This window comes from Photobacterium minamisatsumaniensis, assembly GCF_050336695.1.
GTDB lineage: Bacteria > Pseudomonadota > Gammaproteobacteria > Enterobacterales > Vibrionaceae > Photobacterium > Photobacterium minamisatsumaniensis.
This window is the reverse complement of sequence record NZ_JAKJSI010000014.1, coordinates 1-57,671: the sequence shown is the minus strand read 5'-3', so window position 1 is coordinate 57,671 and position 57,671 is coordinate 1. Positions and strand designations below refer to the sequence as shown.

The window sequence follows — 57,671 nt, the reverse complement described above, 5'->3', positions numbered from 1 at the left end:
CCGCCGTCGTACCAGATGTGAGCCAAAACTCACCGGCAGCCCAACCCATTTGTACAATCACGGCAATATACAAAGCGACAGGTAACATCATCGCCCCAAGGGACGGAAGCAACAGAAGAAAAACAATCACCCCTGCAGCCGCAAGCATAGCTGGTAGCCACCAAACCATACCTCCATCAAGCTGACTCCAGAAGCCAATAGAATAGGCAATGTGGGCAAATAGAAAACTCATAAGCCCCGGAATAAAACGATCTTTAGGCAGCATTAGCAAAATATCACCAACCAGTGACAATACAAGGCCGACGATTAGTGCATTATGGTATAAGCCTTCAAATTCAGCACGCCATGCCACAATGAGTAACAACAACATCGTGAAAGGTTTAAATAAATAAAATTGCCACTTAGGCCCATAATAAGAAGCCGTAATATGTACAAGAGCAGACAGAGAGATGGCTAACCAAACCCACATAGTTTCACCGTTATTGTTATAAACACCAAACTGAGCAACCCTTTGTCATCCAGAGGAAAGCATAGTTTAGAAAGTCATTACCGATTGTCTAGCAAGTGACATCAATAACTGGCTCCCAATCATATTAATTTTATCCTTCCTTTTATCCTCGTCTCCTGAGGGGCAATCACGAACATCTTCTTTATTATGATAAAAACAAAAAGCAATCGTTTGGCATGTTGTTGGCTAGTGAATAATTCAATTCATCATCAAAATAACATAAAAAACACCAATACAGCCCACCATTCAAGCATTAAATAAAAACAAAAAAGTGACTGAAAACAGGTGATTACACCAGAAAAATCAGCATTACCAATCACAAAAGAGATCCAGTAGATAAAAACACCAAATCACTATCATCAGCCCCTATTGCCTAAACAAAATAGAATTTTATGCATTTAGTCTATGGGCTACAGGGATACACGCATTACCGTAAAATTTCCAGAGCTTCTTTTATAGACCTAACACCGCCACACACCCTCTAAGCTAGATTTTTATAACTATCTACACTTAAGCTAAAGTAAAGTTTAAAATCACTATTCTAAGTTAATAAAAAAAACCATAAAAAACAATGGTATAAATACATGTAATTGACCAAAAATTACTTAAGAACAAAAAAACAACAACCCAATAAAACACAGTTTAAAATGGCAAAACGCACCATTACAGCCCTCCATAAATTATTTTTATGACAAGAATATGACAATTCAACTTGATTAACTGGTTAAAATAATGCTATTCTTATTGACATCATCTTTCTAGCAGCTTAATTAGGAGCCTCACTATGTTCACCACCTCACAAAAACAGGGACTTATGATGATCGCAGTAGTTGTCGGCTTAATGACGCTGCCAGTGATTTATTAAGTAAAAAAAATTCATAAAAAAAAGGTGCCTATGGCACCTTTTTTTTATGTCATTCTATCTCGTTCCCTCATTGACTAAGGGGTGAGATTTATCCGGTGCCAATGCTCAGAATAAAACCAAATCGCCAATGCTGTGACACCAATGACTAATACCGCCGCAGCCGTCCAAACAAAGCGACCGCTTCTTGGCGTCAATTCTTGTTCGCAAGCCTTGCAAGCGGCAATAAAGCCTTTCTTGTCATCTAACTTATAGCCTTCTTCATGCACCGTTTTATTACGTATTGACGCAACAAAGCGTAACGTCGGAATGATTTCATGCGGCAAGCGCTCTTCACAACTGGTGATCAGCTGGTGCAAACCTTTGCCTTCAGCGTGATAATGTTCTCGCAGTAAGTGTTCAATACGCCTTGAGCGCGTTACCACTAACTCAATGTTTGCCATAAATAACGATTCCTTTTTTACCTTTCTTTAACTTACCGCGAGTTGGCAATAAAACAAAGCAAAGAGACAGTGTTTTACATTTCCTCACTGAATTGATATCGCCAAAAGGCATCTGGGTAATCTACCTGGACATACTTGTTCATCAATTCCCAGCCAAGATCACGGTTTATCAGCACAGTAGTATTCTATCTTGCTTTCATCTTGAATAATGGCGTTTACACGATTTTCAAGTATCAAGGAGGACGCCAATGCCAACATGGATTGTCTTGGCTATTTTCGCTTTATTGGTTGCCGCTATTCTTTATTATGTACGTTTCTATCGTCACCATGTACTCGGTGAGAATGCACCAGAGAAAAAAATAGAGGTACAGATCCTCGACAAACAAAGTGTCGCAGTCATTGGTACCAAACCCGGTGAAGACGATGAAGAGTACTGGGTTTACGTTCAGCCAACAAAAGGCGGCCCTAAACGCGAATTTATGGTTGGGGTCCACTACTATCACGCACTCAACCCAGGCGATAGTGGGGTCATGACCTACAAAGGGGTGACTTTCTTACACTTTGCTCTTCAGCGAAATTAACATCAAAGAAATCTCACCAGTCCCCACTACGGTACCAGCCATGCCGTTTTGGGGTTCTTCGCCAATAGCCAACTCGCCCCGAGTGCCAAGCCGGTGATCACCACGGTCCAAAACGGGATCATGATAATAGGATGAAAGAAGTACCAGTCAAAGGCCCGAACTGGCCATAAAAAGATTGGATGTAATAAGTAAATACCTAAGCTATAGCGGCTCATAAAGGCTAATCGTTCAAGCCATTTTTCATTGATTTTATCCGCAACATAACGTCCAAGAGAAAAAATCATTGCCGCAATGAGGGCAGTATTGAGCGTTTTATACGACATCCAACGGCCAACGGTATATTCATCAAATGCAAATGTCTGGCTAATGACCATGTAATCTGTCAACAATAGTCCAATAGCTCCGAGTGGCAATAACCACTTCAACGTGGGCCATTTTAGCTGGTATAAGCTATAGCCAAAGACTAGGTAACCGCTATATAAAATAAATTCATAGCTCCAAGGCCCATCAATATGAAATAAAAATAACGTCGTCATCACTAGCCAGACAGATGTTAGGGCAATAACCGCAGTGCGATCATAACGCTGAACAAAATAGCGGAAGAAAGGGATGACAAAATAAAGAGGGATAAAGTAATAAAAGAAACCAAGGTGATAGTAGGTTTCATGAACAGGTAATGCCTTCAGAGTCTCCCAAGCCACATCCATTGAATACCCTGTCGGTAGCAACCCTGACAATACCGCATAAAAAATTGACCAGACAATAAATGGAAGCAGGACTTTACCCAATCGCCTTTGGATGTAATATTTCAGTTCAAACGGACGCTTATCCGTCAGCATCAATGCCCCGGTTATCATAATAAAGATGGGAACGGCCCAACGGCTAAAGCTATTAAAGGTCGTTGCGGTTATCCAGCTACTACTTGAAATGTCACCAAATAACTCTCGGTATGGGCCAAGTACATGAATAACGACAACGGCAACAGCCGCCACACAGCGTAGCACATCAAAAAAAACAACCTTCTCTCGCACACATCCCCCTAAACGATAACCACGTTTTGAGTTCAATATAGCAATAGCCACTGTCACCATAAAAGGAAGACAGCGGCTTTATCTCATAAGGAACAATAAAATAGATTATTGTATTTAATGATCTTTATGTGGCAGAGTAAATATCTGCCTATGGTTGCTGGCGAGTCGCAGCCAGAACAATCTCACGGATACACAGGTGCTGTGGCTGCTGATAAGCATAATTAATCGCGTTAGCAATATCTTGAGGTGCAATCACCCCACCCATGCCTTCTTTCCACTCTTCATAACCCGCTTTAATATCGTCACTTGATGTATGGCTTAACAGTTCTGTGTCAACCGCACCCGGCGCGATGGTAATAAAGCGAACATTGTCATCAGCAACTTCTTCTCGAAGGTTTTCAGTAATCGCATGTACTGCAAATTTAGTCCCGCAATAAGCGGCATGATTAGGAAATGTTTTACGCCCCGCAACAGAGCTGATATTAATCACTGTACCACCCTTACGTGCTTTCATTTTTGCTAATACGGCATGAATACCATTAAGCAGGCCTAAGACATTCACATCGAACATGGTCTTCCATTCCGCAGGATCTTGTTCGTGCGCTAAACCCAACAACATCATACCTGCATTGTTAACAAGGCAATCAACAGGGCCAAATTGCGCTTCCGCTTCTTCAATTGCTGCAGAAACCGCGTCACCATCAGTGACATCTACCTGACGGCACATAGCATTAGGTAGACCTAATGCAGTCAGACGATCAATACGACGCGCCAATAATAATAGAGGATGACCTTGTGCAGATAGCGTACGAGCAGTCGCTTCACCAATACCAGAACTCGCACCTGTGATTACAACCAAAGACTTAGACATAGTTTCACCTTTTATAGACTGAGAACAGAAGCCATTGGACTTTGCCAATAACCGAACCCACCAGCGGCCGTCTGATGATGTTGGGCACTATATAGCCCCTACCCATCAATGAAAAATATCAATTTATTTTGCTTACCATAAATTTTAGCTATGGATAAACACTCATGAGGTAGGAAAACAGCACTCGCGCCCATAAAAAAGTTATCAATTAGCTATCAAATCGTTATCAAATATAAATTATTAGAAAGCAAAGGTTCAATTTTGTGAATTAAAGCACAATTATCTTGTGCTTCATTTTCTAATCGCCTGATATGCGGTGCTATGAACTCGGTTAACAGCTGAGCAATAACCAACCACACACATAACAAATAGGGATAAGTTGATTGTCAAACATCACAAAAACAAAACTAAACATCAAAGAATTAACCAAAAATAGACAAAAAACCATCAAATGACATATTTAGACACAATTATATCTTGTTTCTGACATTAACAATGACGTAACCTTCTCCAAATAATAGACGTACCCATTGATGGGATTAAAACGATAAATGGAGGTCGTGATGCAATCACCTGCTTCACAGCAAACACAACAACAACCAAAGAAAACAGTTTTCACCCGTTTTCTAGATACTGTCGAGTGGCTAGGTAACCTACTACCACACCCAATTACCCTTTTTGCTCTATTCTGTTTAGCGGTTTTAGTCGCTTCAGGTGTGGCCGGTTACTTTGGCGTATCAGTTATTGACCCTCGCCCAGAAGGTGCTGCAGGCCGAGCTGCTGATGGCATGATCCATGTCGTTAGCTTATTCAACGCTGAAGGCCTACAGAAAATTGTAGCTAACCTAGTTACGAACTTCACAGGCTTTGCACCACTTGGTACCGTATTGGTTGCCATGCTTGGTGTTGCGATTGCTGAACACTCGGGCATGCTATCTTCAGCGATGCGTGGAATGGTAATGGGTGCATCGACGCGAATGGTGACACTGGTTGTCGTCTTCGCCGGTATTATCTCTAACACAGCATCTGAGCTTGGTTATGTGGTTCTAGTACCGCTTGCTGCGATGCTATTCCACTCTCTAGGCCGACACCCTCTTGCAGGTCTAGCAGCAGCCTTTGCTGGTGTATCTGGCGGCTACAGTGCAAACCTACTACTGGGTACTGTTGACCCACTGCTATCGGGTATTACCCAAACGGCAGCGCACATTATTGATCCGAACTACTCGGTTGGCCCTGAAGCTAACTGGTACTTCATGTTCGCATCAACATTTGCGATCACTATCATGGGTGCATTCGTTACCGAGAAAATCGTTGAGCCAAAACTGGGTAAATACAACCCTGAAGAAGCAAGCGAAGATCTTGGTAAGGATAAACTAGGTAAGATCACCGATCTTGAGAAGAAGGGCTTGAAAATGGCCGGCCTAGCAGCACTCGTTGTTGCAGCGCTACTTGCTCTTACGATCGTGCCGGAAAATGGCATCCTACGTCACCCAGACACTGGTCTTGTGGCAGGCTCACCATTCCTGAAAGGCATCGTGGCATTCATCTTTGTTTTCTTCGCTATCCCTGGTTTTGTCTACGGTAAAGTCGTTGGCACCATGAAGAACGACCGCGATGTGATTGATGCAATGTCAAAGTCAATGTCTTCAATGGGCATGTACATTGTACTGGTCTTCTTTGCTGCACAGTTTGTTGCTTTCTTTAGCTGGACAAACTTCGGCCAAGTCTTTGCAGTTGGTGGTGCTGACTTCCTACAGTCTATCGGCCTAACGGGTCCTGCACTGTTCTTTGCATTCATCCTAATGTGTGGCTTCATCAACCTGATGCTGGGTTCGGCGTCTGCACAATGGGCGGTAACTGCACCGATCTTTGTACCAATGCTAATGCTGGTTGGCTATGCGCCTGAAACCATTCAAGCGGCTTACCGTATTGGTGATTCGGTGACTAACATCATCACACCTATGATGAGCTACTTCGGTATGATTTTGGCTGTTGCGACCCGCTACAAGAAGAATCTTGGTTTGGGTACACTGATTTCAACCATGCTGCCATACTCGATTGTATTCACTGTAGGTTGGAGCGTGATGTTCTACCTATGGGTATTCGTATTCGGTATCCCAGTAGGTCCTGGCTCAGCAACCTTCTACAACATTGCTGGCTAAGACACACCGCTATATCGTGCGATATGCTTAAAATCAAAACGCCGGGCCTTGCCCGGCGTTTTATTTTGCATTTCACCATTGTGATACCCCCACAAGGCTTTATCATCATTGCATGCCTTTTTATGCGGGTTACCACTATGGACTTACGCTTACTCCGTTTTTTTGTCGCCGTTTACGAAGAAAAAAATATCACGCTCGCTGCCGAGCGCTGTTTTGTTTCCCAGCCCTCAATTTCAAACGCCATTAAACAATTGGAAGCTGAGCTGAACACACCACTGTTCGAACGTCATAAAAAAGGCGTGAACCTGAGCGATGAAGCGCATTATCTATACCCGCTAGCAGTCAGGCTATTGGCTGATGTGAATCGCCTTCCAAGCCTATTCCAGCAACGTACTGAGTGCTTATCACTTAAATTAGGTAACTTTCCAGACTTAAGTCAATCCGAGCTGGCCGGTGTCATGGCAAAGCTAAACGCAGATGTGCCGAATCTACTGCTCGAACTTGTCGATCATGATGCTCCCGCTGATGGCAGGATAACGCTGGATATATTTAAAGGAGATGATGAGATCTTTCTGCCATTATGGGATGAGGATTATGTGCTATGCATGCTGCCAGACCACCCATTAGCCCAGCACCAGCTTGTTCGCCCAGATCAGCTCCACCAGCATGATTTTATCGAGTGCCCCCCTTGCGAGGCACATCAGCAAACCATTGGTTTACTTGCCTGTGATGGATTAGCCGTTAACTTGGTTGCCAAGGGCGAGCATAAGACCCAAGTAATGCACTTAGTGCAAGCAGGGCTCGGGATTTCTTTTTTGCCAACCGGGGTGCTGGAAACGGCAAAGCGATTGGTAACAGTACCACTCGATGGCCCACGGATGTTTCGTCGGTTAGGGCTATGTTACCCAGCCAACAAGACACTAAATCCTGCATTGGCTGCGGCAGTAAAAGCGCTAAGCCAATATCAAAAATAGCACTCTCTTACCTTAGGCACTTACAGACCGGGGCGTTGCCTGTAAGTAAGATGATGACCACTTGAGTGCCGACTGGTAACTCCGAACTACCCGCTCTTCACTAATCGCTAGCTGCTCACAGCATGAGCTAACTCGCTCCCAGTCCGCCTGTTCATAAGCATCGAGTAGAGTCAGTATCTGCCCTAACACGCCTTCCCGCTTTAGGAGTGCATTGCACATATCAGGCTCAAGCGGGAGTAAGGGGATGAGCTCCTCTAATGGGCTATCTAACAGCGCGTCGATCAAAGAAAAGAGCCCGGTTAAAAAGGCTTTTTCTCCTGCGATGGATAAACCGCTGCTTTCGGCGAGTACTTCACACATCCGGCCCCGCTGGAGAGACATTGCATACAGCTCACGCGGCTTATCTATTGAAGCCTGTGCCGTCGCCACCGCGCTGACAAACATCTTCAGCTTGTCTTCTCCAAGGTAGACAAGGGCTTGGCGGAAGGTACTGATCGGCACCAAGGTACGACTCGCTGCAGTATTCACATAACGCAACAACAAATATGACAATGAGACATCTGCAATGATAATTTTTTCGATGCGATCAAAATTAACTTCTTCACGGCATACTTCTTGAAGTAACCGCAAAGTTGAAAGCCGTTCTGGCTCGATCAATCGATTTTTCACTAATTCTGGCTTGCTAAAATAGTAGCCTTGGAAAAAATGAAAACCCGCATTGAATGTCACCATAAAGTCTTCATGTGTTTCGACTTTTTCGGCCAAAAACATCAATTTACGGTGGCGGTTCTGAGCAACATACTCACACGCAACAGTAAGACCAATGGTCATCAAATCAAGTTTAATGATGTGCACATAAGGTAAGAATCGTTGCCAACGTTTGTCCATATCAAAATCGTCTAACGCAATAAGATACCCAAGCTTATTAAGTCGGCGAATCGCAAGAAACAACTCATCGTCTGGCTCGCAACTTTCCAGTACCTCGATCACAACCTGCTTTTTCGGCAGCAACATGGGTAATAACCGGATCAGGCTTTGATATGGAAAATTTATGAAGTTGCGTTTTCCTCTGGTCGCTGGGTTTTCACCTACCGCCATAAAGTTTTCAACCAGCAAGCGACAGGTTGCCTTATTTTCCTCGATGTCAGGAAAAGCATTATTCTCGCCATCACGAAACAACAGTTCATATCCAGCAGTTCGCTGCTGACGATTAAAAATGGGCTGACGTGCGACATAGGAATACATGGTTGAGCTACAAACCCCGAGCATCAAAGCTATAAACAAGAACAAAGCCGAGGTCAGTATATCACTGTCCTATCTGTCATTAGACGACGATTATGCTTTTGCTGTCGCCAGCAATGCACCGCAGCCAATAAACATCGAACCAAAAACACGATTCAGCCCAGCCATTATACGCTGTGAACGAATATAACTTGCAAGGCGTGACGCTAGTGCAACGTATGCCAGCATCACCAACGTATCAACAGCGACAGTCGTCACACCTAAGATCAATAATTGTTCAGCCTGAGGCAATGTCGGGGTCAAAAATTGCGGAAATAACGCGACTAAAAAGACCACTGTTTTGGGGTTGGTCAAATTCACCAGTACGGCTTGTCGGCATAATTGATAACCTGAGATATCGTCCGTTGGTATACTGACCGACAACGTGGTCTGTTCACGCCATTTCTGAACGCCAAGCCAAATGAGATAAGCAACACCCACCCACTTGATCAATGTAAATGCTTCGGCTGACTGAGCAATCACCGCACCAAGCCCTACACCGACCAACCCAATATGAATCGCGAGGCCAATCTGTAACCCCAAGATTGAAGCCAACGATTTTCGCCAGCCGTAGACCATGCCATTGCTGATCGAATTCACCGTACCAGACCCCGGCGCAAGGCTAAATACAATGGCCGTCACGAGATAAGCCAGCCATACATCAATATTCACAATATTCCTCTCTTGCTAAGTAATTCGTCATTTATGACTACTTACCACCAATAATAACGATATTTAACATCAAAACACCTAAAATCGCGACACGTTAACAGTAGTTCATGATTAAAGGCAACACGATCATGTACTTCCTTCCACCTCTGTAGGTTATACTTGCCAATGTTGCTGATAATCAGGAAGCCAAATGACCATCCAACCTCCCCACTATTTTAATTTTACCCAAGAATCCCATTACCTCAAAACAATGGCGGGGCCAATCACCGAGCTTTGGCAGCAACGTAAGGAAGGTGCTTTCAGCGGTGTCGACCAACTCTCGATTCATTGGGCATCATTCTCTGCTAAACCTTCAGAAAAAATGATCCTACTGGTTAACGGACGGGTCGAAAGCTACTGGAAATACCAAGAGTTGATCTATGACTTAGTGCAACAAGGTTATGACGTCTATGCCATTGATCATCGCGGACAAGGTATGTCAGGCCGTCTCACTAACGATAGCGAGTTGGGTCATGTTGAAGAGTTCTCCGACTATGTCACCGATTTAGAAACTTTTTTCATGACTGAAATAGCGCCGAAAAATTACCAACAGCATTTCATGCTCGCGCATTCGATGGGCGGGACGGTTGGTAGTTTATTTCTAGCGCGCAATCCTGCTCTCATCGACAGTGCCGTACTCAGCGCGCCAATGCACGGTATTAACATAAAGAATTGGATGCGGCCTATCGCCTCTCCACTTGCGCGGGTCGTTGAACAGCTTCAACGCCAACCTGACTATGCCCCAGGTCAAGTACCCTACTACCCGAAACCCTTCATTGATAATCCTTTATGCCAAAGTGAAGTACGCTATCAATGGTTCCGCGATCTCTATAATAACAAGCCCGAGCTTAAAATCGGTGGGCCGAGTGCCCGTTGGGTATGGCAAGGCATTGCAGCCGCAAAACAGTGCATTGAGCTGGCCTCGAAGATCACCACTCCCGTGCTGTTACTGCAAGCCAGTAACGACACCATCATTGATAATCAAGCTCATCATCGTTTCTGTCAAGCGATGCAAAGTGCCGAAAGACAATGCCAGCTCCAAGTCATTAACGGGGCTCGCCACGAGTTGTTATTTGAGAGCGATACGTACCGTCAGCCGGTACTCACGGCGACCATCAATCACTTTCGGAAAGCGGAAATAGCAAAACTGTAAATTAACCTCCTTATTATTGAGTGTTCTGGTTTACTATTCATGCTGCTTTCCCCAAAGTGCCTTCTGTCGGGATAGGCGACCTTCTTGGTTGCCAACCTTTGATGTTGTGATATCACTTTGGGCCTCTGTTCCTTTAGCGAGAGGTTTCATGTACCAAATTATTGCATCCGATCTAGATGGCACTTTGCTGACCCCTGAGCATAAGCTTGCCCCTTATACCAAAAACGTGCTGAACCAACTGCACCAACAAGGCAAAGACTTTATCTTCGCAACAGGTCGCCACCATATTGATGTCGCAGGCATGCGAGAGGAATTGGGAATTCCGGCTTATATGATCACCTCTAATGGTGCTCGCGTGCATAACTGCAAAGGTGAGGTGGTTTTCAAACAAGATCTACCCGCTTCGATCGTTAGTGGTCTAGTAGCACTCACCAAAAATGACCCAGAGCTAAAAATTCATATTTACCGCAATGATGATTGGCTGCTAAATGCAGAAGACCCAGCCTTGCGTGATTTCCACGAGACTTTCTGCTATCAGCTATTTGATGTCGACAATCCACCGCAAGATGGGGTCGCAAAAATATTCTTTACCCGCGATGATCGTGACCATGACAAGTTGGTTGAATGGGAAGAGCGTTTCAATGAGCACTTTGGCGATCGCGCCAACATTGCCTTTTCAACACCTTGGTGCTTAGAGGTTATGGATGCGGGCGTTTCAAAAGGCCATGCATTAGAAGCCGTCGCAAAAGAAAAAGGCTGCACCCTTGCCGACTGTATTGCCTTTGGCGACGGAATGAACGATGTCGAGATGCTCAGCATGGCGGGGAAAGGGCTGGTCATGGACACCTCTCACGAAAAAGTGAAAAAAGCGCTGCCTGAAAATGAAATTATCGGCTCTTGCCAAGACGAGGCCGTTGCTCACTACCTGACTGATTTGTTCTTAAAGTAAAGCCGAATTACGTTACCAATATAATGCTGAAACAAAAGCTGCCAAATAGGCAGCTTTTTCATTATTGCTGATAGGCTAACAACTAGAACTGCCCAGTCATTTGCAATATTTCCTGCCATTGCTCAGCCGTTACCGGCATGATACTTAAACGGTTACCCCGCTTCACCAATGGCATCGCTTCCAGTAATGGATTCGCCTTAATCCGCTTGAGTGGCACCAGTCGCAAGTGACGCTGGTATTCAATATCAACCATGATCCAGCGCGGGTTATCAGGGGCTGATTTCGGGTCAAAATAAGGCCCTTCCGGATCAAATTGGAAATGATCGGGATAAGCCTCTTTCACCACCTTGGCAATCCCCACAACACCAACATCTTTACAAGAAGAGTGGTAGACAAACACTTCATCACCCAGCTTGATGTCATCCCGCATCATATTACGTGCTTGATAGTTCCTGACGCCTTCCCAACAAGAAACTTTTTGCTGCTTTAAGGTGTCTATGGAAAAAGTATCTGGCTCTGTCTTAAATAACCAATACGCCATCCTAGTACTCTTCTTTTTTATCTGATATCACTGACTTTAGCTCCAACCTACCACAATAAGGGAACCTGATGACACTCCAACGAACAGCCTTCGCCACCTCAGTGGCAGTGCTCACCTTACTTGCGGGGTGTGCCAGTAACCCAACACCACAGCCAGATACCGCCAGCCCGACCACACAGTCACCCGCAGAAGACGGGAAAGTACAAGCCTTCATGCTTCGCGGCAATGTGGTTATTGGCCATGAAAACCGCAGTATCCAACCCTGCGGCAGCAGCCAGCAGTACTGGCTCCAGCTCCCTTCCAGTACACAGCAAGATATTAATACCATCACACGTCCAGGCTACGAGCCAATGTACGGCGAATTCATCGGTTTTCTGGAGCCTGCGCCTGAAGATGGCTTTGCGGCTGGCTATGATGCACGTTTTACCGTCAAACAAATCAACTTACTATCGAGTGAGATGCGCCAAGGCTGCCAGCAGCCTCCCCGTACAACTCGTGCTTTTGGTAATGAACCGGGGTGGAGTATTGAAATAGAGGACGGTCAAGCAACCCTACTCCGTATTGGCCAAGCCGAAGCACAGCAAAACATCACCACGCAGCATATTCAAAGCGGGCAACAACAATACTCAGGCAAAGACTTCTCTTTGGTCATGACCAAAAATACGTGTAGCGACACCATGAGTGATTCGTTATTTGGCTGGCAGGCCAAATTAAACTGGCAGGGAAAACAATATCAGGGCTGTGCAACTGTTGGGGCCACAGATGTAACCAAAGGATGGGTCGGGCAATATCAAGGCACCAGTATGATGGGCGAAACCCCCACTCTTACCACAACCATTGAACTCAAGCCTGATCATTCCGCGGTAACTCGCTACGACTACCCATCAGGTGAGCCAAGCCTCAAAGAAAGTGGCTTTTGGCAACAAGTCAGCCCAACCCAAGTCAAAGTCACGATGGTGAGCCTGCAGGGGCGCCGATTGATCAGCGAACGCTTGTTCACGTTTGACAATAGCGCGCTAACAACCCAGGAAGAAACGATCAACGGGCAAACCTTCCCGCTTAGCGGCAATGGACTTGAGCTTGAACGGCAACCACACACTCAACCCTAGTTAACGTCATGCATTGCTAGTTGTGTTCAGGGTATGCCACACTCTGTGGTATGCCCTACTTAGCCTAATATTATCACCATGAGTAACCAACAAACCTGCCCTCGCTGCGGGTTCCACCACAACTGTATCTGCGATGCTGAACCTGATCTCCATTGCGAGATCCCATTTATCTTACTGACTCACCCTAAAGAGCTCGGCAAAGACACCAATACAGGGGCCTTAATGGCACGCAGTTTACCCCACTGCGAGCGCCAAATATGGGATCGCGTCAACCCACCTCAAGCATTGCTCAAGATGCTCGCCAGCCCACAATATCAGCCATGGTTACTGTTCCCGGGGGATGAGGCAATCCCAGCAACCCCATACCGTAAACCCACTGGCAAAACCCCGTTGGTGATCATACTTGATGCAACGTGGCAAGAAGCGCGCAAAATGGTGCGCCGTAGCCCGTGGCTAGCCAGTTTACCTCGGCTTGAACTCTCACCGGCCTCGCGCTCTGCATATCAACTCAGGCGTAACCAACAGCCGGGGAATTTATGCACTTGCGAGGCTGGCATTGTCGTACTTGAGCAGCTCGGCTACCCCCTTGACGCTCAACACCTCCAGTATTACTTCAATGCTTTTATCGAGGTTTTTCAAGCCGACAAGAGCGGGCACAAGAAAAACGGCTGAGAGCTTGGTTAAGCTGAACAATGCCTGAGTGTTTCTAATTATTTCGCTAACTCCGCTTGATCAATGGCTAAAATATCACCTACACTAAAACCGACTGACTAGTCGGTTTTAGTGTCGATATACGCAACCACGGAGAGTAAGCCAATGACGGTAGTGGAAAAAATCAATGTCACACCTAGCCTTTGCCAGCAAATGGACAGTACGCTGGCGGCACAAAAAGCCGCTTATCAAGCCGCTCCCATGCCATCATTAGAACAACGAAAAGCGCAGTTGATGGCTCTGAAAAATGCGGTTAAAAAACACAAGCTTGAACTCTGCCAAGCGCTTGAAAAGGACTATGGCCAACGTAGTCATCAAGACAGCTTAGTGGCTGATATCATGCCAAGCATCACCAATATCAACTACAGCTTACGTCACTTAAAACAGTGGATGAAACCCTCGCGACGCCATGCTGGGCTGGCCCTCGCGCCAGCAAAAGTCCGTGTTCACTATCAGCCCGTAGGGGTTGTTGGGATTATCGTGCCATGGAACTTTCCCGTGATGTTGAGCCTTGGCCCACTGATCACCGCCATCGCAGCGGGTAACCGCGCGATGCTCAAACTCAGTGAGTTTACGCCAGCCACTAATAGAGTACTGAAATCGTTATTAGCTGACACGTTTGATAGTCATTACGTCTCAACATTTGAAGGTGAAGCCGATGCTGCTGCGTATTTCAGTCAGCTCCCGTTTGATCACCTGATTTTTACTGGTTCGACGGCCGTTGGTCATCATGTCATGCGTGCCGCTGCCGATAACTTAACCCCTGTCACTTTAGAGTTGGGAGGGAAATCTCCCGTATTGATCGCCGATGACATCCCTATGAACCTCGCGGTTGAACGGATGATTTTTGGTAAATGCATGAACGCAGGACAAATTTGCGTCGCCCCCGACTATGTTTTAGTACCAGAAGGACGAGAAAAAGAATTTGTCGATGAGTTTAAGCGCCAATTTAATTGCCTTTATCCCAACGGCGCGGCCAATCGCGATTTTTCATCGGTGATTAGCCCCCGCCAATATCAGCGCTTAATTAGCTGGCTTGACGAAGCACAATCGCTGGGTGCCACTGTTCACCCATGCCATGATAACGCCCGCGATAATGAACAGCACCGGATGATCCCGCACCTTCTTACTGATGTCGCACCTGAAGCAACCTTAATGCAGCAAGAAATCTTTGGCCCTCTTCTGCCTGTTATCGGCTATCAAAGCCTAGAACAAGCGATCAACTATATCCAAGAGCGGCCCCGCCCATTAGCCTTGTACCTAATGAGCCTTAATATTGAAACACAAGAGCGGGTCAAGCTGGCTACTCACTCCGGCGGAATGGGTATCAATGAAACGGTACTGCATGTCGCAGCAGATGACGCCCCGTTTGGCGGTATTGGTCCTTCAGGTATGGGTCACTATCACGGCAAAGAAGGATTCTTAACCCTCTCACATGCCAAAACTGTGTTATCACGTGGTACCTTCACCACAGCAAAGCTAATCACCCCACCCTATGGCCGGTGGTGGCAAAAACTAATGTTAGCGTTCTTTATGCGATAGGAGAAAATGGTGAGTAAGCAACAACAGATCCTGCAAACCGCCCTCACACTATTTGCCCAGCAGGGCATTAGCACAACCACGACCGCGAGCATTGCCAAGCAAGCGGGCGTGGCAACGGGCACCTTGTTCCATCATTTCCCGACCAAACAAGCGCTCATTCGGGCGCTGCATCTACAGACAAAAACCAAATTAGCGTCCGCCATGACCTCCCAGCCGCCAGAAGGAACGCTGCGCCAGCAAGTACAGCATTACTGGGAACAAGCACTGCACTGGGCACTGTCACACCCGGATGACGTACAGTTCATGCTGCTGTTCAATCACGATCCTGATTACCCCCTGAGTGAACACCACGACTATATGGCGGCCACGATGGGATTTCTGCCAGCGCTCATTAGCCAAGCACAACAGCAGCACCTACTGGCTCCCCTGCCGCAGACATTGATTTTAAATTTTTGCCATCACCACTTTTTATCCACTGCTCGATTGTTTGCCGAGCAACCGGATCTGGCCACGCAGCTGGCATATCAAGATGGCGCATTCCACATACTGTGGCAGGCTCTGCAGCCAACCGACCACGCGTAAAGTTGACAAGATCATGAGACAAAAACAAAAAACGGGAGCCTAGGCTCCCGTTTATGCGCTGATAGCAAGTAACCGATTATGCTTGGTTATTCGCGTACTGGCTTAGCTCTTCAACGCTAACCGCAGTAATGAATTCACCATCTAGGTAGAAATTCACATCATCGCCCGCTTTCTCGCCACGCAATACCGCGCTCTCGCCGCCTTGATAAACGACGTTCATTTCCAATGTTTTCTCATCTAACTGACGGAAGCTTGCAGCTTCAATATCACTGTTTTGAACGCTTGCTAGAGGTACTGTCGTCATCGACGGATCGAGTTTGTCATTTACTTTGAAAATGGCATCGACTGGCGTATCCGCTACTGCTGGTGATTTGCCAGTAATTGGGTTCTTACCCGTCCAAAATTCAACCGAGTTAAAGATGAACAAATCAGCCGTTGCTGCAATACCATATACTGGGCTAAGCAAAACAAATAGGCCAGCACGGCCATAGCGGTTATCAACAGCGCTTAGGTTTGCTTTGGTCACTAATTGAGATGTGCCCATCTGGCCAATACAGCCTGTTAGTGATGTAGCAAGAATGGTCATCGCGACAGCTTTCATTGCGATCTTTTTCATCAAGGTTAACTCCCAAAGTTTTTATAATTAAAATAAAGCGGGCGGATTATAGGCTTTTTTACTCATCTCGCTAGTGAAATCGACAAGAATTTGACAGAAACTGACAGACGTAGAAACAATGCGTAAAAAATGTAGCCAAGGTGTAATGGCGTGGTGTTCACCAATCACCTCAACCAATCAATTCCATCTCACCAATAAAAAACGGCGCATTGCGCCGTTTTCTTCATTCGCCGTAATGAAAATCAGGCATATTGCCCGGCGACGAAGCCTGAGCTCCATGCCCACTGGAAGTTGTAGCCTCCCAACCAACCACTGACATCCATTACTTCACCAGCAAAGTACAAGCCCGGCACTTTCTTCGCTTCCATGGTTTTTGATGACAATTCATCGGTATCAACACCGCCCAGCGTGACTTCCGCGGTTCGGTAACCTTCGGTTCCATTTGGCGCGATATGCCATTGATGGAAATAGGCCGCCATTGCGGTGATTTCTTTCGGGTTAAACTGTTTCAATGGCTTATCGGTTAAATCACCACGAGCGATCAACACTTCAATCAAACGTTTTGGCAGTAAACGAGCAAGTGAATTCTTCAAGCTTTGATTTGGGTTCTGCTCACGCATGGCCGTCAACGTTTCGTCCAAATCGAGAGTAGGCAACAAATCAATCGTCACTTTTTGTCCTGGCGTCCAATAAGATGAAATTTGTAGTACCACAGGCCCCGATAAGCCACGGTGAGTAAACAGCAAATTCTCTTTAAATGTGGTGCCGTCTTCTGCCTCAATCACCGCTGGTATCGCAATGCCTGATAACTCAGCAAAGGCTTCTTTTTCTTCTTTATGCAGGGTGAAAGGCACTAAGCCTGCCGTTGTTGGGATCATCTTCAGGCCAAATTGCTCGGCAACTTGGTAACCAAACGGTGTGGCGCCAAGCTTGGGCATCGACAAGCCACCAGTCGCAATCACCAGCGACTCGCACTCCACTAAATCCGTATTCAGCTTAAGACTGAAGCCATTTTCTGTTTTATCAATAGCATGAACATCAACACGGTAACGCTGTTGAACGGTAGGCAAGTCACATTCCGCCAGCAGCATTTTCACGATATCTTTGGCTGAGTCTTCGCAAAATAGCTGGCCATGATCGCGCTCTTCATAGGCAATATCGTGCTTGGCAATCATCGAGATGAAATCCCATTGGGTATATTGCGACAAGGCCGATTTAGCAAAGTGCGGATTACGACAAACAAAGTTACTCGCCGCCACATCGTAGTTGGTAAAGTTACAACGGCCACCGCCAGAGATCAGAATTTTACGTCCCGGCTTCTTACCATGATCGACCACCAGCACAGAGCGACCACGCTTGCCCGCTTCTGCTGCACACATCAGGCCCGCTGCACCGGCACCAATTATTACTACATCGAACTTTTCTGCCATATCTCTACCGTTAACGACCGTTGCTAAACAAATAAAAAAAGGGATGCGGTAACCAATCTTGGTCTGCATCCCTAATCTAGATGGCTATTCTACCTACCAACCGCTGGAATAGAAACCGTTATCCATGCTTGGCTGCGGTCTGTGGCAGAATATTAGGTTGAAACGGTGACTCTGCCATACGAATGGTCGTTGTTGGAAAGGCGAAGTCCGCGCCGTGCTGACGGACGATTTGGGTTATTTCCAGCATCACGCTTTGCTGAATAGCCTTATATTCCACCCAGCCAGTCGTCTTGGTGAAGGTATAAATAAGAATATCGAGCGAAGAAGGGCCGTAATTATCAAAGCTAACAATTAAGGTTTGGCGTGTATCGATCTCAGGGTGTGCCAATAACATGGCTTTAATGTCATCAACCACCAAATTGATCACGCCAGCATCCTGATAACGGAGGCCAATTTTTTGCTTAATGCGTCGATTATGCATCCGTGATGGGTTTTCAACCACAATCGAACTGAATACGGCATTAGGCACATACAAAGGCCGTTTATCAAAGGTGCGGATCACGGTCATGCGAAAACCAATTTTCTCGACGGTGCCTTCAATTTCCCGATCAGGGCTGCGGATCCAATCACCCAGCTTAAAAGGCTTATCAAAATAAATCATGATCGCGCCGAAGAAGTTAGCCAACAAATCCTTCGCCGCCATACCAACAATCAAGCCCCCGACACCACCAAACGTCAGTACCCCCGATAAGCTCAATCCGAGGTTCTGCATCATAGCCAAACCACCGATAACTAACACCACCAGCCGGAGGATTTTAGAGACGGCATTAATGCTAGTAACATCTTTTGCTGTCAGGCAAATTGCATGTTCAGCATTAGTGATCAGGCGTAGTAACACCCATATAAACGTCCATACCAACATTAGGTGGCGAACATTCGTCAAGAAGGCACTGGAATAGTCGGAGGTATTATCGATCACGACACCCAGTGAGAAGGCCGCAGGCCAGAGCCAAATCAGCCAGCTAACCGGCCTTCTAATGGCACCCACCAATGCATCATCCCACACTAGCCGTGTTTTACTTGCAGCAGTCGAAAGGTGACGGGTTACTAATAACCACGCCCCCCACAAAACAGCACTGAGCAATAACAGTAAGCCGACATTGCTCATCCAGTCTTGACTAACGCCTCTTTGCAGCGCATCCCACCATTGATAAACCCGATTCATCGCAACCACATATCATATGTTTGATTATTTGGCCGCTAACTTAGTTTCATATTTACAAGATGGCAAGACACCTGAGCAATTTAATGCAGTGAGCGGCGATTTTATCCCCGCACGGCACTATATCCCAAGGTAGGCAACAACAAAGATAGAGACAAAAAATACCATTAGGTAAGTACTTGCTAAGACAAACAATTTACGTACCTTAATGCATTTTGCCATAAACACCGGATCATGGTGCTTTTCATACTGATGGCTGCGGATGTAATGAAACAATCTGATTTGCTTAGAGACATTTCCCTGGGATGAGAAGAAGCCTCGGCCATCAACTTGTTGGTAGAGAAGAGGGTCGCATTCGCGCATAACCGTCAATAAAGTACGCAAGGTACTGACATAACGGGAAACGTTCACCACAGCGACCAAAAAAAGTGCGAATATAAGTGCATCACCACTAATCATATAGCCCCCGAACAACGTGACTTGGCAGCTGACAGGGTGATGATGAAAGGGACGAATGACTCGCCCCAGACACATTAGCCAGCTTGTGTATCCATAACTGATGAAGATCCAGCTTTTGCCATCGCGGCAAGATCTTTATCAATGAAGAACAGCGCTTTACCGTCTTCACCAACAAGCTCAATCTTATCCAGAACGCCTTTAAATAGTTTTTCTTCTTCGTGCTGCTCTGCTACATACCACTGCAAGAAGTTAAACGTAGAGTAGTCTTGAGTGGTGAACGCGACATGGGCAAGTGTGTTGATTTGCTTAGTGATCAACTGTTCATGCTCATACGTTTCACGAAACACATCACCCAACGATGCAAACTCGTGCTTTGGTGCTTCAATAGAGCCCAAAATTGGCATCGCACCAGTTTCACTCACGTAAGTGAAAAGACGCTGCATATGTTCCATCTCTTCAACAGCATGCGCGCGTAAAAACTCTGCGGCACCTTCAAAGCCTTTATCTTCACACCACGCACTCATTTGCAGGTAAAGATTAGAAGAAAAGAACTCCAAATTAATCTGCTCGTTAAGTTTTTCAACCATTGCTTGAGCTAACATCGCACTACTCCTATCTATTCTAGTTTATACCAATCTCATCGATAGGTATGAAAACGCCTTTTCCCCATTGTCACAATGCAATAATGAGAATGCAACCCAAAGGTAAGGTTGACGAACAATCTCCTCCTTTGATTTCAAAATCTAGCGGTTATCATTAAAAACGCGTGTAAATTCAAACGATTTATTTAAGATGATTTTCACTGTTTTTCTCTCAATAAGTTGCGATCTAGCCTATATTTTTTATTCGGCCTCGGTGCTAGCATGAGAGACACCATTGAGGTCAAGGAGTGAAATATATGGCTTATAAACACATTTTGGTCGCTATCGACCTCTCTGAAGACAGCGCTCTTCTCGTCAGCAAAGCAGCCCAGCTTGCCAAACCACTTGATGCCAAGTTGTCACTGATCCATATCGATGTGAATTACGCAGAATTATATACTGGCCTCATCGATATCAACTTATCCGATGCCCAACACCGTATGGCCGACGATGCACAAAAACAGCTAAAAATACTCGCAGAAAAAGCCAATTATCCTGTATCTCATACACTAGTTGGCAGTGGTGATCTCAGCGAAGAAATTTGCCATGCTATCGATGACCTCAATATTGAACTCGTTGTTTGCGGCCACCACCAAGATTTTTGGAGCAAGCTGCTTAGTTCAGCCAAGCAACTCATTAACCGTACTCCGGTTGATATGCTTATGGTGCCATTGAAATAGCCGCTGACGTTAATAGTTACTTTCGTACGTCACTGAAGTTCGGTAGCGATCACCCATGCATCGCTACCGCTGCTCTTACCTGCCCATCATCACAACTCTACACGTGTTGCTTGCCCTGATAATTCGCTACACTAGCGCCATACTCTTACTGCGAACAACCAATTATTATGGGATACCTCTCCGCGATCACCCTGTTATGGGCTTTTTCATTTAGCTTAATCGGCGTTTACCTAGCAGGACAAGTGGATGCTTGGTTCTCGGTATTAACCCGCGTATCGCTTGCTGCGCTGGTCTTTTTACCTTTTCTACGTAAGCAACACCTACACGTATTACTCTCTCTTAAATTAATGACTGTCGGTGCTTTCCAGCTTGGCATCATGTACTGCTTTTACTATCAGTCATTCCTTCATTTAAGTGTACCGGAAGTACTGCTGTTTACCATTTTCACCCCAATCTACGTCACACTGATCTATGACTTTCTACACCGCCAGTTTTCAGCGTGGTACCTAATCACAGCGGCCATTGCCGTATTGGGGGCAGCGGTGATCAAATTCGAAGGGATCAATGCAGACTTCATTATTGGCTTTTTCATTGTACAAGGTGCAAACCTCTCGTTTGCTATCGGCCAGGTTGGCTACAAACGAATCATGGAAAAAGAGAAAGCCGACCTACCACAACATACCGTGTTTGGGCTGTTCTATTTAGGGGCGGTTTGCGTGGCCTTGCCAATGTTCCTGCTGTTTGGCAACAGCGAACAGCTGCCAACGACCAGCACCCAATGGGGGATCCTCACCTACCTAGGCATTGTGGCTTCTGGACTGGGCTATTTCATCTGGAATAAGGGGGCGACCATGGTCAACGCAGGGGCTTTAGCAATTATGAATAATGCGCTCGTTCCTGCTGGGCTAATTGTAAACCTTGTGATTTGGAGTAGCGATGTTGACTATCCTCGCCTACTGCTGGGCGGGGGGATCATCATTTTCTCATTGTGGCTGAATGAAACATGGGTAAAACGTAAAGTTGAGCTCTCTCGTGGTAACACATCAGCATAGCGTTTTTTTCACACGCCCACGAAAAAAGGCGAGATAGTCAATCTCGCCTTTTTATTGTTGATGCCGCGATATTATCTGGCTTTAGATGAATGCAAATGCATCAGCAAACATACGCTCACGTTCCGCACCCTTCTCGGCAGAGAATTGCTCACGTGCTGCGCCTGCCATCTCAAAACGACCGCAAATATAAATGTCATAAGCTGATAGGCTAACAAAGTCGTCACTCACCGCTTCGAGTACATTCCCCACTTTGCCCTGCCAATTTTCTGGTGCCATTTCGACCACAGGTACATAGGTCAGGTTACGGTATTGTGCGGCCAGTGATTGCAGCTCATCATTTGCATACAGCTGGCATTCATCACGTCCACCCCAGTAAACAAAAATAGGTTGGCTCACACCGCGGCTTAAGCAATTATCTAAGATACTGCGAACATAAGAAAAGCCTGTACCGCCAGCTATCAGCAACAAAGGCTTATCACTATCTTCGCGCACCCATGCATCACCGTGCGGTGCTTCAATCTCGATAGAGCCACCAGAAGCCAGAGCAGCTTTCATTGCCTCTACCACTTCCATAGCATACGGATTATGTTCAGCCGCACCGATGTGCAGCTCTAATTCATTATCACGGCACGGGCTACTCGCGATCGAAAACGGACGTTTGTCTTTTTCGCCCATGACGGCCAGTAAGTATTGACCCGCTTTAAATTCAATGGCGGCTTCAGGCTGTAATAAAATTTTAAATGTATTACAGGCCAATGATTCGACTGACTTTACTTCACATTTGATGGACATTCTCTTCCTCTAGTCTAGCTCTAATACCAAGTCGCTTTTCACTACGGCCTGACAGGCAAAGATCCAACCTTCGGCTTGCTCGTTCTCAGTAAGCATAGGCGCTAGTTGGTAACTTATCTCGCCCGTTTTCTTTCGGCACATGCACATAGCGCAAGCACCGACCTGACAGCGGTTAGGAAAAGCGATGCCTGCGTTGAGCGCAGCCTCCAATACTGTTTGCTGCCCATTGGCAGGAAAAGTGAGGTTATGGGGCAACAGGCGTACTTGATGCATATAATGGTTTCTCAAGCCCGATCATCTCGGGCAGCTTATTGGCCTTGGGTTAACCCAAGATCCCTAATTCATTCCAGATAGCGTCAACTTTCGCGACAACTTCAGCATCTTTGGCTATAGGTATGCCCCACTCGCGGTCAGTCTCTCCTGGCCACTTGTTCGTCGCATCCATCCCCATTTTAGAGCCCTGGCTTATCGCAGACGCTCCTGTGGATCCACCCTTAATCAATAACGTATCACGGCTTGGATCCATACGGGTGGTGATCGCCCAAATGACATCATTCCAATCGCGGACATTGACATCATCGTCGCAGACAATCACAAACTTGGCATCGGTAAACTGGCACAAGAATGACCAGATCCCGTCCATCACTTTGCGTGCATGGCCAGCGGCATTTTTCTTGATACTCACAATCGCCATTCTATTTGCCTCCGCTTCCGGTGGTAAATAGAAATCGACAATTTCTGGGAATTGCTGAAGTAATACCTGAGTCCCCGCTTCGATATCGAAATCAGGGTTAAACAGCCCACTTTCGCTCGGCATATTGACGGTTTCAGCGTCCCACTTAATGGTGGCATCCAATCCCATTTTTGAGCCAAGGCCGACCACAGGAGAAGCGAAATCGAGCGAGTCGATCGGTGTATGCTCTATCAACAAGGTATCTCGGACCGGATCCATTCGCGTGGTCATAGCCTGAATCACGCTGTTCCAGTCACGTGCGTTGACATCATCGTCACACACCACCACATACTTGGTGTACATGAATTGGCGTAAGAAGGACCATACCCCCATCATCACACGCTTGGCATGACCCGGATATTGCTTCTTCATTGTGACCACAGCCATGCGGTACGAACACCCTTCAGGCGGCAGGTAGAAATCTTCTATCTCAGGGAATTGTTTCTGCAAAATCGGCACAAAAACTTCATTTAGGGCAACTCCTAAAACAGCAGGCTCATCGGGTGGACGGCCGGTGTAGGTACTGTGATAAATAGGGTCTTTACGCATGGTGACATGGGTAATGGTGAAGACATGGTGACGCTCTACCTCGTTGTAATAACCCGTATGATCACCGTATGGGCCCTCATCGGCAAACTCGTTGGGGTCAATGTACCCTTCCATCACGATTTCCGCGCTGGCAGGCACTTCCAAGTCATTGCTGATGCTTTTTACAACTTCGGTTTTACTGCCACGCAGTAACCCTGCAAACGCATATTCAGACAGCGTATCGGGGACAGGGGTAACGGCACCAAGGATGGTGGCAGGATCGGCACCAAATGCGACAGTCACAGGAAAGCGTTCACCGGGATGGGTTTCCATCCAGTCGCGTAAGTCTAGCGCCCCACCACGGTGAGCCAACCAACGCATGATGATCTTGTTTTTACCGATTTTTTGCTGGCGGTAAATACCCAAGTTCTGGCGTTTTTTCTTTGGCCCCTTGGTAATAGTGAGCCCCCAAGTCAACAATGGTGCGACATCACCCGGCCAGCAGCTCATCACTGGGATTTTATCGAGATCAACCTCGTCGCCTTCCCACACCACTTGTTGGCATGGTGCGTTACGCAGACGCTTAACCGGCATGTTCAGCACTTGCTTGAAAACGGGCAGCTTATCAATGGCATCACGAAAGCCGCGGGGTGGCTCAGGCTCCTTAAGGTATGCCAACAGCTTGCCGACTTCACGCAGCTCTTTGACATCCTGACGCCCCATGCCCATAGCAACACGCCCAGGAGTGCCGTACAAGTTAGCCAGAACAGGCATATCATAGCCAACCGGGTTCTCGAACAGCAAGGCTGGGCCTCCCGCACGCAGTGTACGGTCGCAAATTTCAGTAATTTCCTGATCGGGGTCGATCGGTTGCTTAATACGTTTTAGCTGACCTTCCTGCTCGAGGTAGTCAATAAATTCACGCAAATCCTTGAACTTCATTGCTTCGCAGTTATCCATATTTAAATACACCAGCACCGGTGCGGTGACCGATTACTGCAAATAATTATCATGCCATTATAACGAGTTGTTAACGTCAAAACAGCTGAAAATACCGCAATGAACCCGCTTAAGGCAGCTTAGTTACCGCAGCTTCAAGGTTTCGTTGAAATACCTGATTACTACTGACCAAAGCTAATTGCTCCAGCCAATCCATATAGCCATGGTTAGCCAATTCAAACGCCACCAACTGACCATCGTCCACTTCACCGAGCTTGCCTTTTAGAAACTCACGAGCCGTGACAGGCAAAGGATTTAATGTCACCAACGAGCGATAAGCTTGTTGTTTTAGCGATGGGTTGATTGTCGCCGCCATCAACTGTTCAATCGCTTCAGGTTGCGGAGCTAGCAGGGCTAATCGCTGAACCTCAGCGACGCTGTAGTGATCACTGCGTCGGCGCCATAGTAAGTGGTACACCGCAGGTTCATCGGAAACTGCAGCCAATGCCGCTATAATCGCGTTATCAGGCAACCAGACCAATTTACTGTCAGTGGAAAACTGCGCCGCTAATTGCGTTACAGCTTGATCTGATAAGGAGGGAAGCTGGGCCAAAAAGATATCTCGGCGTACCGTTTGGGTGGGTAGATCACCGCGAAGCCACTCTGACAGCACTAACTCTCCAGCCTCGGCATTTGCCACCATCGCCTGAGCCAAGAGGGTTTGCTGCCATTTTAGAACCAGTCCACGCGCCTGTGCGCCATAATGAAAAGCACTTTGTGTTACTAAATAGCCATCACCCTGCTCAATAACATTGAACTTGGGTTTACGTTCGGCCTGTGCCTGTAACCAATCGGCTTTGGCTTGATCAAGGGTGCCGAAATCCACCGCATGTGAGACTAACCGACTACGAACAGCTTCTTGCTGGAAGTCAGATAATTGCGATAATTTAAATTCTAGCGCGCGAAAGTCACTGTGATCATAGAGCGTCGTCAACGCCGCTACCCGATCCTGAACGATAGGAGAAGTTAGAACTTGGCTCACTTCCAGCTCTGACACCTCAGTGCCATTTGCCATTGCCATACTCCCAACTAAAAGCCCTATCAGCATGCACCGTCCTAGTCGCATGTCACCTCCCTGGTGAAATGATGAGGAGAGAAAAGAAACTACCAAAGCCACCCTGCTTAAAGGCAATAACTCTAAATATGTGGGTACTCAAGATCAATTTCCGTTGTCTGAGTTACAAACACAGCGTGATAATTGCACACCGCTCAATAATACCTAAACTGCAAGTAATAAAAAACGCCACACAAGGTGGCGTTTCAATAAACTGTGAGTCAAACGACTAAATTATGACTTTTGACGACGCATCGCGTCAAAGAACTCATCGTTCGTTTTCGTCATTGATAACTTGTCGATCAAAAACTCCATGCTATCGGTTTCACCCATCGGGTGAACAATCTTACGCAGGATCCACATTTTCTGTAGTTCATCTGCTTTCGCCAATAGCTCTTCACGACGCGTACCTGAACGGTTAAAGTCAATCGCAGGGAAAACACGTTTCTCAGCAATCTTACGAGATAGGTGCAGTTCCATGTTACCTGTACCTTTAAATTCTTCGTAAATTACTTCATCCATCTTAGAACCAGTATCAACCAATGCCGTTGCAATGATTGTCAGGCTACCACCCTCTTCAACGTTACGTGCCGCACCGAAGAAACGCTTCGGACGGTGAAGTGCGTTAGCATCAACACCACCAGTCAATACTTTACCAGATGACGGGATCACGGTGTTGTATGCACGTGCTAGACGTGTAATTGAATCGAGTAAGATAACAACGTCTTTTTTGTGCTCAACAAGGCGCTTGGCTTTTTCAATTACCATTTCAGCAACTTGTACGTGACGTGATGCTGGTTCGTCAAACGTAGAGGCAATAACCTCACCTTTAACCAAGCGCTGCATTTCTGTTACTTCTTCCGGGCGCTCATCAATCAGCAATACCATCAATTCACATTCTGGGTGATTGTGGGCAATACTTTGGGCGATGTTCTGTAGCAACATGGTCTTACCCGCTTTTGGCGGAGCAACAATCAGACCACGCTGACCTTTACCAATTGGTGAAGCCAAATCAAGTACACGCGCAGTGATATCTTCACGCGAGCCGTTACCACGCTCCATACGCATACGATCATTTGCATGCAATGGGGTTAAGTTTTCAAATAAAATCTTATTACGCGCGTTATCTGGCTTATCGTGGTTAACTTCATTGACTTTCAATAGCGCAAAATAACGCTCGCCATCTTTTGGCGGTCGGATCTTCCCGGCAATGGTATCACCAGTGCGAAGATTGAAACGGCGAATTTGGCTCGGTGAAACATAGATGTCATCAGGGCCGGCAAGGTAAGAGCTGTCTGAAGAGCGAAGGAAGCCAAAGCCATCTTGAAGAATTTCTAGAACACCATCTCCAAAAATGTCCTCACCACCTTTCGCATGCTGCTTGAGAATGGAGAAGATAATATCTTGTTTTCTCAAGCGTGCCAGGTTTTCTAATCCTAAGCTTTCGCCAAGCGCAACCAACTTGGAAATAGGTTGGTTCTTTAATTCGGTCAGATTCATAGTGGTGGGTTTCTTGTCAGTCAAAATAGGGGTTCTATGTTTATTGAGATAGGGTCGACCAATGGGGCTGGTCAAGGAATGAACAAAAAGATGTTTTCTGTGCGTTAAGTTAGCACTAAAGATCTCATCCGTCTAGCATAGACGTAAGTCAAACCGTGCACAACTGAGAAATTGTGCACAGTTCGAATCAGAGTTACTTATAGATTCGCGTCTAAGAACTCTTTCAGCTGACTTTTTGATAGCGCGCCAACTTTCGTTGCGGCTACGCCACCGTCTTTAAACAGTAGCAATGTTGGAATACCACGGATGCCAAATTTTGGTGGCGTTGCTGCATTCTGATCGATATTTAATTTACCAATCGTTAGCTTGCCTTCGTACTCATCCGCGATTTCGTCAAGAATTGGGGCAATCATCTTACAAGGACCACACCATTCAGCCCAAAAATCGACGAGTACCGGGCCCGCAGCATTAATCACATCGCTATCAAAACTTGCGTCTGTTAGCTGCAAAATCTTGTCGCTCATCTTCCACTCCAATGGTTGATTTTCTTAGCTGATTTGATTTTAACCAGCAAATCGTTGCCCTATTTGAATGGAATCCGTTTCGTATTGCAACCCTAAGCTGATATTCTATACGAATGAAGACGACTCACATCACAGAGCAAAAATTTGCCGACCTAGGTTTAGAACCTACGGTTTTACAAGGATTGGAAGCAAAAAACTTCCATAATTGTACGCCTATTCAGGCGCTGGCATTGCCGGTAGTGCTCTCCGGCCGTGATATTGCAGGTCAGGCTCAAACAGGTACGGGTAAAACCCTCGCCTTCCTGACTGCGACTTTTAACCACTTACTGCTAACACCAGCAGCAGAGGATCGTAAAATAAACCATCCTCGTGCCATTATTATGGCACCAACCCGTGAACTGGCTATCCAGATTTACAACGATGCTGCACCATTACTTGAAAGCACAGGCCTAAAAGCAGGCTTAGCTTACGGTGGTGAAGCATATGAAAAGCAACAAAAAACGTTAGAAGCTGGCGTTGATATCTTGATCGGTACTTGTGGCCGTATCATTGATTTCTACAAGCAGCGCGTAATTGATCTACGCTCAATTCAGGTTGTTGTGCTTGATGAAGCCGATCGCATGTTCGATCTCGGTTTTATTAAAGATATCCGCTTCTTGTTCCGTCGTATGCCAGCACCTCAAGCTCGCTTGAACATGCTGTTCTCTGCCACACTGTCATACCGTGTGAAAGAGCTTGCATTCGAACACATGAATACACCTGAAAGCGTGGTTGTTGAACCCGATCAAAAAACCGGTCACCGTATTCAGGAAGAGTTATTCTACCCTTCAAATCAAGACAAAATGCGCCTACTGCAAACCTTGATTGAAGAAGAATGGCCAGATCGCGCGATTATCTTTGCTAACACAAAGTATCGTTGTGATGATGTTTGGGCACACCTAGCCGCAGATAAACACCGTGTTGGTTTGCTAACAGGCGATGTACCACAGAAGAAACGCGTTCGCATTCTTGAGCAATTTACTCAAGGCGAAATCGACATTCTGGTTGCTACAGATGTCGCTGCACGTGGTTTACATATTCCTCAGGTAACGCACGTATTTAACTACGATCTACCTGACGACGCCGAAGACTATGTACACCGTATCGGCCGTACTGGTCGTGCTGGCGAAAGCGGTCACTCAATCAGCTTTGCCTGTGAAGAGTACGCCATTAACCTAACCGCGATCGAAACATATATCGAACATGCGATCCCATTGTCGAAATACAATGTTGATGCACTATTAGACGATCTACCTGCAGCAGTTAGCATTCCTCGCGCACCGCGCCAAGGTGGTAACCGCCGTAACAGTGGCTCACAGCGTCAAGGTCAAGGTCAATCGCGTCAGCGAAACAATAACCGCCGCCGTCCGCCGCAAAACAAATAGCAGTAAGACGAAGATATGCCTATGGAAAGAACAGTATCCCCTTTGTACGCCGCGATTGATCTTGGCTCTAACAGCTTTCATATGTGGATAGTCAAAGAAGTCGCCGGTAGTGTACAAACATTGGCGAAAATCAAGCGCAAGGTTCGTCTTGCAGCCGGTCTAAATAGCGAAAGCATGCTGAGTGAAGAAGCCATGCAACGAGGCTGGGATTGCTTGAGCCTGTTTGCCGAACGACTTCAGGATATTCCTGAAGCCAACATTCGTATTGTGGGGACAGCAGCACTGCGTACAGCAGTAAATGCCGATACTTTTCTTTCCAAAGCGAAGACGATTCTTGGCTACCCTGTCGAGATTATTCCCGGCAAGGAAGAAGCTCGAATCATCTACCAAGGCGTTGCCCATACCTCTGGTGGCAGCGGTAAACGCCTCGTGGTCGATATTGGCGGTGCCAGTACCGAAGTGATCATTGGTGAAGGTTTTGATGCCAGCGCCCTTACCAGCCTGAAAATAGGCTGTGTTACGTGGTTGGAGCGCTACTTCAAAGACCGTAGCTTAACAGCAGAAAACTTCAACGCCGCCATTTCAGCCGCAAAGTCGGCCATAGAGCCCATTGTCGAATCTTATAAAGAACTCGACTGGGATACATGCGTCGGTGCCAGTGGCACCGTTCAGGCGCTACAAGAAATTATGCTCGCTCAAGGAATGGATGAAGTGATCACCCTGCAGAAGCTTAAGCGCATGCAGCGCCAAGCAATGCAGTATGAGCGACTCGAAGATCTGGATATCGAAGGGCTTACGCTTGAAAGAGCCTTGGTTTTCCCGAGCGGCTTATCCATCCTCATTGCGATTTTTGAATCGCTGAACATTGAATCAATGACACTCGCCGGTGGTGCACTCCGTGAAGGCATGGTGTACGAAATGATGAGCCAAATGCGCCACAATGATGTTCGTGAACGCACACTAATGAGCTTACAATCTCGTTTCCAGCTCGATACACCGCACGCCAACACTGTTGCCAACACCGCACTGTCATTACTCAAGGGCTGTAGCCCAGAATGGCACATGGAGCCACAAGCGAAGTACCTCCTTCATGCCAGTGCCGTACTGCATGAAATTGGTACAACAATTGAGTTCAAGAAAAGTGGCGAGCATTCTGCGTATTTGATCAGCAATAGCGATCTTCCGGGTTTTACCCGCGCGCAGAAATATTTGATCGCAGAGCTATTACGTCGCTTCCGCGAACAGCTCATGAGCATGCCTGAACAACACGCACTGTCAGCCCAAAGCGCAACCCGTATTTTGCGCCTGCTTCGCCTCGCCGTGATCTTATGTCACCGTCGCGACCACCAGCAACAGCCGCCGTTTAGCTTATGTGCCAGCGACAGTAAATTAACCCTGACGCTGCCAGCTAGCTGGCTTGAAGCCAACCCATTAACCGACGCTGAACTTCAACAAGAAGCAACACGTCAGACTGACATGGGCTGGCCGCTGGTTCTGACCAAAACTGCATAGCCACCTGTACAACGTTCCAACAAAAAAAGACGCCTTATGGCGTCTTTTTTTATGTCTTATCGAGGATAACAGCTCTTAGCCTGTGATACCCGAATGACGCAATAATGCATCGATTTGAGGTTCACGGCCACGGAAACGCTTAAACAAATCCATCGGCTCCTCACTGCCACCACGCTCTAGAATGCAATCAAGGAAATCAGCCCCAGTCTGGGTATTAAAAATCCCTTCATCTTCGAAACGCGAGAACGCATCTGACGATAACACTTCTGCCCATAGGTAACTGTAGTAACCCGCGCTGTAGCCACCAGCGAAGATATGACCAAAGCTGTGCGGGAAGCGTCCCCATTCAGGACTCGGTACCACAGAAATACGCGATTTAATGTCAAACAGTGTATCAAGTACCTTAGCGCCGATTTCTGGGTCGTATTCGGTGTACAGGGTAAAGTCGAACAAGCCAAACTCAAGCTGACGCAGAATGCCCATTGCTGACTGGAAGTTTTTCGCTGCCAGCATTTTATCCAGCATCTCTTTCGGTAACGGCTCGCCGGTTTCATAGTGACCAGAAATAAAGGCCAGCGCCTCTTCTTCCCAACACCAATTCTCTAAGAACTGGCTTGGTAATTCGACTGCATCCCACGGCACACCATTAATACCAGAAACGGCAGGCACATCGACCTGAGTCAGCATATGATGAATACCATGACCTGTTTCGTGGAACAAGGTGACAACTTCATCATGAGTAAACAACGCAGGTTTGTCGCCTATTGGCTTATTGAAGTTACACGTTAAATACGCAACGGGCGCTTGTAGGCTACCGTCATCACACGTACGTCGAACAACGCACTCATCCATCCATGCACCACCACGTTTGTGCTCACGGGCATATAGGTCAAGGTAGAAGCTCCCACGTAATATGCCCGTAGCATCAACGATATCGTAAAACTTCACAGAGTCGTGCCATGTATCAACGCCATCACGTTCGGTCACGACCATGCCAAAGACACGCTTGAGCACTTCAAAGAGACCTGCGACCACTTTTTGCTCTGGGAAATAAGGACGTAGTTGCTCATCAGAAATGCTATAACGATGCTGCTTAAGCTTTTCGGCATAAAAGCCAAAATCCCAAGGTTCTAAGGATTCAGCACCAAATTCAGCTTGTGCGTAATCACGTAGCTCTTGTACTTCTCGCTCACCCTGTGGCTTCGCTCGGGTTGCAAGATCATTTAAGAAACCAAGTACTTGCTCTGACGATTCCGCCATTTTTGTTGCTAATGATTTCTCACTGTAAGTAGAGAAACCCAACAAGCGGGCAATTTCATGGCTTAATTTAAGCTTCTCGGCAATGATATCGGTATTGTCCCACTGGCCAGCATTGGGCCCGCGATCAGACGCTCTGGTGACAAAGGCTTCATACATTTCCTGACGCAAAGCGGCATTTTCACAATACGTCATAACAGGTAGGTACGACGGAATATCTAAAGTAAATAGGTACCCTTCCTGCTCTTTTGCTTCAGCTGCCGCTTGCGCCGCCTGTAGTGCTGATTCCGGCAACCCGGCTAAATCAGCAACGTCTGTTACCAACTTACTCCAGCCCATCGTGGCATCCAGTACGTTGTTACTGAAGGTTGAAGCCAGCTCAGATAAGCGCTTGCTGATCTCACCGTATCGGTGCTGCTCTGTTGCTGGTAGGCCAATGCCTGATAGCTCAAATTCTTTCAATGCATCGGTGATCGATTTCTGTTGCGCTTGGTTTAAAGCCGTAAAGCTTTCGTCCGACTTCATCGCTTTAAAAGCGTCATATAAGCCTTTGTGTTGACCAACCCAAGTACCGTAATCCGATAGAAGTGGTAGGCAACTTTCATACGCTTCGCGCAACTCACTGCTATTTTTCACCGCATTTAAATGGCCAACAGGCGACCAAATACGGCTAAGACGATCATCTGTTTCCGCTAATGGCACACAAATGGATGCCCAACTTGGTGGTACATCGCTCGCCAATACCGCCTCAACGGCAGCACGACAATCGGTAATTGCCTGCTCTACCGCAGGTTTAATGTGCTCTGGCTGAATTTGAGAAAACGGAGGCAGATCCGTCATAGTGAGTAATGGGTTAGACATGCGCGATTCCTTAATTCTGTATTCCTTTATTAAATGCGTCTTCTCGTAAGCAAATTCAATCCCTTAATGACGCTATTTCCTGCTTAACTCTTTTTATTTTAACCTAGAATTAACAACTGGATTAATGAAAGTCATCACTGCTTTGTGGATCTTCGTCGACAATTCGCCATAATACAGGCCTTACTCATAACTTATTACTGTCGAGACTCCAGCCATGCTGAGCTACCGCCACAGTTTCCATGCCGGTAACCATGCCGATGTGGTCAAACACATTGTACAAAGCCTGATCCTTGATGCCTTAAAGCAAAAGGAAAAGCCATTTGTTTATCATGACACCCATTCCGGTGTCGGCCGCTACGATTTACAAGACGAGCGTAGTGAAAAAACCGGCGAGTTCAAGCAAGGCATTGCACGGCTCTGGGCGCGTGATGATATCCCGACAGACATCGCCACTTATCTTGAGGCGATTAAAGCCCTTAATGACAGTGATGAACTGCGTTACTACCCAGGCTCACCCCGTGTCGCTCGTGCACAGCTTCGCGACCAAGATCGCATGGTGTTAACGGAACTGCACCCAAGTGATTTTCCTCTGCTATTGCAAGAATTTCGCAGTGATCGCCAAGTAAAAATTTACAAGGAAGATGGCTTTGCACGCCTAAAAGGCAGCCTGCCCCCGAAAGAGCGCCGTGGTGTGGTACTCATCGACCCACCTTACGAACTCAAGCATGAGTATATGGACGTGGTGAATGCGATCATCGATAGCCATAAACGCTGGGCAACAGGCACCTACGCAATTTGGTACCCAGTGGTATATCGCGAGAACATCGACAAGATGCTACGTGGATTGGAAAAAGGCGGGATCCGTAAAGTACTACAGATTGAGCTAGGCGTTGAACCTGATACCACTGAACGTGGTATGACCGCTTCAGGCATGATAGTGATCAATCCACCGTGGAAACTAGAAAGCCAAATGAAAACAATTCTACCGTGGTTACAACAAGCCATTGCCCCAAGCCATGGCCACCATAAAGTCGAGTGGATCGTGCCGGAATAAGCCCAGTTTGGTATACAAAATCATCTAAGGCGGGGGTTTCCCGCCTTATTTATGCCTGTTATTTTAAGTTCTGACTTTCTCGATCATCCCCTCTCGTAACTCATCTCATTCTTGATTACACTAGAGCAAGCACAGCAGGAGCTGTAAGCAAATCAATAAAATCATTGGAGTAAAGTCATGGCAAAGCATTTTGATTACATTTGTATCGGTGGTGGCAGCGGCGGTATTGCATCAGCAAACCGTGCCGCAATGCATGGCGCAAAAGTAGCATTAGTTGAAGCCAAAGCCCTCGGCGGTACCTGTGTAAACGTTGGTTGTGTACCTAAAAAAGTCATGTGGCACGGCGCGCAAATTGCTGAAGCAATGCACTTATACGCCAAAGATTATGGCTTTGATGTCGATGTGAAAGGCTTTAACTGGAGCAAACTGGTTGAAAGCCGCGAAGCATACATCAGCCGTATTCACACCGCATACGACAACGTACTGGGTAAAAATAACATTGAAGTGATCAACGGTTTTGCTCGATTTGTTGATGCAAAGACAGTTGAAGTTAACGGTGAGCACTACACTGCGGACCACATCCTGATTGCTGTAGGCGGTGAGCCAACCATTCCGAATGTACCTGGTGCCGAGCACGGTATCGATTCGAACGGCTTCTTCGAGCTAACCGAGCAACCAAAGCGTACCGCAGTTATTGGTGCTGGCTACATTGCGGTTGAAATCGCAGGTGTATTAAGTGCGCTAGGCACAGATACCCACCTGTTCGTGCGTAAAGAGTCACCACTGCGCAGCTTTGACCCAATGATCATCGACACGTTAGTCGAAGTAATGGATGCAGAAGGTCCAACACTGCACACCCATTCAGTGCCAAAAGAAGTCGTGAAAGAAGCCGATGGGTCGACAACCCTGCACTTCGAAAACGGTGAGTCACACAATACTGACCTATTAATTTGGGCGATCGGCCGTAACCCAACCACCGACAAGATCAACCTTGCCGCTACGGGTGTTGAAACCAATAACCGTGGCTACATCAAAGTTGATGAGTACCAGCAGACAAATGTTGAAGGCATTTACTGTGTTGGCGATATCATGGAAGGTGGTATTGAGCTAACCCCTGTTGCGGTTAAAGCAGGTCGCCAACTATCAGAACGCCTGTTTAACGGTAAGACAGATGCGAAGATGGACTATAAGCTGGTACCAACCGTGGTATTTAGCCACCCACCAATCGGTACTATCGGCCAGACCGAAGCAGAAGCAATTGCTGAGTTTGGCGAAGACAATGTGAAAGTATACCAGTCTGGATTTACGGCGATGTATACTGCAGTAACTGCCCACCGTCAGCCTTGTAAGATGAAGCTGGTTTGCGCAGGACCTGACGAGAAAGTTGTTGGTCTACACGGTATTGGTTATACCGTCGATGAAATGATCCAAGGCTTCGGTGTTGCGATGAAGATGGGCGCAACCAAAGCAGACTTCGATAGCGTTGTTGCTATCCACCCAACCGGCTCAGAAGAGTTCGTTACTATGCGATAAGCCTTAACTGGCAAACCAATAATAAAAGGGGCTATGATGCCCCTTTTTTACATCCAAAATATAAGGCGGTTGCAACACAAGCTTGAAGCCATATATCAACGCTAACGGATCGAACATCTTATCTTAGTCGCCAATATCACATAATTAAGTACCATTATCAGACACGCCCTATCAGCTTTTTGGATTTAATATAAAAAAGCACGCATAAGTTTCTTCACCACCGGCAATTAGATGAATACCCACACATAGTGGCCACATACAGCATAATACTGAATAACTAGCCAGTTTTAGCCAAATACTATTCCAATTTATATCGAAAAACTGTAATCTCTCACCACCTGATTATGGACAATCAGTGAATATTTATTCCAAACGGAACAGCGGTTATTTACTCCTAATCAAAACAATTATTTAAGGTCTGGCATGCAAGATCAGGTTATTACTAAATCAAAACAGAAAGCCAATTGGCTGATGTTTATTTTACCGTCACTGCTCGGTGTATTCCTTTTCATGGCACCGATTGAATACCAAGGTACGATCACGATCCCAATCGCGGTATTGGCAAAATCGGTTCAAGCCTTATTCGACGGTATGCTGCCGGCTATCGTAACGTTTGTAATTTCCCTAACGGCTGCAGCTTCTCTTTTTACTAAAGCAGTAAAGCCGAAAGCAATAACTGAAAATCGCTTTTTAAATGGCCTGTTCAACCCAACTCTGCCATGGCTCGTAGTACAGCAGATGGGGGCAATTTTCGCGATCATGTCATTCTTCGCCATCGGCCCAGAAATGATCCACCACGGTGATACTGGTGGCATGGTATTAAACGATCTTCTACCGGTCCTGTTTTCTGTCTTCCTTTTTGCCGGTTTATTACTCCCTCTGCTGCTTAACTTTGGCCTGCTAGAGTTTGTTGGCGCAATGTTCACTCGCATTATGCGCCCGCTATTCAATCTACCTGGCCGCTCTGCTGTTAACTGTATTGCCTCTTGGCTTGGTGACGGCAGTGTTGGCGTATTAATGACGAGTAAGCAATACGAAAGTAAGATTTACACCGAGCGTGAAGCGGCGGTCATTGGTACAACCTTTACCGCAGTCTCTATTACTTTTAGCTTGGTTGTTATTGCACAAGTAAACCTTGAGCATATGTTTGCCCCGTTCTACCTCACAGTGTGTCTGGCTGGATTAGCAGCCGCGGTGATTGTGCCACGCTTACCACCACTGTCTTGGAAGAAAGACCATTATGTTGATGGCGCGACATCAAGCACTGCGAACATTGAAGCCGTACCTGAAGGTAAAACAGTATTTAGCTTCGGTCTTGAGCAAGCACTGAATAAAGCCAATGAAGTAAAAAGCCTACGTAAAGTGGTTATTGAAGGTATTGAAAATGCCGTTGATATGATTTTCGGGGTACTACCTGTTGTCATGGCCATTGGTACCGCAGCATTGGTTATTGCTGAAAACACGCCAGTATTCAGCATCCTTGGCCAACCATTCATTCCGTTCCTTGAACTGCTACGTATTCCAGAAGCGACAGCGGCATCAGAAACTATCGTGGTCGGCTTTGCTGATATGTTCTTGCCATCTATTTTGGCATCAAGCATTGAAAGTGATTTGACCCGCTTTGTCATTGCAGCAATGTCTGTCACGCAGCTGATTTACATGTCTGAAATCGGCGCCCTACTGATCGGTAGTAAAATCCCAGTAAAACCTTGGGAACTGTTTATGATCTTTATTCTGCGTACTTTGGTCACCCTGCCAGTCATTGCAATGATGGGACATATCTTCTTCTAGCAAGATAGTCCAACCTCCCCCTTCCCAAAAGCCAGCTCATCGAGCTGGCTTTTTAGTATCGGTAGCATGCCGCGATGCTTACGCTTCCCACTATGTTTGATACTGCAATACATCAACTCAACACCCTTTCTATCGCCGAAGTACAGTCGTCATGTTGGAAGAAATGGTAATGGCAGTACAATCACGTTAAAAAGGCCGCACCGATTATTATTACCCTCAGTGGTCTGAACTAGCGAAAAACAAGCATAAAAAAACCGGCCGAGGCCGGTTTTTTTCATCATTCAAAAGCGGTGATTATTGCTCGTCTTCCGCAATATCATCTTCCTCTCGCTCTTCACGGACGTAAAACTTCGCGAAAAACAGTCCTACTTCAAACAGTAGGCACATTGGGATCGCTAACAACGTTTGCGAAATGATATCTGGCGGTGTCAACATCATGCCCACGACAAACGCTGCGACGACAATATAAGGTCGTTTGGTACGCAGTGTCTGTGGGTCTGTTGCCCCCGTCCAACATAGCAAGATAATGGCTACCGGAATTTCAAATGCGATACCGAAAGCCATAAACAATGCCAGCACGAAATCAAGGTAGCTAGAAATATCAGTCGCGACCTGTACACCCTCTGGTGCAATGCTGGTAAAGAAACCAAACACCAAGGGGAATACAACGAAATAAGCGAACGAAACACCCGCATAGAACAATAGCGAACTGGAAAACAGTAGCGGCATGATCAGCTTGCGCTCATGTTTGTATAGGCCTGGTGCAATAAAGCCCCATATCTGATACAAAATCATTGGTACCGCAACAAAAACCGAAGTCACCAAAGTCAGCTTAATTGGCGCAAAGAATGGTGAAGCGACATCTGTAGCGATCATTGTCGCGCCTTCTGGTAAACGTTCTACCAAAGGGGCTGACATAAAGGCATAGATGTCGTTAGCAAACCAAACCAGACCAAGAAAAACCACAATGACGCTCAGGATAGAACGCAGCAGACGGTTACGCAGCTCAACAAGGTGGCTGAATAGCGGTTGCGTGTCTTCAACTGTAGACATAGTGAGTTACTTTAATCCTGCTTTTGAGAGGTCGTCGCCGAGGGCTGCTCGTCTTTTTTATCGGCATAAGGGCGTTGGACTTCTGCAGCAGCTTTTTTCAGCTCCTCAACAGAATCTCGCAGTTCCGGTGCGAGATCTTCCATACCCATTTTCTCAGCTTTTTTAAGATTTTCCTGCAACTCTTGGATTTTAAGTTCCTGAGACAGTTCATCTTTCACCGAGTTTGCCATATTACGAGCAGCACCAACCCAACGCGATACCGAACGGATCGCGACGGGAAGGCGTTCCGGCCCCAGTACAACTAATCCCACAACAGAGATCAGTATTAGCTCCCAGAACCCGATATCAAACACGCGTTAAACCTGCTCTTTATCTTTCTGGCTCTTTTGAGCCTGTTGATCTTGCTGCTCTTCAGCAAGCTTCTTCTGATCGAAATCCGCATCCGCTTCTTTCTTTTCAGTCGGCTCATCGTCACCGATGGCTTTTTTGAAACCTTTCACCGCCGAACCTAGGTCACCGCCTAATGAACGTAGTTTCTTTGTTCCGAATAAAAGCACAATGATCAGTGCAATGATAAGCAGTTGCCAGATACTAATACCACCCATGCTTGTTTTACCTCAGCTTATTGTGGTTGATAAGAAAACGTTTTGTGTGTTGGTCGCATACTCTACCGTCTATTTTCGGCAAGCGCGCCAACCAAGTAACCAAAACGTGATACCCATTACAGCCGTTATGACTGGATAGGTTTCAACATGATTACTAAAAAGTATGGCAGAACATACAACCAGAGTTGCACCAATGCCAAAATGGAACCTAGCCTGACCCTGATAACGCCGACTCTCCATAAAACTATCATAGAGTGTATCGATACGCTGATTCAGAGCATTGCCCTGACGCAAACTATCGTAAAGTAATTCCGGTAATTCGGGTAACTTTTCCGCCCAGAATGGTGCACGGCTTTTAACGCCATCAATCACGGCTTGCGGGCCGACTTGACGAGACATCCAATCTTCAAGGAATGGTTTCGCGGTATCCCACAAATCAAGCTGTGGGTATAACTGGCGACCAAGCCCTTCTACATACAATAAGGTTTTTTGTAGTAATACCAATTGTGGCTGCACTTCCATATTGAAGCGGCGCGCAGTATTAAACAAATTCAGTAACACATGACCAAACGAAATCTCGGCCAAGGGTTTTTCAAAAATCGGCTCGCACACGGTACGAATAGCAAATTCAAACTCATCGACATTGGTATCTTGTGGCACCCAGCCAGAATCAACATGCAGCTCGGCGACTTTACGGTAGTCTCGATGGAAAAATGCCAGTAAATTTTCCGCAAGATAGCGCTTATCTTCGCGGTTTAGCGTACCGACGATACCGCAATCCAAGGCTATCCATTGTGGCGTTTCAGGGTTTTCCCGCGCCACGAAGATATTCCCAGGGTGCATGTCAGCATGGAAAAAACTATCACGGAACACTTGGGTAAAGAAGATGGTCACGGCATTTTCCGATAACAACTTCAGATCGGTGCCGTTAGCCACCAGCGCATCCACATCGGATACCTGAATACCATATATACGCTCCATCACCAGTAAACGTTCACTGCTGAGATCGGTATAAACTTCAGGCACATATAACATGTCACTGTCTTCGAAATTACGTCGCAGCTGAATACCATTTGCAGCTTCGCGCATCAGGTTTAGCTCGTCTAGCAACGTTTTCTCATATTCGCGTACCACCTCTATTGGTCGTAATCGCCTCGCTTCAGGTAACATCCGCGACAGGATTTTAGCCATACGGTACATTAGCTTAATATCAGCGCGGATCACCGGCAAGATATCAGGACGGATAACCTTTAGAACGATTTCTGCACCCGTCTCTTTTAATGTCGCGGTATGCACTTGCGCTATCGAGGCTGACGCCAATGGCGTCTCATCAAAGTCATCAAACCATGTTTCTAACGGCCCGCCTAATGATGTTTCCATGTGTTGCTTGGCCAGTTTGCCATCAAACGGGGCAACCTGATCTTGCAGCATGGCAAGTTGATCTGCGATGTGTGGTGGAAATAAGTCTCGGCGCGTTGACATCATTTGCCCGAACTTAATCCAAACCGGCCCAAGCTCTTGCAGCGCCAAACGTAGACGCTCGCCCAGCGGTTTGTCTGGGTGCTCATTTTTCATCCACACTAATGACTTACGTGCCGCTTTCGGTAATTTCAACCGTGGGTCGTCAGGTAATAATTCATCAAGGCCATAACGCAGTTGAACCGCAGTGATCTGATAAAGGCGCTTAAATTCAGACAGTGCCATCATGATGCATAACGCTCCATTATCACCTTCATACGTGCTTCACACCTTGCTACATCGGATTTCAAATCATCAACCTGATCAGCAAAATGTGCAATTTCCAACGCTTGCGGTGCAAGCTTCCACTCTTCCGTGATCACTTCAGCCAAATATTGCTGACGGCGTTCGATTCCATGACGTAATACTTGAGCGCTATTTTTCAGCCCACCCACCAAAGTATGTGCCACTATATCACCGGTATATTGCGAAATTTTTTCTTCGACATCAGGTTTCAAACTATTTAACAGCGCTGAGAATTGCTGGGCGAGCTGAATATCCCCCTCAAGAGATAATTTGTCCGCCTTGATCAACTGAGTCAAATTAGCCTGTTGGCGCAATTCAGGCAGTACAGACAGGTTCAGGGCAAGCTGACAATCAACCTCACCTTCATACGCACCCAATACATCGATCTGCTGGCTAAAAACAAAGTACAGCTGTTTACCAAACTCATTGATGGTGACACCAATAATTTTTCCGCGTAAACGAGCCAACCGACGCTGGCTGTCTTCATCTTCTTTTAGCAGGGTATTTAGCGATGTTTCTATCGCCCCAGTGACTAATACATCAACAGGCATAACATCCTCAGAACTTAAAGCCACGGTGCAACGCAACGATACCACCGGTTAGGTTGTAATATTGAGTCTGTTCAAAACCAGCATCCTGCATCATACCTTCTAAGGTATTTTGATCGGGATGCATGCGAATAGATTCAGCTAAATAACGGTAGCTCTCGGCATCATTCGCAATGATTTCGCCCATTTTTGGCAATAGGTGAAAGGAGTATGCGTCATAGACTTTCGAAAGAGGCTCAAGGATTGGCTTCGAGAATTCAAGTACCAATAAACGACCACCTGGCTTTAATACGCGATACATAGAACGCAGCGCTTTCTCTTTATCAGTGACATTACGCAGGCAGAAGCTGATGGTAATACAATCGAAGAAGTCATCAGGAAATGGTAGTTCTTCGGCATTCGCCTGCACATACCCAACATTGCCGACAACCCCCATATCACGTAACTTACTGCGGCCAACATTCAGCATCGAGTTATTGATATCAGCGAGGATCACCTGGCCATCATCACCCACAATGCGTGAGAATTTTGCGGTTAGATCGCCAGTACCGCCCCCTAAATCCAACACTTTATGGCCGCGGCGAACACCACTGCAATCAATGGTGAAGCGTTTCCAAACGCGATGGACGCCCATCGACATCAAATCATTCATGATGTCGTATTTCGCAGCTACAGAGTGGAATACTTCTGCAACCATCTCTGCCTTCTCTTCCTTGGCTACGGTGCGGTAACCAAAGTGTGTGGTATCTAGTGAGGTGTCCGTCATGCTACATCCGTCATGGTTATCAAACTGTCATAAACTGGTCTAGTGTACTTGATGGTTGAGCTTTGCTCAAAGCACTACGACAAATCATTTTCTTCACTCGCCTGTAACGAAAGTCGATGACTCATCGCAGGCGAAGGTTCAGCCGTATCGTCATCGGCAGCGCCAAGCAGCGCTCTTTCCGCAAGTAGTGGGTTTATATCGCGTTTGACCTCAACACCCAGCTGCTTAAAACCTTCCGCTTGGCGGATCACATTGCCTCTACCTGTAAGCAACTTATTCATTGCACCCTGATAGCTTTGGCTCGCCTTATCGAGGGATGCCCCCACCGACTCCATATCTGTGACAAACAAGCGGAGTTTGTCATAGAGCTTGCTTGCTCGTTCAGCTATGTGCTTCGCATTTTGATTTTGCCGCTCATTGCGCCATAGATTATTAATGGTACGCAATGCCACCAGCAACGTCGTAGGACTAACCAACATGATATTTTGATCCATAGCATCACGGATTAAGCTTGGATCAGTTTCGATGGCCGCCTGAAAAGCAGGTTCAACCGGGATGAACATCAACACATAGTCCAAGCTTTGCACGCCATGAAGTTGATGGTAGTCCTTGCGGCTTAAACCCCGAATGTGACCACGGACAGAAGCAACATGCTCACTCAACGCTAACTCTTGTTCTGCACTGGTTTCAGCATTAAAGAAACGTTCGTAAGCAAGCAATGACATTTTGGCATCGATCACCACATCCTTACTTTGCGGTAGATGCACCACAACATCGGGCTGATAGCGTTTGCCATCATCATTTTCTAAACTGACCTGAGTTTGATACTCATGGCCATCACGAAGGCCTGATTCGCTAAGTACACGCGACAGTACGACTTCCCCCCAGTTACCCTGAGCTTTGTTATCACCCTTTAGTGCTTGCGTTAGGTTGACCGCTTCACGCGCCATTTGCTCATTTAGCTGTTTGAGGTTATTGATTTCATGCACCAAGGTATGACGCTCACGCGCTTCTTGGCTGAAATTGTCATTAACCTGCTTCTTAAACCCTTCCAACTGTGCTTTCAAAGGACTTAATAAGGTTTCCATACTAAGACGATTTTGCTCATCCACTGTGCGGGTCTTTTGCTCAAATAAGCGGTTGGCCAAGCTTTCAAACTGTACACGTAGCCGTTCTTCGGCATTTTCAAGTAAAGCAATTTTCTCATCCGCTGCTTTTTGCTCTTCAAAATGACGGGCTTCTTGTTCACGTAGATCCGCTTCAAGACCGGCATTGGCCATACGCGCGTTTTCAAGCTGTTCGCTAAAGTATTGCTTTTCATTTTTCAGCGCTTCGAAATGGCGCATTTTCTCCAAAGCAGCCGCAAGGCGAGCATGCATCTGACGCACCTCATTGGTAAGGCGATCGCGCTCGATATCCATTTCATCCAGATCTTTATTCCGCTCATCAAGCTGGCTCATAAACTGCTGTTCACGGCTTTCAACCAATCGCTTATCTGATTCAACCTGCTGTAACAGCAACTGCTGTTGTTGTTGCCAGCGTTGCTTAACAAGCCAAGCGGTGGTGACACTGGCTATGGCCGCCCCAAAGAATGCCATTATTGCTGCCAAACCATATCCTGACAGCCATTCATTAATCATGCTTAATACCTTGAATCTTTGAATATATAAGCGGGGCTAACCGCCAAAAACAGAGATTAAAGGCTAAAAGGATACTGGATAAATGTCCAGATGTTATCGCTCTCGCCGCCTGCATTCAGGAGAACATCACATCCCTAATAGGAATGATCTAGTCGACATTACAACAATCGACTAGACTGACGCTCTCGCCGTTGGGCCTTTCGCCAGCTCGGCACTTTATATTTGATTATGGATGAACAATGAACGAACGTTATGCGCTCGGCTACGGGCTTGCTGCGGTATTACTTTGGTCGACGGTTGCAACGGCCTTTAAAATCACCTTGGATTTCTTTACCCCAGTCCAAATGCTGGTTGCTGCCAGCATTGTCTCGGCTATTGCTCTTGCCGGTATCGCTATTTTCCAAGGCAAGTTGCACTTACTTGGCCGCACCTTCTTGGCTCGCCCGTGGTACTACGTACTGCTCGGCCTGATCAATCCATTCGCTTATTATCTAATTTTATTTAAGTCGTACGAGCTATTACCTGCTTCGCAAGCCCAGCCATTGAATTACAGCTGGGCGATCACCCTGACATTAATGGCAGCTGTTTTTCTTGGGCAGAAAATCCGTAAACAAGACTGGGCGGCCTGTGCTTTAGGGTATGTGGGTGTGATCATCATTGCGACTAAAGGTGATGTTCTGGCGTTACAATTTGATAGCCCGACAGGTGTCGCATTGGCCTTACTCTCTACGTTACTCTGGGCAATGTACTGGATTTTAAACGCTAAGAACCAAGCCGAACCGGTACTTGGGGTACTGCTTGGCTTTTTAGTGTCTCTTCCTTTCTCGATTGGACTGAGTGTATACCTAGGCGGGTGGTCACTAGTACCTTGGCAAGGCTGGGCTGCGGTTAGCTATGTCGGTTTATTTGAAATGGGGATCACTTTTGTTTTGTGGATCAATGCACTCAAGCTTACTCGCAATACCGCAAGGATCAGCAACCTTATCTTTATTTCACCATTTATCTCTCTGATGTTGCTAGCAACAATCATCGGTGAAGAAATCCATCCTTCAACGTTGGTTGGTTTGGTGTTGATTGTCTGTGGTTTAGTGGTTCAACAATGGAAAGGTAAACAAGTAGAATCCACTAGCACCGTCTAATCGTTGTCTGGGCTCTTGCCAGAAACAAAAAAGCCTGCCACAAAGGTGGCAGGCAAAAAGAGCCTAAGGGTTGTCGAGACCCTGCGCCTTAAAAGGGTGGCGTCTTATTAGTATATTGAACCTGTTATTTAAGCCGCTTCTGCTGAAACAGGAGCATGCCAGCGTTGGCCATATCTAGACCATAAAATTAATAATCCCGGTAATAGCAGCCACATTTGCAGCACCATTAAGTTAGGAGGCGTTAGATCTAGACGCTGAGTCAAGCCAACCATCAGCCCCGCGCCACTCATTTGGAATAACCCTAATAACGCCGCGGCCGTACCCGCACGATCACCGAATGGTGCCAGCGCCTTGCCTGCCGCAGAGCCCAAGACAAAAGCAAAACCAAAAGACGACATGAAAATTGGCACCATAAATGCCCACGCCTGTGCGATATGACTAAGCAATAGCATTGCGATACCAGCAATAAGCAAGGTCAGCAATCCAGTATTCAGGGTGTGGCGCGTGCCAAATCGGTCCATGTATTTGGGTGCAACCATACAGGCAAAAATATTAAAAGCAGCGTTAACACCAAACCAAAACGTAAACTGGTTCATATCTTGCCCCAGCTCCATCATTAACCATACTGGTGCCGACGTGACATAAGCTAAAATCACCGCCATAGCTAACATACATAATGTGGCGTGAAACAAGAACGTTGGCTCTTTTAATACCGACCAGTAACGCGATAAGCTAATAGTTGAACCTTGTACGTTGGTACTTTGAGGGCGCGTCTCTTTGAAAAAGAGCAGAATGAATATACCCGCGACAACCGCAAAGCCTGCCATAAAACTAAAGTTAGAACGCCAGCCAAATTGATGCGTCAGCCATGTACCAAGTAGCGGTGCTAATGCTGGGATAAAACAAATGGCGCCGTTTAAGTAACTGATCATTCGCCCACTTTTCTCTGGGCCAAAACTATCACGTACCGCAGCAAACGCTGCAACAGACGTTGCACATGCACCGAACCCTTGTAAAAAGCGGGCAACTAACAATAAGTCTAGCGTCTCAGCGGTATACGCCAATGCCGCACTCAATGCATAAATGGTGATCCCGGCCAGTGCGATAGGACGACGGCCAAAGCGATCGGCTAGTGGTCCAGCTAATAACTGGCCAAGGCCAAGACTAAACATAAACCAAGTAATAGTGTCTTGTACTCGGGTACTATCAACCGCGAACGTATCAGCCATTGCAGGCAATGCCGGTAAATAAATATCAATCGCTAAAGGACTAAACAGAACCAGCGTTACCATTAAGGCAATGAGGCGCGATCCAGCTTGAGGGGGGGGCGTGGTGGTCATAAGGTGTTCCTATTTAATCTAGATCACCAGTCTACGAGTTTCAAGATATGAATAGAAATGGTATATATTCAATCCGTACTTTCCATTTAGGAATATCACTCGTTTTCCCGATCCGTAAAGCTCTCCATGCGCATCACTATTTGCAAAGCACCTAATTGCAGCACGACGACAAAACCGCTAACTTAACCTCATCGAACGGCCTCTTTTTCCTTAGTCTCTACGGATATAATAATCCTATAGGCCGCTCTCTTCATTTCCGTCAGCAAGGACGGTGACATTTAAAAGGAACAAAACATGCAAGCTGTTATCTCACAACGTGTTGAGCAGATCCGCCAATGGCTGGTAGCAAACCAGCTCGATGCACTGCTTATTCCTCATGAAGATGAATATCTCGGTGAATACATCCCGGCCCATAATGAGCGCCTGCACTGGGCTACCGGTTTTACCGGCTCTGCGGGCATGGCAGTGATCACCCAAGATAAAGCCGCAGTCTTCGTCGATGGCCGCTATGTTGTACAAGTGCGCAAACAAGTACCGGGTGATGTTTTTGAGTACCGCCACCTGATTGAAGAGCCTCCTGTTACATGGGCACAAGAGAACCTTGCAACAGGAAGTAAAGTGGCCATTGATGCTCGCTTGCACAGTGGAGCATGGCTAACCCGCACGACTGAACAGCTTAATAGCGCATTGGAATTAGTGTGCATAGAGCAAAACCCAATAGAGACCTATTGGCATGACCGCCCAGATGCCACACTCTCAAACGCGAAACTGATGGGACTTGAATATGTCGGCCAGAGCAGTACCGACAAGCGCCAACAAATTGCGGCAGAGCTACAGAAACAAGGGGCAGATGCAGTCCTATTAACCCAGCTCGACAGCATTGCTTGGTTACTCAATGTACGTGGTAGTGATGTACCTAGCCTACCCGTCTTACTTTCAACGGCAGTACTGCATGCCGATAAAAGTGTTGATTTTTTCATTGACCCGACTCGCCTGCCACAAGATTTTACAGCACATGTGGGTAACGGTGTTCGCGTACAGGCACCAGAAGCACTGGAAGCCAGCTTGAAGCAACTTGGCGGTAAAACCGTGTTAGTTGATCCAGCCACGAGCAATGCATGGTCAAGCCAAGTATTGCGCGCGGCAGATGCAACAATCATTGAGGCTGCGGACCCATGCCTGTTACCAAAAGCAGCCAAAAATCCGACAGAAATCGCCGGTATGAAAGCCTGTCATATCCGTGATGGTGTTGCGGTAACTAAATTCTTGTCGTGGGTTGATGCTCAAGTTGCCCAAGGAAACCTGCTCGATGAAGGCACGCTGTCTGATCAGCTATGGCAATTCCGCGCTGAAGATAGCAGCTGCAGCGATGTCAGTTTCGATACCATTTCAGCCGCTGCGGGTAATGCAGCCATGTGCCACTACAATCACCTAAACCAGCCTGAACCAAGTGTGCTGGAGATGGACAATGTTTATTTGGTTGATTCAGGCGGTCAGTACCCAGATGGCACGACGGATATTACCCGTACGATAGCCATCGGCCAGCCGAGTGATGAAGTTAAGCAAACTTTCACCCTCGTACTGAAAGGCCATATTGCCTTAACCTCAGCCCGTTTCCCTAAAGGTACAACAGGCTCACAGCTTGATGCATTAGCTCGCCAACACCTATGGGCATACGGCTTTGACTATGATCACGGCACAGGCCATGGCGTCGGTCATTTCTTGAGTGTACATGAAGGGCCGCAGCGCATTGCGAAGGTCTACAACCCAACAGCCTTACTACCAGGTATGGTGCTATCTAATGAGCCGGGTTACTACCGTGCAGATGCTTTTGGTATTCGCATTGAAAACCTTGAGCTTGTGGTCGAGGTTGAAACGGCTGGTGACATGACGGTAATGGGCTTTGAATCATTAACACGTGCACCTATCGATCGTCGTTTAGTCGATTTGTCACTGATGACAGATACAGAGCTAACTTGGCTAAACAACTATCATCAGACGGTGTTTGAAGTCGTCAGCCCATCACTTGACGGTGAAGTACTGGCTTGGCTAGAACAAGCAACTGCACCGCTAGTACGATAGCTCGCCGACAAACGAGTACTGCTAAAAAAACGCCCGCAAAGCTGCGGGCGTTTTTACATCCAAAACTTGGAATAATTGCGGTTAGCCCGAGTATGCGTGGTGCCAATCTTTCCATACCACTTCAAAGCCATTTTGCTTCACTGCCGAGGCAACAGCAGCAGCAGAACGATCATCACTAATCGAAAACTGTTCTAGCTCAGGCTCATCATCGGCATAGCCACCCGGTTGGGTTTTCGATGCCGCCGACATACTGGTGATACCCAGCGGTAACACGTTATCCCTAAATTGCGATGATTCACGGGTAGACAACGAGAGCTCAACTTCAGGGTTCAACAATCGGTAAGCACAAATTAACTGTACTAATTGGCGGTCAGACATGACTGATTTTGGCTGCAAGCCTCCTTCACACGGGCGCAAACGCGGGAACGATATTGAATAACGCGTCTGCCAGTATGTACGCTCTAAATAATCAAGATGGCTAGCGGCAAAGAAGCAGTCGGTTCGCCACTCTTCCAAACCAATCAATGCACCAATACCAATTTTATCAATACCCGCTCGAGCAAGGCGATCTGGCGTGTCTAGACGATACTCAAAATCCATCTTATTGCCACGCAGGTGATGCTCGGCGTAGGTCGGGGCGCTGTAGGTTTCTTGATACACCATCACCGCATCTAAACCGAGTGTTTTCAGCTCAGCGTACTCATCCTGCTCGAGTGGCTGTACCTCCATTGAGAGGTAGCTAAACTGCGATTTGATAGCAGGCAAGGCTTCACGGAAGTATTCCATACCAACCTTGCGCTCATGCTCACCGGTAACCAATAAGATATTGTCGAAGTTCATTGCTTTGATAGCAGCACATTCACGACCAATTTCATCGACCGTCAACGTCCGCCGCTTGATCCGGTTTTCCATTGAAAAACCACAATAAGTGCACGCATTGGCACACAAGTTTGACAGATAAAGCGGGACATAAAACGAGATAGTATGGCCAAAGCGTTTTCGCGTTAATGCCGCAGATTGCTGAGCCATTTGCTCAAGGTACGGCTCAGCGGCTGGTGAAATCAAAGCTTTGAAATCTTCTAGGTCACGCTTCGGTTTACGCAGGGCGCGTTCAACATCACCCGCTGTTTTACTGTAAATAGAAAGCCTGACATCATCCCAATCAAGCTGTTTCCATACATCGACGAAACTCATCGCGAGATCCTTATGCTGTTTGATCTAAGAAAGCGGTTAATGGGCTCGAGGCAATCGCGTGGTTAACGGTACCTGCCAGTCCTGCTTCGTAGGCCATTCGTCCACTCTCTACAGCCATTTGGAATGCGCGTCCCATAGCTATCGGATCAGCTGCAGCAGCAATAGCAGTATTCACCAACACCGCATCAGCCCCCATCTCCATCGCTTCTGCAGCATGAGATGGTGCACCGATACCAGCATCAACAATCACAGGCACGCGTGCTTGGTCGATGATAATTTCTAAAAAGTCACGAGAGGCCAAGCCCTTATTTGAACCAATTGGCGCACCCAGTGGCATTACCGCAGCACAGCCAACTTCTTCCAAACGCTTACACAGTACCGGATCAGCATGGCAATATGGCAGTACGATAAATCCTTCTCGTACTAACACTTCTGCAGCCGCTAATGTTTCAATCGGATCAGGCATTAAGTACTTAGGATCTGGATGAATTTCCAATTTTAGCCAGTTGGTACCTAGGGCTTCTCGTGCCAATTTAGCCGCAAATACAGCTTCTTTGGCATTTTTAGCGCCGGAAGTGTTCGGTAGCAGATTGACCCCAGCTTTAATCAATGGGGTCAAAATGTCATCGTCACGGTTTTCGATATCAACCCGCTTCAATGCCATCGTTACTAGCTCTGATTGAGAGGCAATAATAGACTCTGCCATTGTCGCGCTATTTGCGTACTTCCCTGTGCCAGTAAATAGACGTGAAGAGAAGGTTTTCCCTGCGATAGTTAACATTTAGCCTCCAGCAATGGCTTGAAAAAGGGCAATACGATCACCCGCGTTTAATTGTGTTGTTTCCCACTCGGTGCGGGCGACAATGTCATCATTAAGTGCCACAGCTGTTGCTTGTAGCGGCATATCCAACTGATTAAGCAGGGCAACTAGTGTCGTACCTTCTGCGACATCGACAGGCTTATCATTGACCAGTAACTGGTTCATTATGGTTGTTGTCATCGTTGCTTTACTCCCCTGTGCCACATACCGGACACTTACTGTCTGTTGCGAGATTAAATTTTTGCCAAGCCATGGTTAAACCATCAAATTGCTGTAAAGCAGAAAAAGCGACTCCCCCTGCGCCAGTAACCAGTTTAATGGCTTCTAGAGCCTGCATGGTTCCCATCATGCCAACAACAGGACCAGCAATACCCGAGTTACTGCAGTTTTGCGACTCTTGTGGGGCATCTTCTTGCCATGGGAATAAGCAGTGGTAACACGGCCCTCGCCCGTCACGGAAATCAAACGCCATTAATTGCCCTTGCCAACGAATCGCAGCCCCAGAAATCAATGGTGTGTTGGCTTCAAAACACGCCTTGTTCACAGCATGGCGAGTCGGCAAGTTATCCGAGCAATCAAGCACCACATCAGCTAACGAAATTTCCATTGCCAAACGTTGATCAGCCAACCGCGCTTTTACAGGACGAACTCGGATATAAGGATTCAATGATCGGGCTTGTTCTGCCGCCATCTCAGCCTTACTTTTTCCTTGGTGTTCATCGCGATAAATCACTTGTCGCTGAAGATTAGAACTATCCACCTCATCATCATCAGCAATGACAAGATTACCAACGCCTGCGCCAGCCAAATACAGAACCGCAGCAGAGCCTAAACCGCCCGCCCCGACTAACAGTACGTGTGCCTTAGTCAATTGCTCTTGCCCTTGCACGCCGACTTCAGGCAACATGATTTGGCGGTTATAACGCAGAAATTCCTGATCTGTTAGCATATCAAGCAACCTTAATGTGACACTGGACGAAGCAGTATGTGATTAAAAGCATCCACCGCAGCCTGCGGATCTTCAGCCTGAGTCACTGCGCGTACTACCGCTACACTACTAACACCAGTTTGCCAGACACTTTCTGCCCGAGATAAGTCGATACCACCGATAGCAACCGTTGGAAAAGCGTCATCAATTAACTTCTGGTATAGCGCTAAACGACTCAGTCCTTGCGGTTTAGATGGCATGTCTTTGGTCGTCGTTGGGTAAATATGACCTAATGCGATATAACTTGGAGCAAACTCTATAGCTCGAAGGATTTCGTAATAGCCATGGGTGGATAAACCAAGGCGCAAACCAGCTTGCTGGATTGCAGCCAGATCAGCAGTTTCCAAGTCCTCCTGCCCCAAGTGCACCCCATAAGCCTGATGCTCAATGGCTAGTTGCCAGTAGTCATTAACAAATACCTGTGCCTGATGTGCATTGCCTGCTGCAATAATGTTTGCTACTTGTGCCGGCAATGACGGTTCTGAAGGATCTTTTATCCGTAGCTGAGTGGTTTTCACCCCCAGCTCTAGTACTTTCTCTACCCACTCAGCGGTATCGACAACCGGATACAAGGCCATTTTCTGTGGATCTGTTTTTGCGAATGAAGTAACAGGCACCTCTGTGCTTACCCAGCCTAGCGCATCCACCTCGGGGTGATTGGCCGTTAAAGGACGAGGAAACAATTCACGCCCCATAGGCCAAACTGCACTCGCATGGCTTCGGGCATATGCGCGCGCTAATGTAACCGCATCTTCTAACGGGTAATCTAAGGCTAAAGCAGTTAACAACATTGCACGTTGCGGCTCACTCGAGCCAGCATCGTGGCAATACACTGCCCGCGCTTCACCATTATGATGCCAAATATCCACACAGCCACGCTCTGTGGGCAAGCCACAGATAATCAGCTTCGGCTGAGCAGCAACCGCTTGCTGCAGCTCAGATACACTCGGGTAAGGCGTAACCCATTGGTCACGCACTGTATACCCATCACCCGTTAGGCATTCCTCATTAAAAGCAATGGCTAATGGTCGCTGATCAACATGCATGTCTACCACTGCCGACTCACTACTTCCCACACGAACGGGTTCGCCTAACTGATACTGTTCAGCCGCCGCCAATAAAGGCTCAATATGCATTAATAGCGGGGTCAGGTGATCGGGTAAACACAAAGTGCTCATTAGTTTTCCTCTTGCATAGGGTGGTAGAGTTCACTGCCTCTTGAACGGAATTCATCCGATTTCTGCTGCATCCCCTCTAGCGGATCGTCCAATAGCTGAATAGCCAAATCACCCTCTTGTTCAAGGCCATGAGCGTATTCGCGAACTTCCTGTGAGATTTTCATTGAGCAGAATTTAGGGCCACACATAGAACAAAAATGTGCAACTTTTCCAGATTCTTGAGGTAGTGTCTCGTCATGATAGGCCCTTGCTGTAACAGGGTCTAAAGCTAGGTTAAATTGGTCTTCCCAGCGGAATTCAAAGCGCGCTTTTGAAAGCGCATTATCTCGGACTTGTGCGCCGGGGTGGCCCTTCGCCAAATCTGCCGCATGTGCACACAATTTGTAGGTGATCAGCCCTACTTTTACATCCTCTTTATTGGGCAAGCCTAGGTGCTCTTTCGGCGTAACATAGCAGAGCATGGCACAGCCATACCAACCAATCATCGCAGCGCCGATACCTGAGGTAATATGGTCATAACCTGGTGCGATATCAGTGGTGAGTGGGCCAAGCGTATAAAAAGGGGCTTCATGGCAGTGCTTTAGTTGCTCTTCCATATTTTCTTTGATCATATGCATTGGCACATGACCTGGGCCTTCAATCATCACCTGTACATCGTACTCCCATGCAACCTTCGTTAACTCACCCAATGTACGAAGCTCACTGAACTGCGCTTCATCATTGGCATCAGCAACTGAGCCAGGACGCAAACCATCCCCTAAAGACAGGGCAATATCGTATTGGGCACATATTTCGCATATCTCACGAAAATGCTGGTACAAAAAGCTTTCTTGGTGATGCGCCAGACACCACTTTGCCATAATCGAACCGCCACGGGAGACAATGCCAGTTACCCGTTTGGCCGTCATCGGTACATAACGAAGTAGTACGCCAGCATGAATAGTGAAGTAATCAACGCCCTGTTCAGCTTGCTCAAGCAAGGTGTCTCTGAAAACGGTCCAATTGAGGTTTTCAGCAACTCCATTTACTTTCTCTAGCGCTTGATACATAGGTACTGTACCAATCGGCACCGGGCTGTTGCGGATGATCCACTCTCGGGTCTCGTGAATATTACGTCCCGTCGATAGATCCATCACCGTGTCGCCGCCCCAACGGGTCGACCACACTAATTTTTCAACCTCTTCTTCAATCGAAGAGCTCACTGATGAGTTACCAATATTGGCATTTACTTTCACCAGGAAGTTACGCCCGATAATCATGGGCTCAGACTCAGGGTGATTGATGTTCGATGGAATAATGGCACGCCCTTCTGCGACTTCTTGACGTACAAACTCTGGGGTAATATCGCGGGGTAAATTAGCACCAAGGGGCATACCATGATGTTGCTGGTTCAGTACTTCGTCACGGTATTTCGCTCGTCCCATATTTTCACGGATCGCGATAAATTCCATTTCAGGAGTAATGACCCCTTTTCGAGCATAATGAAGCTGAGTAACATTAGCGCCAGTAACAGCACGACGTACACGAGAACGCTCACCAAAACGTAATTCATCCAGTGTATCGTCAGCTAGCCGCTCTTTTGAGTAAGCAGAACTAAGATCATCCAATAACTCGGTATCACCGCGTTCAGCAATCCAGCTTTCACGTAATTTAGGTAAACCACTGTAGATATCTATTTGATGTTCAGGATCGGTATAATAACCAGAGGTGTCATAAACTCGGACAGGCTCATTCGGCTCAAAGGCAGGTTCATCTTTTGTTCCACCGATCAGGCTATCGGCTAGCGTAATTTCACGCATAGGTACCCGGATATCATCCCGGCTACCTGTAACATAAACCTTTTGAGAGTTAGGGTACGGTTGGGCAGTTAGTGACTCTATAAATTGTTTAGCTTCCAGTCTCGCTTGTTTGCGATTCGTCATAGCAATTTCCTATCATTCCATAGTAGGGAAGTTGCTTGGCGGATTGGTGCTTAAACAAGAGGCTACATGTAGGAATGTAGCATCATCTGGAACTGCAGCTGCGAATACAGCATTATCAGAAGATTTTCTCTTGTTCCCTTCGCAGGTATTAGCCTGATCAGGTTCTACGGATCCCGCAATGCGGTCTCAGCCAATTGGCACTCCGACAAGTTGAAAGGTCAGTATATGTAATCGATTAATACCCGGCAAGTGAACGAAACATAAAACTGATACTTTGTTAACAAAAATCGCATTTATTTTGACAGCCTTGATGATAAGGCTAAGCACTATTTATATTTTTTTACTAAGCTTTTCAGCAAAGATGAGTGCGTCTCACGGAGTTCACCAAGTTTATGAGTGATCTTAGGCGCCCCGTCTAAATCAAATAGCTTCGGTACCGCAACGCGCTGTGATGAATAGATACCCGTATGGCCGCTGAAGTAATAAGCCGTATAACAAGCAATCGCAAAATACAGCATATGATCAGCTCCAAACAGCTCAACCCCCATGATAGTACATGCAAGCGGTGTATTGGTTGCGGCGGCAAATACCGCGAGAAAGCCTAAAGCGGCGAACAGATCAACTGGTGCCCCCAATACCCACGCTAATGTATTACCTAGCGTAGCCCCCACAAAGAACAATGGTGTGACTTCTCCGCCTTTAAAGCCAGCAGCCAGCGTCACTGCAGTGAGTATTAACTTCAGCAACCAGCTATACCACTCAGCCCCACCGTCCTGAAAGGCGCTGAGTATGCTGACACCACCCTCACGGCTTGAATACACACCAAGGCCAATATAATCATAATTGCCAATAAGCTGTACTGATGCAATCACGATGCATCCCCCAACAACAACAATTAGGTATGGATTCTTCAATGTTGCTTTGAATATGTCTTTAAAGGCATGGGTTAACTCACCAAACAAATAACCAGCAAGGCCAAAAGCGACTGCTGCCAATACAATCTTTCCCACCAAAAATAAATCTACTTTCACAGCATGTTCAAAAATAGTAATGGTTTCGAGAAAATCAATTCGGTAGTGAGTATGGTGTACCCCCCAAGCGGTACAAACAACATCAGCCAAAATAGCAGCAAAGAGTGCAGGAATAATTGCGTCATAACGCAAACGGCCAATAGCGAGTACTTCGAGAGCAAAAATAGCCCCTGTGAGCGGTGTTCCGAATACAGCACCAAATCCAGCGGCAACCCCAGCAATAAGCATCAATCGAGTATCAGCTTCATTCAGCTTAAATTTTCGCGCTAACCAATGAGTCGATGCCCCGCCGATCTGAACGGCAGTTCCTTCACGCCCTGCAGAGCCTCCGAATAAATGGGTTATCACAGTGGTGAGCAGTACCAACGGCCCCATACGAGCAGGAATGCCTGCACCTGGTTTATGAATTTCATCCATAATCAGGTTATTACCACCTTCTGAATTTTTCCCAAGGTTGCGGTAGCAATAAACAATGATGATACCAGCCAGCGGTAAGAAATAGATTAACCAAGGGTTATCAATACGAGTGCTTGTCGCTAAGCTAAGGATCCATAGGAAAAAAGCATTGAATGAACCGACAAGAACAGCAACAGGAATGATAAGCAGTGTCCAACGCAAAATTTGGACGAATATTTTAGGGTTTGTACTTAAAGGATGAGCCATACCGTTTTCTATCTTTTACTGAGTTAATTTCAAGGATAGAAGCTATGGCAAATTATGTTTACCCTACCATAGACGGATCTACCCTACTACGATAGGAGTCATCATCTCAGATGAGCGGTTAAAGGTGGAACTCCATCACCCGTTATCAAATGAAATTGATAACAATGGCCTGATGCTATAACTAATAAGAAAGAGCAACAAGTCTAATTTCACATTTGTCTATATGACTTGACCTTAAACAATTTACTAAAGCCTAGATACAGCAAAGCCCCGACCGTAGTCGAGGCTTTTAAATGTGGCAGGGGTGGAGAGATTCGAACTCCCAACACGCGGATTTGGAATCCGCTGCTCTGCCAATTGGAGCTACACCCCTGTAATGCTGTTACAGCACTTCTTAAAATCAACATTATCTAAGAAGTGATGAGTATTCTATACAGCTAGCAGAGAATTACCAGCCTTAATTAGATATTTTTTCAAAAACACACATCGACTGGTTAAATAAGAACCAATTCATCCACTTAGCTGTATTCCACCTCAATATTTAAGCTAGTGCCTGCTTCTTTTTTTTCTTATATACCGCATAGAGAACCATTGCGGGTCCGCCAACAAGCATTACCATTCCTAAGCATGCAAGCGCTGTCATGACTAACATTTCAATTTCTGACATATTTTATTCTCACTGACTTTAATATGATTTTCCGGCTTTGGTCTTAACCAGTCTTTTTTATTTTTCACACAAAAGCGTAACAAAAAAAACAAAAGAAACATACCTTTCCAGATGAACAGCCAGCCTAAAAACATTAACAGGCAAACAGTAATTGTGAAACATAGTGAATAAGGTTGAGTTATCCAACCGAAGAATGAAGAAAAGCACAACGCAAAAAGATTCGTCATTTCTGAAAAGGCTTTCGAAGAAGTGGTTGAACCGCTGGGCTGGCATTCCTGCGGGATTCATTTATCCGAAGGATAAACCACAAATATATAGACGTAAAAAAACCCGAGTCGTTAGACTCGGGTTTAGTATAAGTGGCGGAGCGGACGGGACTCGAACCCGCGACCCCCGGCGTGACAGGCCGGTATTCTAACCAACTGAACTACCGCTCCACACGGTGATAAATACTCGCGTATCTATCCGATATCCATCGTTCAATATGAATATCTAAATTGGGAGCCTGGCGATGTCCTACTCTCACATGGGGAAACCCCACACTACCATCGGCGCTATTACGTTTCACTACTGAGTTCGGCATGGGATCAGGTGGTGG

At 46.7% G+C, this 57,671-nt stretch carries 53 protein-coding genes, 2 tRNA genes, 1 rRNA gene and 2 riboswitches (1 of these 58 running past the window's edge); of the genes, 18 read left to right on the top strand and 38 right to left on the bottom strand.

The annotated features are described in order from the left end of the window. Positions 1-469, bottom strand: the 5' portion of a protein-coding gene (locus tag L4D78_RS06350) for a lysoplasmalogenase (RefSeq protein WP_428466133.1). 155 nt of this gene lie to the left of the window's left edge; 469 of the gene's 624 nt are visible here — the first part of the coding sequence; it begins with the start codon at positions 467-469; the stop codon falls past the left edge of the window. Positions 470-1,447: 978 nt separating this feature from the next. After that, positions 1,448-1,813, bottom strand: a complete 366-nt coding sequence (locus L4D78_RS06345) for a DUF4145 domain-containing protein (protein WP_428466132.1) — start codon at positions 1,811-1,813, stop codon at positions 1,448-1,450. Between the two features lie 248 nt (positions 1,814-2,061). On the opposite strand from L4D78_RS06345, the gene L4D78_RS06340 reads away from it, so the two are divergent. Continuing rightward, positions 2,062-2,394: a DUF2500 domain-containing protein gene (locus L4D78_RS06340; protein WP_428466131.1), complete on the top strand. Its 333-nt coding sequence runs from the start codon at positions 2,062-2,064 to the stop codon at positions 2,392-2,394. Between the two features lie 26 nt (positions 2,395-2,420). Here L4D78_RS06340 and L4D78_RS06335 read toward each other — a convergent pair whose 3' ends face one another. Both L4D78_RS06335 and L4D78_RS06330 read right to left on the bottom strand, forming a co-directional pair. Further along, entirely contained in the window at positions 2,421-3,425 is a 1,005-nt protein-coding gene (locus L4D78_RS06335; protein ID WP_428466130.1) for an acyltransferase, read from the bottom strand. A gap of 148 nt (positions 3,426-3,573) precedes the next feature. After that, the gene (locus L4D78_RS06330; protein WP_428466129.1) at positions 3,574-4,296 is read right to left on the bottom strand and encodes an SDR family oxidoreductase; all 723 of its coding nucleotides are present in this window, start codon (positions 4,294-4,296) and stop codon (positions 3,574-3,576) included. A 563-nt stretch (positions 4,297-4,859) separates the two neighbouring features. Between L4D78_RS06330 and L4D78_RS06325 the strand changes: the two genes are divergently transcribed. Then, positions 4,860-6,458: an AbgT family transporter gene (locus L4D78_RS06325; RefSeq protein WP_428466128.1), complete on the top strand. Its 1,599-nt coding sequence runs from the start codon at positions 4,860-4,862 to the stop codon at positions 6,456-6,458. A gap of 137 nt (positions 6,459-6,595) precedes the next feature. Then, positions 6,596-7,432 (top strand): LysR family transcriptional regulator, encoded by an 837-nt coding sequence (locus L4D78_RS06320; RefSeq protein WP_428466264.1) that lies wholly within the window; start codon positions 6,596-6,598, stop codon positions 7,430-7,432. Between the two features lie 12 nt (positions 7,433-7,444). On the opposite strand, the gene L4D78_RS06315 is transcribed toward L4D78_RS06320, so the two are convergent. Both L4D78_RS06315 and rhtB read right to left on the bottom strand, forming a co-directional pair. After that, the gene (locus tag L4D78_RS06315; protein WP_428466127.1) at positions 7,445-8,677 is read right to left on the bottom strand and encodes an EAL and HDOD domain-containing protein; all 1,233 of its coding nucleotides are present in this window, start codon (positions 8,675-8,677) and stop codon (positions 7,445-7,447) included. A gap of 90 nt (positions 8,678-8,767) precedes the next feature. Continuing rightward, on the bottom strand, positions 8,768-9,385 hold the full coding sequence (rhtB, locus tag L4D78_RS06310) for a homoserine/homoserine lactone efflux protein (protein ID WP_428466126.1): 618 nt from the start codon (positions 9,383-9,385) through the stop codon (positions 8,768-8,770). A gap of 190 nt (positions 9,386-9,575) precedes the next feature. On the opposite strand from rhtB, the gene L4D78_RS06305 reads away from it, so the two are divergent. Beyond that, positions 9,576-10,577: an alpha/beta fold hydrolase gene (locus tag L4D78_RS06305; RefSeq protein ID WP_428466125.1), complete on the top strand. Its 1,002-nt coding sequence runs from the start codon at positions 9,576-9,578 to the stop codon at positions 10,575-10,577. 148 nt (positions 10,578-10,725) lie between these two features. Beyond that, positions 10,726-11,526: a Cof-type HAD-IIB family hydrolase gene (locus L4D78_RS06300; RefSeq protein WP_428466124.1), complete on the top strand. Its 801-nt coding sequence runs from the start codon at positions 10,726-10,728 to the stop codon at positions 11,524-11,526. An 82-nt stretch (positions 11,527-11,608) separates the two neighbouring features. Here the strand turns inward: L4D78_RS06300 and L4D78_RS06295 are convergent, their stop codons facing one another. After that, positions 11,609-12,067: an EVE domain-containing protein gene (locus tag L4D78_RS06295; protein ID WP_428466123.1), complete on the bottom strand. Its 459-nt coding sequence runs from the start codon at positions 12,065-12,067 to the stop codon at positions 11,609-11,611. Between the two features lie 68 nt (positions 12,068-12,135). Here L4D78_RS06295 and L4D78_RS06290 point away from each other — a divergent pair, with 68 nt between their 5' ends. From L4D78_RS06290 to L4D78_RS06275, 4 genes are all read left to right on the top strand, one after another. Further along, positions 12,136-13,176: a COG3650 family protein gene (locus tag L4D78_RS06290; protein ID WP_428466122.1), complete on the top strand. Its 1,041-nt coding sequence runs from the start codon at positions 12,136-12,138 to the stop codon at positions 13,174-13,176. A gap of 78 nt (positions 13,177-13,254) precedes the next feature. Continuing rightward, complete coding sequence (locus L4D78_RS06285; RefSeq protein WP_428466121.1) at positions 13,255-13,848, top strand: tRNA-uridine aminocarboxypropyltransferase; 594 nt, start codon at positions 13,255-13,257, stop codon at positions 13,846-13,848. A gap of 144 nt (positions 13,849-13,992) precedes the next feature. Next, on the top strand, positions 13,993-15,429 hold the full coding sequence (locus L4D78_RS06280) for a coniferyl aldehyde dehydrogenase (RefSeq protein ID WP_428466120.1): 1,437 nt from the start codon (positions 13,993-13,995) through the stop codon (positions 15,427-15,429). A gap of 9 nt (positions 15,430-15,438) precedes the next feature. Continuing rightward, positions 15,439-16,011, top strand: a complete 573-nt coding sequence (locus L4D78_RS06275) for a TetR/AcrR family transcriptional regulator (protein WP_428466119.1) — start codon at positions 15,439-15,441, stop codon at positions 16,009-16,011. A gap of 76 nt (positions 16,012-16,087) precedes the next feature. Here the strand turns inward: L4D78_RS06275 and L4D78_RS06270 are convergent, their stop codons facing one another. The 5 genes from L4D78_RS06270 to ftnA all read right to left on the bottom strand — a co-directional run bounded on the left by L4D78_RS06270 (position 16,088) and on the right by ftnA (position 20,340). Further along, positions 16,088-16,627 (bottom strand): DUF3332 domain-containing protein, encoded by a 540-nt coding sequence (locus tag L4D78_RS06270; RefSeq protein ID WP_428466118.1) that lies wholly within the window; start codon positions 16,625-16,627, stop codon positions 16,088-16,090. Between the two features lie 242 nt (positions 16,628-16,869). After that, a complete protein-coding gene (locus L4D78_RS06265; protein WP_428466117.1) occupies positions 16,870-18,057 on the bottom strand; it encodes a BaiN/RdsA family NAD(P)/FAD-dependent oxidoreductase in 1,188 nt (395 codons plus the stop codon). A 118-nt stretch (positions 18,058-18,175) separates the two neighbouring features. Then, entirely contained in the window at positions 18,176-19,282 is a 1,107-nt protein-coding gene (locus L4D78_RS06260; protein WP_428466116.1) for a mechanosensitive ion channel family protein, read from the bottom strand. A gap of 117 nt (positions 19,283-19,399) precedes the next feature. Next, entirely contained in the window at positions 19,400-19,738 is a 339-nt protein-coding gene (gene uspB / locus L4D78_RS06255) for a universal stress protein UspB (RefSeq protein ID WP_428456525.1), read from the bottom strand. Between the two features lie 74 nt (positions 19,739-19,812). After that, positions 19,813-20,340 (bottom strand): non-heme ferritin, encoded by a 528-nt coding sequence (gene ftnA, locus L4D78_RS06250; RefSeq protein ID WP_428456524.1) that lies wholly within the window; start codon positions 20,338-20,340, stop codon positions 19,813-19,815. 296 nt (positions 20,341-20,636) lie between these two features. On the opposite strand from ftnA, the gene L4D78_RS06245 reads away from it, so the two are divergent. After that, positions 20,637-21,059 (top strand): universal stress protein, encoded by a 423-nt coding sequence (locus tag L4D78_RS06245; protein ID WP_428466115.1) that lies wholly within the window; start codon positions 20,637-20,639, stop codon positions 21,057-21,059. A 167-nt stretch (positions 21,060-21,226) separates the two neighbouring features. Next, positions 21,227-22,111 (top strand): carboxylate/amino acid/amine transporter, encoded by an 885-nt coding sequence (locus L4D78_RS06240; protein ID WP_428466114.1) that lies wholly within the window; start codon positions 21,227-21,229, stop codon positions 22,109-22,111. 81 nt (positions 22,112-22,192) lie between these two features. Here L4D78_RS06240 and fre read toward each other — a convergent pair whose 3' ends face one another. The 6 genes from fre to trxA all read right to left on the bottom strand — a co-directional run bounded on the left by fre (position 22,193) and on the right by trxA (position 28,241). After that, the gene (gene fre, locus L4D78_RS06235; RefSeq protein ID WP_428466113.1) at positions 22,193-22,903 is read right to left on the bottom strand and encodes an NAD(P)H-flavin reductase; all 711 of its coding nucleotides are present in this window, start codon (positions 22,901-22,903) and stop codon (positions 22,193-22,195) included. A 9-nt stretch (positions 22,904-22,912) separates the two neighbouring features. Then, a complete protein-coding gene (locus L4D78_RS06230; protein ID WP_428456520.1) occupies positions 22,913-23,176 on the bottom strand; it encodes a 2Fe-2S iron-sulfur cluster-binding protein in 264 nt (87 codons plus the stop codon). A gap of 49 nt (positions 23,177-23,225) precedes the next feature. Next, positions 23,226-25,106, bottom strand: coding sequence for a 4-hydroxy-3-polyprenylbenzoate decarboxylase (gene ubiD, locus L4D78_RS06225; protein WP_428466263.1), 1,881 nt, complete (start codon positions 25,104-25,106; stop codon positions 23,226-23,228). Between the two features lie 127 nt (positions 25,107-25,233). After that, positions 25,234-26,229 carry a hypothetical protein gene (locus L4D78_RS06220; protein WP_428466112.1) on the bottom strand — a complete coding sequence of 332 codons (996 nt, stop codon included), beginning with the start codon at positions 26,227-26,229 and terminating at the stop codon, positions 25,234-25,236. Between the two features lie 222 nt (positions 26,230-26,451). Beyond that, complete coding sequence (gene rho / locus L4D78_RS06215) at positions 26,452-27,717, bottom strand: transcription termination factor Rho (protein ID WP_428456518.1); 1,266 nt, start codon at positions 27,715-27,717, stop codon at positions 26,452-26,454. Between the two features lie 197 nt (positions 27,718-27,914). Further along, entirely contained in the window at positions 27,915-28,241 is a 327-nt protein-coding gene (gene trxA / locus L4D78_RS06210; RefSeq protein ID WP_428466111.1) for a thioredoxin TrxA, read from the bottom strand. A 113-nt stretch (positions 28,242-28,354) separates the two neighbouring features. Here trxA and rhlB point away from each other — a divergent pair, with 113 nt between their 5' ends. Together rhlB and gppA are read left to right on the top strand one after the other, a co-directional pair. Next, on the top strand, positions 28,355-29,665 hold the full coding sequence (rhlB, locus tag L4D78_RS06205) for an ATP-dependent RNA helicase RhlB (RefSeq protein ID WP_428466110.1): 1,311 nt from the start codon (positions 28,355-28,357) through the stop codon (positions 29,663-29,665). 21 nt (positions 29,666-29,686) lie between these two features. Next, complete coding sequence (gene gppA, locus L4D78_RS06200) at positions 29,687-31,177, top strand: guanosine-5'-triphosphate,3'-diphosphate diphosphatase (RefSeq protein ID WP_428466109.1); 1,491 nt, start codon at positions 29,687-29,689, stop codon at positions 31,175-31,177. A gap of 75 nt (positions 31,178-31,252) precedes the next feature. Here gppA and prlC read toward each other — a convergent pair whose 3' ends face one another. Next, positions 31,253-33,295 (bottom strand): oligopeptidase A, encoded by a 2,043-nt coding sequence (prlC, locus tag L4D78_RS06195; RefSeq protein ID WP_428466108.1) that lies wholly within the window; start codon positions 33,293-33,295, stop codon positions 31,253-31,255. 214 nt (positions 33,296-33,509) lie between these two features. Here prlC and L4D78_RS06190 point away from each other — a divergent pair, with 214 nt between their 5' ends. The 3 genes from L4D78_RS06190 to L4D78_RS06180 all read left to right on the top strand — a co-directional run bounded on the left by L4D78_RS06190 (position 33,510) and on the right by L4D78_RS06180 (position 37,673). Beyond that, positions 33,510-34,349, top strand: a complete 840-nt coding sequence (locus tag L4D78_RS06190; RefSeq protein WP_428466107.1) for a 23S rRNA (adenine(2030)-N(6))-methyltransferase RlmJ — start codon at positions 33,510-33,512, stop codon at positions 34,347-34,349. Between the two features lie 177 nt (positions 34,350-34,526). Beyond that, a complete protein-coding gene (gene gorA / locus L4D78_RS06185) occupies positions 34,527-35,882 on the top strand; it encodes a glutathione-disulfide reductase (RefSeq protein ID WP_428466106.1) in 1,356 nt (451 codons plus the stop codon). Positions 35,883-36,305: 423 nt separating this feature from the next. Further along, the gene (locus L4D78_RS06180) at positions 36,306-37,673 is read left to right on the top strand and encodes a YjiH family protein (protein ID WP_428466105.1); all 1,368 of its coding nucleotides are present in this window, start codon (positions 36,306-36,308) and stop codon (positions 37,671-37,673) included. 294 nt (positions 37,674-37,967) lie between these two features. Here the strand turns inward: L4D78_RS06180 and tatC are convergent, their stop codons facing one another. From tatC to rmuC, 7 genes are all read right to left on the bottom strand, one after another. Beyond that, positions 37,968-38,726: a Sec-independent protein translocase subunit TatC gene (tatC, locus tag L4D78_RS06175; protein ID WP_428466104.1), complete on the bottom strand. Its 759-nt coding sequence runs from the start codon at positions 38,724-38,726 to the stop codon at positions 37,968-37,970. Positions 38,727-38,737: 11 nt separating this feature from the next. Next, positions 38,738-39,079, bottom strand: coding sequence for a Sec-independent protein translocase protein TatB (tatB, locus tag L4D78_RS06170; protein ID WP_428456510.1), 342 nt, complete (start codon positions 39,077-39,079; stop codon positions 38,738-38,740). A gap of 3 nt (positions 39,080-39,082) precedes the next feature. Next, positions 39,083-39,331, bottom strand: coding sequence for a Sec-independent protein translocase subunit TatA (tatA, locus tag L4D78_RS06165; RefSeq protein WP_428466103.1), 249 nt, complete (start codon positions 39,329-39,331; stop codon positions 39,083-39,085). Positions 39,332-39,400: 69 nt separating this feature from the next. Next, a complete protein-coding gene (gene ubiB / locus L4D78_RS06160; RefSeq protein WP_428466102.1) occupies positions 39,401-41,038 on the bottom strand; it encodes a ubiquinone biosynthesis regulatory protein kinase UbiB in 1,638 nt (545 codons plus the stop codon). Then, on the bottom strand, positions 41,035-41,646 hold the full coding sequence (locus L4D78_RS06155) for a ubiquinone biosynthesis accessory factor UbiJ (protein ID WP_428466101.1): 612 nt from the start codon (positions 41,644-41,646) through the stop codon (positions 41,035-41,037). Before L4D78_RS06155 ends, ubiB begins: the two co-directional genes overlap by 4 nt. Before the next feature lie 7 nt (positions 41,647-41,653). Next, positions 41,654-42,409, bottom strand: coding sequence for a bifunctional demethylmenaquinone methyltransferase/2-methoxy-6-polyprenyl-1,4-benzoquinol methylase UbiE (ubiE, locus tag L4D78_RS06150; protein WP_428456507.1), 756 nt, complete (start codon positions 42,407-42,409; stop codon positions 41,654-41,656). A gap of 74 nt (positions 42,410-42,483) precedes the next feature. Then, complete coding sequence (gene rmuC, locus L4D78_RS06145; RefSeq protein ID WP_428466100.1) at positions 42,484-44,049, bottom strand: DNA recombination protein RmuC; 1,566 nt, start codon at positions 44,047-44,049, stop codon at positions 42,484-42,486. A 239-nt stretch (positions 44,050-44,288) separates the two neighbouring features. On the opposite strand from rmuC, the gene L4D78_RS06140 reads away from it, so the two are divergent. Beyond that, complete coding sequence (locus tag L4D78_RS06140; protein ID WP_428466099.1) at positions 44,289-45,188, top strand: DMT family transporter; 900 nt, start codon at positions 44,289-44,291, stop codon at positions 45,186-45,188. A gap of 128 nt (positions 45,189-45,316) precedes the next feature. Here L4D78_RS06140 and L4D78_RS06135 read toward each other — a convergent pair whose 3' ends face one another. Further along, positions 45,317-46,528: a multidrug effflux MFS transporter gene (locus L4D78_RS06135; RefSeq protein WP_428466098.1), complete on the bottom strand. Its 1,212-nt coding sequence runs from the start codon at positions 46,526-46,528 to the stop codon at positions 45,317-45,319. Positions 46,529-46,822: 294 nt separating this feature from the next. On the opposite strand from L4D78_RS06135, the gene L4D78_RS06130 reads away from it, so the two are divergent. Then, entirely contained in the window at positions 46,823-48,610 is a 1,788-nt protein-coding gene (locus L4D78_RS06130) for an aminopeptidase P family protein (protein WP_428466097.1), read from the top strand. Positions 48,611-48,691: 81 nt separating this feature from the next. On the opposite strand, the gene thiH is transcribed toward L4D78_RS06130, so the two are convergent. The 11 genes from thiH to rrf all read right to left on the bottom strand — a co-directional run. Further along, positions 48,692-49,804, bottom strand: a complete 1,113-nt coding sequence (gene thiH / locus L4D78_RS06125) for a 2-iminoacetate synthase ThiH (protein ID WP_428466096.1) — start codon at positions 49,802-49,804, stop codon at positions 48,692-48,694. 10 nt (positions 49,805-49,814) lie between these two features. After that, positions 49,815-50,585, bottom strand: a complete 771-nt coding sequence (locus tag L4D78_RS06120) for a thiazole synthase (RefSeq protein WP_428466095.1) — start codon at positions 50,583-50,585, stop codon at positions 49,815-49,817. Continuing rightward, positions 50,586-50,804, bottom strand: coding sequence for a sulfur carrier protein ThiS (gene thiS, locus L4D78_RS06115; RefSeq protein ID WP_428466094.1), 219 nt, complete (start codon positions 50,802-50,804; stop codon positions 50,586-50,588). A 7-nt stretch (positions 50,805-50,811) separates the two neighbouring features. After that, on the bottom strand, positions 50,812-51,573 hold the full coding sequence (locus L4D78_RS06110) for a HesA/MoeB/ThiF family protein (protein ID WP_428466093.1): 762 nt from the start codon (positions 51,571-51,573) through the stop codon (positions 50,812-50,814). Positions 51,574-51,584: 11 nt separating this feature from the next. Then, positions 51,585-52,790, bottom strand: a complete 1,206-nt coding sequence (locus tag L4D78_RS06105) for a thiamine phosphate synthase (RefSeq protein WP_428466092.1) — start codon at positions 52,788-52,790, stop codon at positions 51,585-51,587. Continuing rightward, entirely contained in the window at positions 52,790-54,712 is a 1,923-nt protein-coding gene (gene thiC / locus L4D78_RS06100) for a phosphomethylpyrimidine synthase ThiC (RefSeq protein ID WP_428466091.1), read from the bottom strand. The genes L4D78_RS06105 and thiC overlap by 1 nt, the downstream gene beginning before the upstream one ends. A gap of 117 nt (positions 54,713-54,829) precedes the next feature. After that, positions 54,830-54,927: riboswitch (TPP riboswitch) on the bottom strand. A 111-nt stretch (positions 54,928-55,038) separates the two neighbouring features. Next, positions 55,039-56,406 carry a voltage-gated chloride channel family protein gene (locus tag L4D78_RS06095; RefSeq protein WP_428456496.1) on the bottom strand — a complete coding sequence of 456 codons (1,368 nt, stop codon included), beginning with the start codon at positions 56,404-56,406 and terminating at the stop codon, positions 55,039-55,041. A gap of 85 nt (positions 56,407-56,491) precedes the next feature. Beyond that, positions 56,492-56,555, bottom strand: a riboswitch (Fluoride riboswitch). 147 nt (positions 56,556-56,702) lie between these two features. Next, positions 56,703-56,779 (bottom strand) — tRNA-Trp (locus L4D78_RS06090). Positions 56,780-56,947: 168 nt separating this feature from the next. Next, positions 56,948-57,073, bottom strand: a complete 126-nt coding sequence (locus tag L4D78_RS06085; RefSeq protein ID WP_428466090.1) for a hypothetical protein — start codon at positions 57,071-57,073, stop codon at positions 56,948-56,950. Positions 57,074-57,433: 360 nt separating this feature from the next. Then, a tRNA-Asp gene (locus L4D78_RS06080) sits at positions 57,434-57,510 on the bottom strand. 66 nt (positions 57,511-57,576) lie between these two features. After that, positions 57,577-57,671 (bottom strand): 5S ribosomal RNA (gene rrf / locus L4D78_RS06075); the annotation flags it as partial.

Excerpts from the sequence above, each read along its gene's own strand:
- L4D78_RS06265 (WP_428466117.1), bottom strand. The coding sequence starts at position 18,057 with ATGGCAGAAAAGTTCGATGTAGTAATAATTGGTGCCGGTGCAGCGGGC.
- L4D78_RS06095 (WP_428456496.1), bottom strand. The coding sequence starts at position 56,406 with ATGGCTCATCCTTTAAGTACAAACCCTAAAATATTCGTCCAAATTTTG.
- L4D78_RS06300 (WP_428466124.1), top strand. The coding sequence starts at position 10,726 with ATGTACCAAATTATTGCATCCGATCTAGATGGCACTTTGCTGACCCCT.
- ubiB (WP_428466102.1), bottom strand. The coding sequence starts at position 41,038 with ATGATGGCACTGTCTGAATTTAAGCGCCTTTATCAGATCACTGCGGTT.
- thiH (WP_428466096.1), bottom strand. The coding sequence starts at position 49,804 with ATGAGTTTCGTCGATGTATGGAAACAGCTTGATTGGGATGATGTCAGG.
- uspB (WP_428456525.1), bottom strand. The coding sequence starts at position 19,738 with ATGATTAGTGGTGATGCACTTATATTCGCACTTTTTTTGGTCGCTGTG.
- L4D78_RS06290 (WP_428466122.1), top strand. The coding sequence starts at position 12,136 with ATGACACTCCAACGAACAGCCTTCGCCACCTCAGTGGCAGTGCTCACC.
- L4D78_RS06330 (WP_428466129.1), bottom strand. The coding sequence starts at position 4,296 with ATGTCTAAGTCTTTGGTTGTAATCACAGGTGCGAGTTCTGGTATTGGT.
- ubiE (WP_428456507.1), bottom strand. The coding sequence starts at position 42,409 with ATGACGGACACCTCACTAGATACCACACACTTTGGTTACCGCACCGTA.
- L4D78_RS06120 (WP_428466095.1), bottom strand. The coding sequence starts at position 50,585 with ATGTTAACTATCGCAGGGAAAACCTTCTCTTCACGTCTATTTACTGGC.
- ubiD (WP_428466263.1), bottom strand. The coding sequence starts at position 25,106 with ATGAAGTTCAAGGATTTGCGTGAATTTATTGACTACCTCGAGCAGGAA.
- fre (WP_428466113.1), bottom strand. The coding sequence starts at position 22,903 with ATGTCCATCAAATGTGAAGTAAAGTCAGTCGAATCATTGGCCTGTAAT.
- ftnA (WP_428456524.1), bottom strand. The coding sequence starts at position 20,340 with ATGTTAGCTCAAGCAATGGTTGAAAAACTTAACGAGCAGATTAATTTG.
- L4D78_RS06285 (WP_428466121.1), top strand. The coding sequence starts at position 13,255 with ATGAGTAACCAACAAACCTGCCCTCGCTGCGGGTTCCACCACAACTGT.
- L4D78_RS06230 (WP_428456520.1), bottom strand. The coding sequence starts at position 23,176 with ATGCATCAAGTACGCCTGTTGCCCCATAACCTCACTTTTCCTGCCAAT.
- L4D78_RS06245 (WP_428466115.1), top strand. The coding sequence starts at position 20,637 with ATGGCTTATAAACACATTTTGGTCGCTATCGACCTCTCTGAAGACAGC.
- rmuC (WP_428466100.1), bottom strand. The coding sequence starts at position 44,049 with ATGATTAATGAATGGCTGTCAGGATATGGTTTGGCAGCAATAATGGCA.
- rhlB (WP_428466110.1), top strand. The coding sequence starts at position 28,355 with ATGAAGACGACTCACATCACAGAGCAAAAATTTGCCGACCTAGGTTTA.
- tatC (WP_428466104.1), bottom strand. The coding sequence starts at position 38,726 with ATGTCTACAGTTGAAGACACGCAACCGCTATTCAGCCACCTTGTTGAG.
- L4D78_RS06315 (WP_428466127.1), bottom strand. The coding sequence starts at position 8,677 with ATGTATTCCTATGTCGCACGTCAGCCCATTTTTAATCGTCAGCAGCGA.
- L4D78_RS06260 (WP_428466116.1), bottom strand. The coding sequence starts at position 19,282 with ATGAATCGGGTTTATCAATGGTGGGATGCGCTGCAAAGAGGCGTTAGT.
- trxA (WP_428466111.1), bottom strand. The coding sequence starts at position 28,241 with ATGAGCGACAAGATTTTGCAGCTAACAGACGCAAGTTTTGATAGCGAT.
- L4D78_RS06220 (WP_428466112.1), bottom strand. The coding sequence starts at position 26,229 with ATGCGACTAGGACGGTGCATGCTGATAGGGCTTTTAGTTGGGAGTATG.
- L4D78_RS06135 (WP_428466098.1), bottom strand. The coding sequence starts at position 46,528 with ATGACCACCACGCCCCCCCCTCAAGCTGGATCGCGCCTCATTGCCTTA.
- thiC (WP_428466091.1), bottom strand. The coding sequence starts at position 54,712 with ATGACGAATCGCAAACAAGCGAGACTGGAAGCTAAACAATTTATAGAG.
- L4D78_RS06105 (WP_428466092.1), bottom strand. The coding sequence starts at position 52,790 with ATGAGCACTTTGTGTTTACCCGATCACCTGACCCCGCTATTAATGCAT.
- L4D78_RS06295 (WP_428466123.1), bottom strand. The coding sequence starts at position 12,067 with ATGGCGTATTGGTTATTTAAGACAGAGCCAGATACTTTTTCCATAGAC.
- L4D78_RS06320 (WP_428466264.1), top strand. The coding sequence starts at position 6,596 with ATGGACTTACGCTTACTCCGTTTTTTTGTCGCCGTTTACGAAGAAAAA.
- L4D78_RS06280 (WP_428466120.1), top strand. The coding sequence starts at position 13,993 with ATGACGGTAGTGGAAAAAATCAATGTCACACCTAGCCTTTGCCAGCAA.
- L4D78_RS06140 (WP_428466099.1), top strand. The coding sequence starts at position 44,289 with ATGAACGAACGTTATGCGCTCGGCTACGGGCTTGCTGCGGTATTACTT.
- L4D78_RS06085 (WP_428466090.1), bottom strand. The coding sequence starts at position 57,073 with ATGTCAGAAATTGAAATGTTAGTCATGACAGCGCTTGCATGCTTAGGA.
- L4D78_RS06305 (WP_428466125.1), top strand. The coding sequence starts at position 9,576 with ATGACCATCCAACCTCCCCACTATTTTAATTTTACCCAAGAATCCCAT.
- L4D78_RS06190 (WP_428466107.1), top strand. The coding sequence starts at position 33,510 with ATGCTGAGCTACCGCCACAGTTTCCATGCCGGTAACCATGCCGATGTG.
- L4D78_RS06270 (WP_428466118.1), bottom strand. The coding sequence starts at position 16,627 with ATGAAAAAGATCGCAATGAAAGCTGTCGCGATGACCATTCTTGCTACA.
- L4D78_RS06340 (WP_428466131.1), top strand. The coding sequence starts at position 2,062 with ATGCCAACATGGATTGTCTTGGCTATTTTCGCTTTATTGGTTGCCGCT.
- L4D78_RS06240 (WP_428466114.1), top strand. The coding sequence starts at position 21,227 with ATGGGATACCTCTCCGCGATCACCCTGTTATGGGCTTTTTCATTTAGC.
- L4D78_RS06345 (WP_428466132.1), bottom strand. The coding sequence starts at position 1,813 with ATGGCAAACATTGAGTTAGTGGTAACGCGCTCAAGGCGTATTGAACAC.
- gppA (WP_428466109.1), top strand. The coding sequence starts at position 29,687 with ATGGAAAGAACAGTATCCCCTTTGTACGCCGCGATTGATCTTGGCTCT.
- L4D78_RS06155 (WP_428466101.1), bottom strand. The coding sequence starts at position 41,646 with ATGCCTGTTGATGTATTAGTCACTGGGGCGATAGAAACATCGCTAAAT.
- rho (WP_428456518.1), bottom strand. The coding sequence starts at position 27,717 with ATGAATCTGACCGAATTAAAGAACCAACCTATTTCCAAGTTGGTTGCG.
- tatA (WP_428466103.1), bottom strand. The coding sequence starts at position 39,331 with ATGGGTGGTATTAGTATCTGGCAACTGCTTATCATTGCACTGATCATT.
- gorA (WP_428466106.1), top strand. The coding sequence starts at position 34,527 with ATGGCAAAGCATTTTGATTACATTTGTATCGGTGGTGGCAGCGGCGGT.
- thiS (WP_428466094.1), bottom strand. The coding sequence starts at position 50,804 with ATGACAACAACCATAATGAACCAGTTACTGGTCAATGATAAGCCTGTC.
- L4D78_RS06110 (WP_428466093.1), bottom strand. The coding sequence starts at position 51,573 with ATGCTAACAGATCAGGAATTTCTGCGTTATAACCGCCAAATCATGTTG.
- L4D78_RS06130 (WP_428466097.1), top strand. The coding sequence starts at position 46,823 with ATGCAAGCTGTTATCTCACAACGTGTTGAGCAGATCCGCCAATGGCTG.
- L4D78_RS06325 (WP_428466128.1), top strand. The coding sequence starts at position 4,860 with ATGCAATCACCTGCTTCACAGCAAACACAACAACAACCAAAGAAAACA.
- prlC (WP_428466108.1), bottom strand. The coding sequence starts at position 33,295 with ATGTCTAACCCATTACTCACTATGACGGATCTGCCTCCGTTTTCTCAA.
- L4D78_RS06180 (WP_428466105.1), top strand. The coding sequence starts at position 36,306 with ATGCAAGATCAGGTTATTACTAAATCAAAACAGAAAGCCAATTGGCTG.